This is a genomic window from Streptomyces sp. VTCC 41912, from assembly GCF_045799175.1.
Classification (GTDB): Bacteria; Actinomycetota; Actinomycetes; order Streptomycetales; family Streptomycetaceae; genus Streptomyces; species Streptomyces albulus_C.
In genome coordinates, this window is the sequence record NZ_JBJMAB010000029.1 from 1 (window position 1) to 55,815 (window position 55,815).

The following is a 55,815-nucleotide window of genomic DNA, read 5'->3' on the forward strand; positions in this document are numbered from 1 at the left end:
GCGGGAGTTCATCGCCTTCTGGCTCCGCGAGGGACGCGTCCTCGCCGGCATGAACGTCAACGTCTGGGACGTCGCCGAGCAGATCCAACAGCTCATCCGCTCCGGCACTCCGTTGGGCCCCGAGAAGCTGGCCGATTCGCAGGTACCGCTGGAATCGTTGGCGTGAGGCGAGCCGAGGGGCTCGGGCGGCGGTGAGGGCGGCCCGGCGCCCGGATCGGGCGAAGCCGGTCGCGGTCGCCGACCCGGCCCGCCTCGCCCGTCACCGCCGTCCGCCGAACTCCCAGTCATGCACCTCGATGTCGGCGTACCGGTCGGGTGACAGCACGGCGCGGGCCGAGAGCGGGTCCGGTGCCCGGAGCAACGCCGCCGTGCCCAGCCAGGTGGAGCCGTCGTCGGAAAGCAGCGGCCCGTAGGCGATCAGCTCGTCCCGGTCGGACGGCGGCGCGAGGTCGGCGGCGTCGCCGGTGCCCAGGCCGAGCACCAGATAGCGGTTGCCGCCGAGCCGGCCGCCGGGGAAGTCCCACATGGTGCGCCCCAACGTGTTGCGCCATCGCCGCAGCAGCACGTCCCGGTAGACGCCGGCCTGATAGTTCGGCTCGTCGAAGGCGAACGCACGGGCGGCGGCGGGATCGGGCAGGTCGAGGACGTGCAGGCTGCCGGAGGGGGTGTCACCGTCGGCGGTGAACGTCGGGCCCCGGGCGATCATCTCCTCCGCGTACCGGTCCATGTACGCCCAATGCTCCGTCAGAAGCTCTTCGCGCAGGGGCAAGGAGCCGATGCGATCGCGGTGGTAGCAGAGGAATTCCATGCCCCATGGTCCCCCACGGGGCCGTGCCGTCCTCTTGAGGGGGCGGGCTGCCGCATCCCCACACCGGGCCGTGCGCCCCGCGCCGGTGCCTACGGGCCGTCACCGTGTTTCCCCAGGGGTACCCTTCGTCCCCGTTTGGTGCTGCAATGCAAGGAACGGGACGACTACGTACGGGGGTTGCACGGTGCGGTATGTGCGCGATCTGGTACGGGACGCGGTGGCGGAGCACGCGGCCCACGAGTTGCCGTTCGTCGACAGCCTGCGGACGTTGGACGACGACCGGGTCGTGCGCACCCTCGCGCGGCGCGGGCCCAGGAGGGAGCCGCTCGGCTTCGGCTACGCCGAAGTGTCCGCGGTGGTGGCCCCGGTGGTCTGGCTCGTCCTCGATCAGGCGGCCCGCCGCACGGTCGACCGCGCCACGGAGGGACTGTTGGCCCGCGGCCAGGCCGGCGTGCGCAGGCTCCTGCGCCGCTCCCCTGCCACGGCGAACCGCACCCTGACCGTACTGGACCCCGGCGAGTTGGCGCTGGTCAGAGCGCACATCGTGGAACGGGCCACCGAGCGGGGCCTCGACCGTCCGGACGCCGAGGCGCTGGCCGACGGCGTGGTGGCGCGGATCGCGACGGCGGCCGCGCTCGACGAGGGGCACCCCGAAACCCCCGGCACCCCGTCGTGAAGGCCGCCACGTCGTGAAGGGCAGGGTGCCGTGAAGGCGTTCGCCGGGCTCCGGAGCGCGACCGGGACGGGCCCCCGCTTCGCGCTGCTGATGGTCCTCGTCGTGGTGTCGAGCATCCCCACGCTCGACGAGCTGCTCCAGAGCGTCCCGGCGCTCCTCGGCCTGCGCGACGGCCGGGAGGCCCTGCACGGCCCGTCGGGTTGCCTGTACGCCGCCGGATTCGACCCCGGCAGCAGCGATCCGCAGAACCTCCTGACGGCCCTGACCCGGCCGGGCACCCTGTACCAGTGCATCGGCGACCACACGCTCGTCCCGTACCGGGGCGCCCTCGCCACGGTGGTGCTGCTCGCCCTCGCGGCCGGCCTGTACTGGTGGCTGCCGGCGGCCCGCGAGCGGTGGCGCCGGATGCTGCCGCTCGAAGCCGTCGACCTCGACGGCACGCTGCGGGCCGAGCTCGCCGCACTGTGCGCCCGCACCGGGATCCGCGCACGGCTGCGCTTCCGCGTCGACCCCGCGCGGACGACCTCCGGTGCCAGCGTCCACGGCCGCTCCGGCAACTACACCGTCTGCCTGCACTCCGGCCTGCTGCCCCGACTCCGCACCGACCCGGCGGGCTTCCGCGCCGTCGTCCTGCACGAACTCGCCCACGTGCACCACCGCGACGTGGACTACGCCTACGCCAGCACCGCCCTGTGGCGGGCCTACGTGCTGCTCGCCCTGATCCCGACCTTCGCGGAGACCGGCTGGGTCCTCGCCCTGGGACTGTCCGGAGTCAAGTCCCCCTGGTGGCCCGGCGGCGCAGCCATGCTGTTGGCCCCCGCGCTGGTCGGACTGGTGCTGGCCGCGCTGGTGCACCTGGCGCGGGCCGACCTGCTGCGGCGGCGCGAACTGTTCGCCGACCGCCGGGCGGTCGCCTGGGGCGCGGACGCCGCCAGCTGGCAGCGCCCCGATCCCACCGGGCCGGTGGCACCGTGGCTGCGCCGGCTGACCGCCCTGCTGGGGACCCATCCGCAGTGGGCGGAACGCCGACGCGCGCTCGTCGACGCCGGTCGCCTCGACCGCGTCAGTGCCCTGGCGATGTTCCTCACCGGCGTCTCGGCGGCGCTGCTGTACCAGTCCCTGATGACGCTTCCGGTCCTGTCCGAGGGCCCGGGCTCGATCTGGATCACGGTCGGCGCCGTGACACCGGTGCTCTGCCTCGCCCTCGGCCTCCCGCTCCTGCGCGGCTCACGCACGGCCGACGGGCCCGGGCCGTCCGCCACGGTGGCTGGACTCTGGCTCGGCCTCGGCCTGCTGCTGGGCCAGTTCGTCGCCAGTACCCAGTACCGGCTCGACTGGATGCTGCCGCAGCCCCAGTACCTGCTCGCGTTCCTGCTCATCGCGGCGGTGCCCGCGGTGTGGTGGTCCCAGTCCCTGCGCCTGGCACTCGCCCTGCCCGGGCGGGGACACCGCTGGGCGGCCGCGGCCTGCTGCGCGGCGGTGACCGCGGCGGTGCTGTGGGCCGGGCTGGGGTGGTGGCGGGTGGCGGGCGACAGCCTCTCCCTGGGCATCGGCGACCAGGGTGCGGAACTGGCCGCGTACTACGCCCGGACGGTCCCGGGCGACTGGCACGGCTACGGTCCGGACCTCTCGGCGTTCTCCACCGGCCTCATGGTCCTCACCCCGCTGGGCGGTGACCTCCTCGCCGGGGTCGCCACGCTGTCACTGTGGCTGTTACCGCTGGCGCTGGTCCTGCTCCCGGGTGTGCGGCGCACGGTCGGGGGTCCGGCGGGCACGTCCCTGCGGCTGCGGCGGACGCTCGGTGCCGGTCTCGCCGGGGCCCTGGTGTGCGGGATGGGCCTGGTCCTGGCCCAGGTCGCGATGAACCAGTCGCGGCCGGCGACGCCGCAGGAGCCGGCCGGCCCCTTCGTCCTCGTCCACATGTGGTGGGTGACCGTGACGGTCCTGGCGGCCTGTCTGCTGACGGCCGCGGTGGTGGCCGCCGGCGCACGTCGGCACTGGCTGCTGCGGGCGCTGATCGCCGCGCAGGTCGTCCAACTGCTCGCCTACGCCGAGGTGTTCGTCCTCTTCTCCGTCGACGGCTGCCTGGGGCCGTTGAACACCGCCTTCGACGTGTGCCGGTGGCGCCCCCGCAACGGCCTGATCATCGACGGCACCGTCACCTCCTTGACGCTCGTCAACGCCGTCCTCGGCTCGGCCTGCGCGGCGTTGGTGGGGGCGGGACTGGCGTGGGCGGTGCGCCGGTTGCGCGGCCGCCCCCCGGCGCACGAGGCCGCCGTGCCGGTGCCGAGTCCGGCGGACCGCCCGCCCGCGACGCTCCTGAAAGCGGGAACGCTCCTCGCGCTCGGCCTGCCGGCGGTGGTGCTGGCCGCCGTGACCTTCACCCAGGCGGCCGCCTCCGACGACTCCCGCCAGTGGCAGGAGGCGGCCGACGCGGTCCGCAAACAACGCGGGCCCGCCCCGCCGGCGCGGACCCCGCAGACCCGCGCCTGGCAGGCGGCGTCCTGGTTGAACGCCGGCGGCACCCTTCGTGCCCAGCGGATCAACGCCGCCTCGATCGCCCTGGACTCCGAACTCCTCAAGGCCGCCGCCGGCAAGCGCAACGCCGACGGGACGGTCGCGCTGGACGAGCCGGCGTTCCACCGCCGCTGCGGCACCCTCGGCCAGCGCGTCGAGGAGGCGCGCGCCTACTTCCCCGTTCCGGACCGGGACCTGCAGAGGAACTGGTCCGCCGCACTGGACCAACTCCACCGAGGGGTGACGGACTGTCAGGACGCGACCGTCCCGCCCAAGGGCGCACCGCACCGGACCGATGCGGAACGCGAGCACCTCTTCACCACGTCCCTCAACGAGATCGTCAACGCGATGCGCACCTTCGGCACCGCGGTCCTCGACATCAAGCAGGCCGCCACCTCGCCGCCCAAGTAGCGCCCGGGGACGCGTCGCCGGACATGGGCGTCCGCTTGGCCCGTCAGGCGCCGTCCGGCGCCGGCGCCGGTCCCGACTCCGGCGCGGCGTGGGGCGGTGCGGCACGGCGGGGGAGCAGGAGCGGGGTCGCCAGCAGGAGCACGCCGGCCAGGCCGATGGCGGTGCGCGGGCCGAGGAGGCCGGCCAGTGCGCCCCATACGGCCGTCAGGAGCGCGGTCGCGGCCTTGGTCGTCACCGACCAGGCGGACAGCGTGCGGGCGATCCGGTCGTTCGCGGTGCGTTCCAGGCGGTAGGTGGCGTAGACGGGGCCGAAGACCCCGCAGCAGAAGATGAGCCCGAGTTCGACGCCCATGACCAGGAATAGGCCCCCGGTGCCGGGTCCGATGAAGGCCAGCCCGACGGGCCAGAGCGCCCGCAGCGTCCCGACCGCGACCAGTACCTGGTGCTGGCCGAAGCGAGCGGCGAGCGGCCGGGCCAGCCGTGACCCGAGCAGCCCGCCGAGGGAGGGCACGGCGAAGGCGAGCCCGTACTGCCACGGCGAGAACCCGAGCGGCCCGAGCATCAGCACGGCGAGCAGCGGATCCGCGGCCATCAGCAGGCCGTTGAACAGCGCGGTGTTGAAGAACAGCGGGCGCAACGTCCGGTCGGCGAGGATGTACCGCCAGCCGTCGAGCAGGTCACCGGCCCGCAGCCGCGCGGCCGGCCGACGCTCGGGCCGCGGCTCGTCACCGCCCGTCGCGCGGATGCCCAGGGCCGAGAGCAGGTAGCTGACCGCGTCGGCGACCACCGTCGCCACGGGACCGAGGAGCCCGATCGCCGCGCCGCCCAGCGGCGGTCCGACGACCGTGGTCGTCCACGTCGTGGACTCGAACCGGGCGTTGGCGACGAGCAGGTCCTCGGCCGGCACCAGCGTCTTCAGGTACGCGCCGGAGGCGGCGCGGAAGGTGATGTCGGCCGCCGAGACGACGACCGCGACCAGCAGGAGCTGGACGAAGGAGAGCACGCCGCACGCGAAGGCGACGGGGATCGTCAGCAGCGCGGCGAACCGTACGAGGTCCGTGCCGATGAGCACCGGCCGCTTGCGCCGGAACTCCACCCACGGGCCGAGCGGCACCGCCACGGCCGCGCCCACCGCGGCCCCCACGGCGGACAACGCCGCGACCTGCGCCGGCCCGGCGTGCAGCACGTGGATGGCGATCAGCGGGAACGCGCCGAAGGCGAGCCAGGTGCCGAGCGCGCTGGCCCCGTACGCCCCCCACAGCCACCCGAACCGACGGCCCAGCCGATGCCCGTTCCCCATGTTCGACGCCCTCACCACTCACCCGTACAACCGATCCGCGATCGGAGGTATCAAAGCGAGCGTCATAGCCCGACGACAAACAACCCTGGGGCCACCTTGCTACAACCAGCGGTTGTTCCAGTAGGCTGGGGACCGTGGATCTCGAAGCAGTCCGGACCTTCGTCGCCGTCGCTGACGCCGGGCAATTCCAGGAGGCCGCCGTCGAGCTGGCCGTCACCCAGCAGGCCGTCTCCAAACGCATCGCCGCGCTGGAGCGCAACCTCGAAGTGCGACTGTTCACCCGCACCCCGCGCGGGGCGCAGCTCACCATCGACGGGCAGGCGTTCCTGCCCCACGCGCGGGAGCTGCTGCGCGTCGCCGACCGGGCCGTCGCCTCCGTGCGCGCCGGACGCCGTCCCCTGCGCGTCGACGTGATCAACTCGCGCGGTGCGGCCTCGGGCCTGATGCGCGACTTCCACCGCGCCCATCCCGAGATCGACCTCGACGTGATGTTGCTGTTCGAGATCGACACGGCCGTCGCCGCTCTTCGGTCCGGCGCGATCGACGCGTCGTTCCGCGCCGTCGGCGTGCCCGGTCGCCCCCTTCCCCCGGACATCGAGTCCGTCCGGGTGGTCGACGAGCCGCTCCAACTCCTCACCGGTCCCGCCCACGCGCTGGCGGGCGCCCGTTCGGTGACCATGGCGCAGCTCGTCGGGCACCGGATCTGGATGCCCGGCATCGTCCCCGGGACGGAGTGGGCCGCCTACTACGACGACCTCGTCGCCGAGTTCGGCCTCACCATCGAGGCGACCGGCCCCAACTTCGGTTCGGACGCGCTCCTCGACACCGTCGCCGACACCCCGGCCCTGGCCACCTTCATGGGCGCGCACACCCGCCTGGTCTGGCCCGCCGACCACGGCCTGCGCCGCATCCCGGTGACCGACCCGACCCCGGTCTACCCGCATGCGCTGTTGTGGCACCGAGACAACCCGCACCCCGCGCTGGCCGCGCTCCGCGCCCACCTCGCCGGCACGGCGGCCGACCACGACGCGACCGGCACCTGGACACCGGACTGGACACCGGACTGGACGACCGCGACCGCACGCTGAACGCCGCTGCGGGGAAGGGCGACGACCGCGAACCGGTGGGTCGGCGGTCCACCGCCCGCCCGCCGCGTCACCCGAGGCCGGTCGCCCACGCCGTCAGCGTCTCGAAGTCGTCGACGGTGAGTCCGTGCCGCGGGTCGACCCGGTGCAGGAGGGCGGGGCCGTCGTGGTGCTCCGCCACCCAGGCACGATCCGCCCGTGTGATGTCGTCGTCCACCCAGGCGAACGCCCGGCCCCTCGCCCACGCCACGATCGCGGGCGTCTTCCAGAACACCCCGCCCTCGGGCTCGGGCCGCGGCGAGGGCCAGGCGATGAACGGCAGTTCCGGCAACCCCAGGACGGGCGCGACGTAGGCGTTGGCCTCGTCCTCCCACGTCGTCGCCCAGACCAGGTCGAAGGGGAGCGAGCGCAACGCCGGGCCGTGCTCCGGGTTGAGCCACACCCGCAGCGGTTTCACGCGCGCGTCCGGCGTGCCCCACTCCGCCAGCCGACGCCGCTGGGCGGCCTCCCAGCGCGGCGTCAGCAGACGGTGCGTCCGATAGCCCGCGGGCCGCCGCTGCGGTTTCGCGGCATACGGATTCAACGGTCCGTCCACGTCCACCAACAGCAGCGGGCGCACCAACTCACTCCCCCTTCGGGTCTGTTCCACGGCGGAAGCATGCCTCCTGTCCTCCCCGTGACGCGTCCGAATTCCGGCGGCGGCACCGGCAAGGACGGGGAGGCGAGGGGCGTGAGGTGTCCGGCTGGGGAATGCCTGGCTAGGCCGCGTCGGCCAGTTCCTGCGGCCTGACGACGACGTACGCCTGACCCTGAGCCGCCTGGAAACCGGTCTCGCGATGGGCCAGGAACGTCGATACCGGGGTGGGGATGTGGTAGCAGAGCACCGACGAGGGGACGGAGAACACTCCGGGCGAGTCCGCGAAGAGCGGGGCCTCGGCGAGCACGTAGTTCAGACCGGCCCGCAGGTGTTCCTCCGAGATGCCGACGCCGTCACCGGGCCGGTTCATCACCACGGCGCGCACCATCTCCTCGCAGACGGTGGCGAACTCGCCGTCCTCGCGAAAGGCCCGGTCGGTGGACTCGCGTGCGGCCCGGTACTCAGGGGTCTCCTGGAGCTCGGACAGGGACCGGACACGGAACCGCTCGCTGTGGTCGCCCACGCTTTCCAACGAGCGCCGCAGCCTGCGCCGCAGATCCTTGAGCGTGCGTTTGACCGACCTCTCGGCTTCCTGCGCGCTGCGGCCGTCCGCCATCAGCATGTCGTCGATGTGCGTGTCCACGTAGACGACATCCGTGCGCTCGAAATGCTGCCCGGCCCATTGCAGCAGCATGGTGAGGTTCTTCTGGCTGAAATAACTGTTGCCCGCACTGATTCCAATGAGAGCGTGCTCACCGCGTTGCCGGATCTTTCGGCCGCGATCGCCAAGTATTTCTTCCCGCATGCTGTGGTCCAGCGCGGGAACTAAGCCTGATAGCATGCTATGAAATCCTTTTGGGGTTGCCCCGGATAAATGTCAGGGTGTTTCGATTTCCGGTAAGGCGCCTGCCATTTGGCGACACAGATCGTCCAGAATCTCGCCCATGTCCCGGTCCTCGCCCATCGGCGCGAACATGACCTCGTCGAGGCGTTCGCGCACGGCGGTCAGTCGCGCCGTGCTGCCCCCGTGTTCGTCCAGGAGTTGCAGCACCCGGCGGGCCCCGTCGGTGCAGCGGTAGATTCCGTAGTCGGCCGGCTCGTCCAGGAGTCCGCGACCGCTGCTGAGCAGAAACGCGGCGAGGAGTGCGATGTCCTCACGCAGTTGGGGCGGCAGCACGGTTTCCCCAGGATTCATAGTTGACGACCTCATTCTTGGCGCGGCGGGGGGACGAGACGAGTGCCGTCGCGGGACGGCCGATCGGGACCACGAGCATGGGCTCGATGTGTTCCGGGATGCCGAGCATGCTCTTGACGATCTCGGACCGGAAGCTGCCCACCGGGCATCCGCCCAGGCCGAACGCGTGCGCCGCGAGCAGGAGGTTCTCCACCGCCATGGCGACGCAGAGCTTGCTGGTGTCGTAGATCGTCCGGGAGAGCTTCGGCGAAAGGTTGTCGGTGAGGCTGCGGTCGACGCAGGCCACGACGAAGAAGGCGGGCGTTCCCAGCACCCCGGGCGAGAACGCGCGCAGTTGGCGGACCCCGGCGGGCCTGCGCACCACCACGAAGGACCACGCCTGTCGATTGGAGGCGGTCGGAGCGGCGAGCATGGCCTCCAGCAGCCGCTCGATCAGCGCGTCGTCGACCGGCTCCTTCGAATAATTGCGGACCGCGGTACGGGTCTTGAGGACCGTCAACGCGTCCGCCAAGGATTCGGGCGGCGATTCAGATGAACTTTGAGTTAACATCAATCCCCTTCTTTTTGGGCGCACTTGTCACCGGCCGCTGTGCGGCAATTCTGGTGGCTGGCGTCTCGCCGGTGCTCGCTCATCCGGCCGGTTCCAGGGCGCGGTCGCCAGCAGCAGGAATGGAACGTCGATTGACCTGCGGCTGGATTCACGACCGGTCCACTCGACGGGCCGGTGGCCGGGTTCGATTCAGTTCGGCGAAACAATTTTCGGATCAGGTGTACCAGCTCAAGATCCGGCCAGACAAGGGGGATCGGGAGAAGCTTCGTCACATTGACGCGGATTTAAGCGTTCCGCAGTATCGAATTCCGCCACCGGTGGAACTGAACCGGAAACCTTCCCGCCGGTTTTCGAGGCGGCGAGAAACCAGGCCGTGCCTGCTTCGGAAGGGACGGGCCCGGTGCGGGCGGACCCTCGCGGCGCGACTCCATGCGTGCGGTTTCAGACAGTCGCAAACGCCACAGAAACCTCAGACGCCTCAGATGTGTCAGTTATCTCAGCCGCGTTCGGCGTGTCGCGGGCGGCTCCGGCGGGTCCGGCGGCTCCGTTGGCCGGGCCGACGCGGCACGGAGCGGGCGAGCGGCCGAGCCGCACGCGGGCGAGCGGCGGCGTCCCCGCCCGCCCGCGCTCCGCGTCAGGGCGTTTCGGCGACGCCGCGAGGCGCCGTGCCGGGCGCCGGGCCCCGGCCATGACGCATCGGACGTGCCTAGTGCTGGATGACCGAGCGGATCCAGGCACGTTGTTGGGAGACCTCGCCGGCCTCGGCGATCTCCTCCCGGTCGGAGCCGTCGAAGACGCCGAGGAGGGTCTCGGTGCCGCGCGGACCGATGCTCATGATCGGACCTCCGGAGTCGCCACCGGCGGGAATCCCGGCCACCTTCTCCATGCAGAAGTCCGAACCGCCCGGCGCGGTGTGGCCCTCGCAACGAGGGTCGTCGGCCCGTACGACCCGAAGGTCCGCTTGCTTGAGCACCGGGGACTGGCAGGTGTTCTCGTCCCCGGTGCAGGTGGCGCCCCACCCGTACTGGCGCACGACGTGACCCTGGTGGACCCCGGCCGTGGCCAACGGGGCCGTGCGGACCTTCATCGGCGGGACCTTGATGAGCATCATGTCGGCGTCCGCGCTCCCCACGCGTCGACCGGGCACCGGGCGGACGGTGACGCCCTTCCGCATGTCGAGGTTGCCGACCCGGAACGAGATCCGCTTGTCGGCGACCGGCTGGGCCTGCTCGAAGAAGCAGTGCGAAGCGCTGATGATCCACTGGGGTGCGACGGCCGTCCCGGTGCACGTCGGTTTCCCGTCGACGAGCATCCGCACCGCCCACGGCCCGTAGGTGCTCTTCGACCCGCCGATCACGGCGGAGGCCGGCGCCGACGACGTCACCGCCCCCGCCGCCAGCACCAAGGTGCTCACCAGCAGCACACGAACTCGACGCATCATCCGGAACAGCTCCTCGCTTGTGGGGGCACGCACTGGAGGAGATGCCCCACTGGGCGGAATAGTTCCGCATGATCTCCGTGAAGCGCCTCTGCGGCGCCGCAACGACCGCGCCACTCGACAACACGACCCACCCCGCCAGTGACCTCGACGATTCCGGGACGTGCCGAGAATCCACCGATGGGCCGTACCCGGCACGGGACTTGGACCGGGACTTGGGACGGGACTCGGACCGGGACCCGACCTGTGGAAACGGAGCTCCAGGACTACCCCGCCGGCCCGGCGAGCGCAGCGGCAGCCCTCAGGGCCCGTTGACCTGCGCATCGCCTAAGGCCCTTACGGCTGGGGCAAGTTCACGATGCCACCCCATCGACAGGAGATTGGTCCATGACTTTCGCTTCAGGTCGAGGCAGAGCGCGCACGGCTGCGTTCGCGCTTCTGCTCATAGCAGCACTCTCGGCCGGTGCCAAGGCGGCCGCCAGCCCTGCGGCTGCGGCACCGGTCAAGAAGGGTCCCACCTCGGTCGCCTATGTCGAGGTGAACAACAACAGCATGCTCAACGTCGGCAAGTACACGCTGGCCAAGGGCGGCGCCAACGTGTTCGACGTCGCGGTCATCTTCGCCGCCAACATCAACTACGACACCACCAAGAAGTCGGCCTACCTGTACTTCAACGAGAACGTGCAGCGCGTCCTCGACGATGCGGCCCACCAGATCCGACCGCTACAGGCCAAGGGCATCAAGGTCATGCTGTCGGTGCTCGGCAACCACGAAGGGGCCGGCTTCGCCAACTTCCCGTCCAAGGAAGCAGCCTCGGCGTTCGCCAAGCAGCTGTCCGACGCCGTCGGCAAGTACGGCCTGGACGGCATCGACTTCGACGACGAGTACGCCGAGTACGGGAAGAACGGCACCGGGCAACCCAACGACAGCTCCTTCGTCCACCTGGTCTCCGCGCTGCGCGACTACATGCCCAACAAGCTCATCTCCCTGTACAGCATCGGCCCGTCGGCGGAGAAGCTGTCCTACGGCGGCGTGGACATCACCTCGAAGTTCAACTACGCCTGGAATCCCTGGTACGGGCAGTGGCAGGTGCCGGGCATCGCGCTGCCCAAGTCGAGCCTGTCCCCGGCAGCCGTCCAGATCGGCGCCACGCCCGCGGGCACCGCGGCCGACTTCGCCCGGCGCACCGTGGGCGAAGGCTACGGCGTGTACCTGACGTACGACCTGGACGGTTCCGACCGGCACGACTACCTCTCCAGCTTCACGAAGGAGCTGTACGGCAGCGACGCCGTCTACACCCCTTGACGACATCCAGGCGGGCGCCGCCGACTCATGCGCCCCGTCCGCCAGTCCGCAGGTCGACGAAGACGCTCCGCCCCACTCCGAGCCCGGGGCGGGGTGTCTTCGTTGCGCCAGTCGCGCTGACCTGCCGGCCGATGGTCGACGCACCGAGCGCGCATGCCGTCACCGTGCTTTCCCGGCGGGCGTGGACGCAGGCGGGCGACACTTGCCAGGACGACGATTCCCCGTAGGTCGGCAAACACCAGGGGGACCGCCGGAGCCGCCGCAGAAGGCCATGGGATATGGCTATTACCTGACTAGGTGCCTGAGGGGGAGGGGCGCCCCTTCGGAGTGCGAGGGCGTCTGCCGGCCCGGGCGGGCGGACGCAGCCGGCGGAAACGGGTACGACCCCGGCGCGAACTCCTGAACTCGTACACGCCTGAACTCCCGAACTCCGCACGGTTGTCAGGGAGTTGTCCGGTGCCCTGGCCCGAGCGCGTCGCGGCCTTCGGGGCGACGCCGAGGGGGCGCGGGTCCGGCCCGCCGCTTGCCGGCGTCCACGGGGTCTCGTGCGGGGCTGCCGGATTTGGGTGGGGCCAAGCGCCGCAAGCCGCGTCCGCACACCGCGCGCCTCGCCCTTCCCGTCGAGGGAACCTTGTCTAATATCCCGAGCTGTCCAAATTGATCCGTAATGGGTCAGTTTGTATAGGTTTGGTGAACCGCTTCACGCGCTTTGCACCTCGAGAAGGGTTACGAGCTCCATGAAGACCTCCCGCATCTTCCCCGCCTCGCACGCCTCCCTGCGTGCCGTCTGCACCGCCGCTGTGCTCGCCGGGGCGATGGCCGTACCGACCACCGCGTTCGCGGTGGGCACCCCGGAGCAGCAGGACCGGCCCGCGTCCGCCGGCGCCGCGCGCACCGCACCCCATGCGACGGCCAAGGACAGGGTCCGGGCCGTCGGCCTCGGCGGCGGCATGGAGGCCGTGATCCACAACGGGGTCTGCGACCTCCAGGCGATCGGCAGCGGCAAGCCGTTCGCGACCCTGAGGAAGGGCCAGAGCTACAACAAGGGCATCTACGTCTACTTCGACGGCACGCACGTCCACTCCAGGGCGCAGGGCGTGAACAACCACGACAAGAACAAGCCGGGCCCGGCCCGTACGGTCACGCTGACCAACGGCGCGCGCGCCACCGTGCAGAAGGTCAACGGCAGTTACACGGCGAAGATCCAGCTCAAGAACAAGCAGATCGCCACCCTCAGCTCGACCCACCGGTCCGTCACGCACGAGGGCGTGCGCTACACGGTGAACCCGGCGAACGGGGCGGTGGCGATCCAGAGCCTGAAGAAGCGTCAGGGCGTGCACCCCGCGAAGCACCGGGTGATCCACGCGAGGACGCAGATGCGCCGCGTCCCGCAGCGCCGATTCCAGGCGCCGGTGGCGCCCCAGGCGCAGCCCATCGTGACGGAGCAGGCACAGCCCCCCGTCACGGAGCAGGCGCAGCCCCCCGTGACGGGCCAGGTCCAGGCACCGGCCTACGGCGACTGGGCGGCGCACCACTCGTACCGTCCGACGGGCCGGGCGGGCGCGGTGGCGATGTCGTTCGCGGCCGCGGGTTCCGGCGGGGGCCGCTGAGGTCGCAGGAGGCCGCTCGGGACGAGGCCGGCGCGCGCGTGCCGTGAGCCGCGTGCTCACGGTCTCCGGCCCCGTCACCTCCGCCCGGGCCTGCACGCGGGACCGCGCGACCGTCGGCCCGAACCGTCACGGCGGCTTCGGTGCGGAGTCCGCCCGTGCGTCCTGACCGGCGGCTGCTTCTCGGAGCAGCCGCCGCTCGCGGCTCCTGGCGCTTCCCTCAGGGAAGTTGACGGCCCCTCTTCCCTGACGCGCCACGACGACCTCGTACGTCAACGTCGCGCTGTGAGCGACATGGTGACGGTCCGACAGATGGGAGACGGCGAATCCGATCCGTCCGTCACCCGTGGTGTACGAGCGGGCAAGGGCCCGCTCCGCGGCCGCCCGCTCCGCCATGTGCATCGCCCTCCTTCCACCAGCTTCCGTGTGGGACGGCGTTGCTCCGCACTCGCGCCCGAGGCCGTGCGGTGCGGTGCGGTGCGTGCCGGCGTGCATCGGTGCGCGCGACCCTCACAAGTACCGGGTCAGGAACTGGACGGCCAAGCTGGTGACGGACACCACCAGCCACAGGCAGCCGCCGAGCAGCAGGGGGGCGGCACCAGCGCGGCGCAGTTTGGCGGGTTCGGTGGACAGGCCGATGGACGAGAGGGCGACGGTGATGAGGAAGACCGCGAGCGCGCTGAGCGGGCCGTGCGCGGCCTGCGGGACGAGTCCGGCGGTGTTCGCGGCCGCGAGGAGGAGGAAGCCGCCGAGGAACCACGGCACCAGTCGGCCGACGCGGACCCGGCCGGGGAGCCCTTCACCCGAACCTGCTGCGCCGGCGTCAGCCGTCCGCGCGCGGCGCCGGGCGAGGGCGGCGAGGCCCAGGCAGATCGGGATGATCAGCAGCGTGCGCGCGAGTTTGACCACCACCGCGTAGTCGGCCGCCGGGCCGCCGTAGGTGGTGGCGGCGGCGACCACCGACGACATGTCGTTGACCGCAGTACCGGCGAACAGGCCGAAGGCGTGCTGCCCCATTCCCAGTAGGTGCCCGAGGACGGGGAAGGTCAGCACCGCGGCGATGTTGAAGACGAAGATCGTGGAGACGGCGTAGGCCACCTCTGCCTCGGCCGCTCCGATGATCGGGGTGACCGCGGCGATCGCGGAGGCGCCGCAGATGCCGGTGCCCACCCCGATCAGGGTGCGCAGGTCGCGCACGACGCCCAGGCGGCGTCCGATGCCGTACGCCGCGGCCAGGCAGACCGCGAGGGTCACGAGCATCACCGGCAGCGAGCCGACACCGACCCGCAGCACCTGCCCCAGGGACAGTTGCGCGCCCAGTACCACCACCGCGGCCTGGAGCACGCCGCGTCCGGCGAAGGTGATGCCGGGCCGCATCCGGGCGCCGGGCCGCGCCACGACCGCCACCAGCACCCCGAGCACGATGCCGCTCACCGGCCCGCCGACGACGGGGACCAACCGGCCCAGTGAGGTCGCGACGAGGGCGATCGCGACGGCGAGCGCGAGCCCGGGCAGCCGGTCGACGAGGGCCGCGCCGGGCTTTCGGGCGGGGGCGAGGTCGGGTGGGCGGGTTGGCCGGGAGAGGCTGGCGTCCTTCATGATCACCACTCTGGGTGGCCGCGTGCTCGCCCTGTAGCCCCTGATCGTGCAGGAGGTCATAGCGTGCACGCATGACCCACTCATACGCTGGGGCTGTGACAGATCCCTCCGCGTCCGACCGCCACTCCGCTCACCTCCCCCTGCGCACGCCCGACCTGGAGTCGCTGCGGCTCCTCGTCCTCGTGGCCGATCTCGGGAGTCTCGGCCGTGCGGCGGAACGGCTGCGGATCTCCCAACCGTCCGCCAGCCGCCGGCTGTCGACGTTGGAACGGGGGCTGGGACTGGTGCTGCTCGACCGGACCCGACGCGGCTCCCGGCTGACGCTGGCCGGGCAGGTCGTCACGGGACACGCCCGGTCCGTCCTGGCCGAACTGGACGATCTGCTCACCGGGGCCGGCAAGCTGCGCGATCGGCGGGAGGCCGAACTCCGCGTCGCCGCGAGCCTCACCATCGCCGAGTACCTGCTGCCGACCTGGATCAGCGAACTGCGGAGCCGTCGACCGGAGCTGTACATCGGGCTGCAGGTGACCAACAGCGAGCACGTGCCCGAACTGGTCGAAGCGGGCGAGGCCGACATCGGGTTCATCGAGGGACCGCGGCTGTCCCGCGTGATGTCCACGCGGCAGGTGGCCGAGGACCGGCTCGTCGTCGTGGTCGACCCCGGTCACCCGTGGGCGCGTCGCCGCGAGCCGCTGTCGGCACGGGAACTGTCCCGCACGCCGCTGGTGCTGCGGGAGAGCGGTTCCGGCACACGGCAGACCCTGGACCGCGCCCTGCACCTGGCCGGCTGCGACCGTGCGCGGCCCTTGGTCGAGCTCGGCTCGACGGCCGCCGTGCGCGGCGCCGTGATCGCCGGCACCGGGCCGTCCGTCCTGAGCGAGCTGGCCGTCCGCGGGGACATCGTCGAGGGTCGGCTGACCGGCGTCGAAGTGGCGGGCGTCGACCTCACCCGCGACCTGCGCGCGGTCTGGCCGACCGGACGGCGCCTGGTGGGGCCGGCGGCGGAACTGGTCGCGGTGGCCCGGCGGGAGGTCACCGTCTAGCCGCCTGCCCATGCGGTGCCCGACGGACCGCGGCGCCCGTCGCGGTGAAAATCGGCGTCAGTGGAGGCAGAGGCAGAACGGATGGCCCGCCGGGTCCGCGTAGACCCTCCAGTTGGCCTCCGGACGGATCTGGTCCGTGCGCTCCAAGACGGTCGCGCCGAGGGCGAGCACCCGCTTCTCCTCCCCGTCGAGGTCGTCCACGTCGAAGTCCAAGTGGAGCTGTTGCGGGCGCTGTTGACCGGGCCAATCGGGTGGTCGGTAGCCGTCCACCCGTTGGCAGGCCAGCGGCGTCCCCTCGAACCCCTGCACCTCGACCCATCCGGGATCCTCCGGGTCCGCGACCACCCGGCCGCCGAGCAGTTCCGCGTAGAACTCCGCGAGCCGTACCGGATCGGCACAGTCCAGCGCGACCGCTTGCAGCTTCCGCATCACTTCCGACAGCCCTCGCTCTCCGGTCACTTCCACCACATCCCGTGCGACAGGGGCGTACCCGCCGCAGCGGCGGACATGCGCGACCCGAACCCCGATCGAACGGACCACGGTGCGTGACGAGGGCGTGCCGATCAAGCAGGATCGGGCGGGCGCGCCGATTCCGCCCCACGCGATGGGGAAAACGGCGCGCCGGCCTTCAACGAGCGGCGCCGGCCTCCCCGTCGGGGCCGCTGACCGGGAGCGCGGCTCCAGTACGGAAGTCGGTGGCAACGATGTCCGAGCAGCCCACCGTCCGCAGCGTCACCTACGACCTCCTGCGGACCCTGAACCTCACCACGGTCTTCGGCAATCCGGGCTCCACCGAACAGCCCTTCCTCCAGTACTTCCCCGCGGACTTCACCTACGTCCTGGCGCTGGAGGAGGCGTCCGTCATCGCGATGGCCGATACGTTCGCCCAGGTCACCCGCCGTCCCGCACTGGTCAACGTGCACTCCTCGGCCGGACTGGGAAACGCGGTGGGCAACCTGGTCGCGGCCTACCACGGCAACACGCCACTGATCGTCACGTCCGGGCAGCAGCACCGGGAGCTGGTGATCGGGGAGCCCTACCTCGGCAACCGCGAGGCCACCACGCTGCCGAAGCCGTGGGTGAAGTGGTCCTACGAACCGGCCCGTGCCGAAGACGTCCCGGACGCCTTCATGCGGGCCTATGCGCAGGCGCTGCAGCCACCGGCGGGACCGGTCTACCTGTCGATTCCCATGGACGACTGGAAGCGGCCCTCGTCGGGCTTCGACCGGGTGCGGACGGTGAGCCACCGCGTCGCACCCGACACCGAGCGCCTGCGCGGATTCGCCGAGCGCCTCTCCGCGAGCAACCGTCCGGCGTTGGTCTTCGGCCCGGAGGTCGACCGCAGCGGCGGCTGGGACGCGGCCGTGAACCTGGCGGAGAAGCTGAGGGCCGCCGTCTACGGTGCGCCGCTGCTGGACCGCGCCTCCTTCCCGGAGGACCACCCCCTCTTCGGCGGCCCGCTCGGCATGTCCGTGAAGGCCGTCAGCGACAGGCTGACGGGGCACGATCTGGTGGTCGTCATCGGTGCCGAGGTGTTCCGGTACTACCCCTACGTTCCCGGCGACTTCCTCCCCGCCGGCACACAACTCCTCCAGATCACCGGCGATCCGGAGGTCGCCGCCGCGGCGCGGGTCGGCGACAGCCTCCTGGGCGATCCCGCGACGGCGCTCGAACTGCTCCAGGACATGGTCGCGGACGGCTCCGCGCGCCCCGCCCCGCAGCCGATGGCGCGGCCCCACGCTCTCCCGCAGACGCCGAGCACCCCGCTCACCCCGCCGGAGGTCTATGCCGCCCTGAGCCGCGTGCGGCCGCCCGACGCGGTCCTCGTTGACGAATCGACGTCCACCATGGCGCAGCACGTCGAGTGGCTTCCCGCCGTCAGGACCGGGTCGTTCTTCGCGACGGCCAGCGGCGGCATCGGCTGGGGCACTCCGGCGGCGGTCGGGGTCGCGCTCGGCGACCGGGACCGCGGCGTCGAACGACCGGTGGTCGGCCTGATCGGCGACGGCTCCTTCCAGTACTCCGTGCAGGCCATCTGGACGGCGGCCCAGCATGACCTGCCGATCGTCTACGTCGTCATGCGCAACCACGAGTACGCCATCTTGAAGTCGTTCGCGGAGTTGGAGGAGACCCCGGGCGTGCCGGGGCTCGACCTGCCCGGGATCGACATCGCCTCCGTGGCCCGTGGCTTCGGGTGCCGCGCGGCCGACGTGGAGACCGCCGAGGACCTGGAGCGGGAGTTCACGACGGCGCTGAGCGCCGGCACCACCACGGTCATCGTGGTGCCCACGCGCCCCCAGAAGGCGCTGCTGTAGGCCGGGTGACCTGCATCGGAGGGCACCCGGCGCTCGACTCCGAACCGTCAGGTCAGCTCGGCGGTGATCCGCCAGAACGGCAGGAGGACCCTGTCGTTCTGGTCCAGGGTCACCAGGCCCTGGCCTTCCGGGGCGTCCGTGACGGCCGGCGACAAGCCGCGCCACTGCTGTAGGGACAAACTCGTGGTGTAGTGGCAGGGCTCCATGCGCCGGATCGTCCAGTCGTGGTCGAAGTCGGCGCGCAGGCTGTCCTCGTCCATGGCGGCCGGCATCTGGAGGAAGGCCGCCAACTCGCCGCTGAAACAGAGGGCGTGGAGCTTGGCACCAGGTGCGCACACCCGACGGAGACCCCTCAGGTACGCCCGCCGCTGATCGGCGGTGAGGCAGTGCAGCATGGCGCTGTCGACGACCGTGCGGAAGCCGCCGGGGACGCCGATGCCGTTCAGTTCCGTCGCGTCGGCGACCGTGAAGGTCACCGGGGCGGCGGCGGTGACCTTGGACCGGGCCTTCTCGATCGCGGCCGGCGCGGCGTCGAACGCGGTCACCTCGTGGCCGCGGCTCGCCAGGAACACGGCGTTGTCCCCGAGCCCGCAGCCGCACTCCAGGACCGGGCCGGTGATTTCGCCCGCCGCCTCCAGCTCGACGAGCAACGGCTGGGGACCGTCCAGCCGCCACGGGATGAGGTCCGTCTGGGAGTCGGCTCCGTAGGAGAGCCCGCGCCCTTGGTACACCGCCTCGAAGTCCAACGCCGGCTCTCCGCCGCCCTGCTGGTCACGCACCGCATGCTGATTGGCCACAACTCTCACCCCTAGTAGTAGACGAGGCTGTTCACTAAAACAAGTGTAGGCAGGAAGGAACGTCACCGTCTACTGTCGGATGCATGGCAGAGAGTGCGAACCCCGGCCGCCGCCGTGGCGCGGAGCTGGAACACGCGATCTACGTCGCGACGCTCGACGAGCTGGCCGCGAACGGATACGGCCGGCTCTCCATGGACGGCATCGCCGCCCGAGCCGGCACGGGCAAGGCCGCGCTCTACCGCCGCTGGCCCGGCAAGCAGCCCCTGGTCCTGGACGCCCTGCGCTACGCCCTGCCCCCGCTGCCCGAGCCGAACCCGGAGCGCTCGACCCGCGAGAACCTCGCCGGCGTCCTCACCGCCTTCAACGACGTGCTGGCGGGCCGAACCCTGATACCGGGCATCGGATTCATCGTCGACATGCTGCACGAGCCGGAGCTCCGAGCCCTGTTCGCGCAACAGATCATCGCGCCACGCCTGGAAAGCATCGACGCCCTCCTCCACGAGGGCGTCCACCGCGGCGAGTTCGACTCCGAGGCCGTGCAGCCCCTGGCCGCCCGCACCGGACCCGCTCTCATACTGCAGAGCTTCCTCCTCACCGGCGAACCGCCCGGCCCGCAGGAGATCGACCTCATCATCGACACCGTCCTCCATCGACCGGCACCGCCCGGGCGGTAGGGGCGCGACGAAGGCGGGGGACTGGCGCGCCCGGTTCCGACCGGATACTGACGGGCCAGTGCACCGTCCGCGACGCCGTCAGGTGGCCGGCTTCCTTCCAGCGGGATGTGCGCAGGTCAGCGCGTTGGCCTAGAGTGAAACCGGGGGTGACCCCATTTGGTGGGTGGCAAGTGAGGGCGCCCCAGCAGGCAAGGGGAGCGCGCGAGAGGGGACGACGATCGCTGATGGCTGACGCAGGAGCACCGCGACCGTTGCGGGCCGACGCACGGCGCAACCGGGAGAAGATCCTCACCGCCGCCGTGCGCGCGTTCGCGACGGAGGGGCTGGACGCGCACCTGGAACGCATCGCCAAGGAGGCGGGCGTCGGCAGCGCGACGCTGTACCGCAACTTCCCCACCCGCGAGGCACTGATCGAGGCGGTCTACCGCAACGAGGTGGCCCAACTGTGCGACGCAGCCCCCACCCTGCTCGCAACGAAACCGCCCCACGAAGCCCTGCGCGCCTGGACACTGCTCTTCCTGGACTACGTCACCGCCAAGTACGGCATGATCGACGCCCTGCGCGCTCTCGCCGCGACGGGCAGCAACCCCTACGGCCACAGCCGGGAAATGATCCAGGCGGCCCTCACCGCACTCATGGACGCATGCGCGGCCGCCGGGACGATCCGCACCGACATCAGCCCCACCGACCTCGGCGCCGCCCTCGAAGGCATCGCCCTCACCTCTGCGCGCCCCGACCAACGCCCGCAAGCGGAACGCCTGCTCGCCCTCACCCTGGACGGCCTCACGACCCGCCCGTGAAGACCCTCGCGACTGCCGTCGTACCGCGGCGCCGCGACCGGTGACGTGCGCGCCCGCGTTCCGTCGACGCCCCCAGCTGGTAGACCCGCCCCGCCCCGCTCCGCGAGAGCGCCGAAGCCAAGCCCCGGTCTCGACCATCGAGGAGTCGCCGACGCATGCCCAGACCCGCGGCATGCCGGGCGGCTGGTGCTGTGACCGGGATGGTTCACCGTGATCGGATGACGGCTCGCGGGAAGCGGCTGGTATTACTGGAGCATGCAGGAAGAGATTGCACGCTCCGCGATCGACACGTTCATCTCCGCGTTCAACACCTCGGACGACAACCATGTGACTGCCCTCCTCTCCCAGGCCCTGACCTCAGACGTGGTCTTCTGGGGGCCGTTGGGGCGCAGCGAAGGAATCGTGGCGGTCGAGCGGTTCGTGCTGGACATCCGGCGCCACCCGGCGGGGACCGGCACGATGGTGCGCTGTTCGGCGGTGGACATGCCTGACGAGTGGGCCCGATACCAGTGGGTCTTCACCACGCCGGACGGAGGTCCCCGCCTGGCGGGAACGGATGTCGTCCATCTGCGGCGGAGCCTGATCGACCAGGTCATCGTCTTTGCGGGGGAGATCGAACCGTCCGCCTCCTGAGTCATCCTTTCATGCGGTCACAGCCCTAGCCACGTACGGAACCGTCGCCACGAGCCTGTCCCTGCTGAGCGATCGGCGGCTCGGCGAGATCGTGTCCGCCGCCGACCCGCTGGGGGCCGGCGTCGGCGGCAGGCACGCGGAGCTGGACGTCGGCCGGCGCAGTGGAGCACCCGGTCGAAGGGGCCCCCGCGCCCTGCGCCACCGCGACCGCCGCCCGGCGGAGCCCCTGACGCTCAGCGGCGTCGCGGGCGGCGTGCGCGCGGCACGGTCACGCCACCAGGCGCAGCCAGGCCGCCGCGAGTGCGGCATGACCGGCCGGCGTCGGGTGCACGCCGTCCGCGGACCAGTGCTCGGGGTCGCTGGCCGCGGCGAGTTCGGCGAACAGGCCGTCCGCGGCGAGCAGATGCGCGCCGTACCTGCGGGCGAGTTCGCGCACGACCTGGATCTTCGGGTCCAGGTCGGCCCGCCACTCCTCGCGCACCGCGTCGTCGATCTGCGCGCCGGGGCCGGCCATGACGGTGCCGCGGACCGGCAGCAGGAACGGCTCGACGAGGATCAGCTCCGTGCCCGCCTCGGCCAGCGGGGCGAGCAGCCGGTCGTAACCCGCCGCGAACTCCTCCGCGGGGATCACGCGGCCGTCCGGGGCGAGCGTGTGCCAGCCCATGTCGTTGACCACGCCCTCGTCGTCCTGTGCGACGCCGGACACCGTGACGCCGCGCTTGATCTCCACGCCGAGCTTGGAGGCGCGCTCGGACAGCACCGTCTCGACCGCGGCGAGGCTGGTCATCGTGAAGTCCGGTGCCAGGCTGGGCAGTCGGAACGGCAGTGCGGCGAGGTCCACCTTGGTCGGGTCGAGCACGATGCCGGCGAAGTGGCCCACGCCGCCGCGGATCGGCGGCGGCCCGTCCACGTCGAGGTCCGGACCGGGTGCGTCATGGACGCCCGACGCGGCCAGCAGCGGGGGCAGCAACCCGCGGCGGTGGAACGCCTGGAGCGACGCGGCGAACAACCCCCGGACCCCGAGCGGCTCCGCCCGCCACGGGGACCCGGGCTCCGCCTCCCGCTCCAGCACCACGACGGAGCAGCCGGCGAGCCCCAACTCGCAGGCGAGGAACAGACCGACCGGGCCGGCGCCCACGATCACCACGTCGTGGACGCGCTGCGGTTCGAGCAGCTCGCCGGGGACGGCCGGCACCATCTGTGGGCCGGCGCACCCCGTTCCGCGGCGACCGCGCTCGGGGAGGCCGTGGCGCTGTGGGGCGACCGTCTCGGCGTCGAGCCCGCGCTCGTCGCCGACTTGGCGCCCGCCGTCGCGACCCGGCTGGCCCACGCCTCGATCGAGGCCGTCGTCGACCTCGCCGACGCCGAACTGGCGCTGGGGCACGCTGACGCGGCCACCGTCCGCCTCACCGCCCTCCTCACCGAGCACCCCGTCCACGAACGCGCCGCCGCGCTGCTCATGGACGCGCTCGCCGCCCAGGGCCGCCAGGCCGAGGCCCTCGCCCGGTACGAGCAGTTCCGCGCAACCCTGGCCGACGACCTCGGCACCGACCTGGGCACCGCCCTGCGCGAACGCCACCTGCGCCTGCTGCGCACCGACCGGCCCGCCCCCGACACCGCGCCGGCCAGACGGAGCAACCTGCCCGCGCCGCTGACCAGCTTCGTCGGCCGCGACGACGACCTGGCCCGGATCGGCACGCTGCTCACGGCCGGACGCCTGGTCACCGTGGTCGGTCCCGGCGGCGCGGGCAAGACGCGGCTCGCCGTCGAGGCCGCCCGCCACCATCGGACCGAGTACCGCGACGGCGCCTGGATGATCGACCTCGCCTCGGTCACCGAGCCCACCAAGGTCGGCGCGGCGCTGCTGGCCGCGATCGGGCTGCGCGGCTCGGCGCTCTTCGAAGCCTCGGCCAAGCTGCGCGGTGATGCCAGGGGCGAACTGGACTTACTGGCCGACCAGTTGGGCGGCCGGGAGTGCCTGCTCGTGGTGGACAACTGCGAGCACCTCATCGACGCCGTGGCGCACCTGGTCTCGGCGCTGCTGGCCCGCTGCGCCGGGCTGCGGGTATTGGCCACCAGCCGCGAGCCGTTGGCGATCGACGGCGAGAGCCTCGTCCTGCTCGGCCCGCTCGCCCTCCCCGCGCCGCACACGGACGTCGCACGGGCCTGCCGGTCGCCGTCGGTGCTGCTGTTCAGCGAGCGGGCGGCGGCCGTGCGGCCGGGGTTCGACGTCGACGAGCGCAACCTCGGCGACGTGCTGCGCGTCGTGCGCAGCCTGGACGGGCTGCCGCTCGCACTTGAGCTGGCCGCGGCCCGCCTGCGGACCCTCTCGCTGCCCGACCTGGCCGCCGGGCTGTCCGACCGGTTCCGCCTGCTGACCACCGGCAGCCGGACCGCCGCACCGCGGCACCGCACGCTGCGCGCGGTCATCGCCTGGAGCTGGGACCTGCTGGGCGCCGATGCACGGACGGTCGCGGAGCGGATCGCGGTGCTGCCCGGTGGCGTCACGCCGGCGTCGGCCACCGCGGTCTGTGCCGGCACCGCGGTGCCCGCCGCCGACGTCCGGGACCTGCTCGCGGACCTGGTCGACCGGTCGTTGCTGCACCTCGCGCCGGACACCGGCCGGTACCGGATGCTGGAGACGATCCGCGAGTACGGCCTGGAGCGCCTGGCCGAAGAGGACACTCCGACCGACGTACGGGACCTGGCCGCCCGGCACTTCGCCGAACTCGTCGCCCGCCAGGACCCGTTGCTGCGGGGCCCCGAACAGCTCGACGCGCTCCACGCGCTGCACGCCGAGTACGACAACGTGCTCGCCGCGCTCCGCCACCTCCACGACACCGGCGATGCCGACCGCGCGACCGGGCTCGCGGTGAACCTCATCTGGTGCTGGCGCATGCTCGGCCGGCATGCCGACGCCGCCTACTGGCTCGGCGCGGCGGTCGCGTTGCCGGTGGAGCAGCCGAGTGCCGAGCGCGACATCGCCGAGGGGATGCTGCTGCTCAACTTCCTCGCCACCCCGAGCACGCTCGTCGTCGACGTGTCCGAGGAACGGGGCGAGGAACTGCGTGCGCTCGTCGGCCGCCTGCGCAACCACCCGGAGCTGCCGGGCGTCGGCGGCGCCCTGCTCGCGACCCGGCCGGCCGCCCTGGACGCCGACGACGCACCGTCGACGTTCCTCCAGTGACTGGTCGACGGGCCGGACCCGTGGCTGGCCGGGCTGGCCCGCATGTTCCGGGCCCACTTCGCCGAGAACGAGGCCCACCTCGATCAGGTACGCAGCGACGTGCCCGCCGCCCTGGAATGCTTCGACCGGGCGGGCGACCGCTGGGCCCTGGCCAAGGCACTGCCGCTGCGCGCGCTGCTGCGGCAGTACGACGGGGACCTCGACGGCGCGCTGGCCGACCTCGACGAAGCCAAACGCCTGGCCCGCACGTTCGGGTCGCTCAGCCTCGACGACGAGGTCTTCATCGACCTGCGCCGCGTCGACGTGCACGAGCGGCTCGACGACGACGCGCGAGCGGGGAGGCTGGTCGCCGCGGCCCGCGAACGCGCGTGGCGCTCGGCCTCGCCCGAGCTGGCGATCGTGCTCGACGCCCGGGAGGCCGGTCTGTGCGTGCGCACCGGCGACCTGGAACGGGCCCGCGAGCTGGTCGAGTCGGCCGAGGCCGGGTTGTCCGAGCAGCTCCCGGTCGTCGGCCTCCACGGGCGCGCCCTCGTCGCCACGGCACGGGCCGCACTCTGCCTCGCACTCGGCGACGGGCCGGGCGCCGAGGAGGCACTGGACCGGGCGTACGCGGCTGCGGTCGACAGCAGGGACATGCCGTTCGCCGCGACGGTGGTGGTGACCGTGGCCGGCCTCGCCGCGCTCCACGGGCGGCACCGGGACGCGGCCGGCCTGCTCGGCGCGGCGGCCCGTCTGCGGGGCGCCCACGACCGCACCGACCCGCAGGTCCGCGCGCTGAGCAGCCGCAGCCGGCACGCGCTCGGCGACGACCGCTTCGCCGAGGCGTACGGGGCCGGCTGGAACCAGGACCCGGCGGCGGCCCTGGCCCACACCGATCCGGCGCGCCTGCGCTGCGTGCCGCCACCGTCCGCGGCACGTTCCGAACTGGGCGCCGCCGTGCAGCGGTGATCCTGAGCGGCCGTCAGACCGGCTGCCGGGGATGTTAGCGGGGTGTTAGTGACGTGGCAGGCGGGTGGGGGAGTGTGGGTGTCGTACGGCCGCCCACCGCGCCAGACTCCGTAGGTCGACATCCGTCCGGATGCGAGCCCGATGCCCAGCAGTTGCGCCACGGTAAGGAAGTGTCGCTGATGTCTCGTCAGTCGAAGATCGCCCTGTTCGCATCGTCGCTCACCTTGATCATCGGTCTGGTCTGCGCCGCACAGGACCAGGTGGTGGGCAGACCGCAGGCGCAGCCGGAAGCGGAAGTGGGGACCAGGGCGGGGCACGGGTCGGTGCCGGCGGTCCGGGCCGCGGGGACGTTCCGGAACCCGCTGAACACGGGTGCCGACCCGTTCCTCACCTACGCGAACGGGGCCTACCACCTCACCACCACCCAGAACGACAGCATCAAGATGTGGAGTTCGCCCTCGCTCGGCACACTGCTCGACGCGGACCCGGTCACCGTGTGGCGGGACACCGATCCCGCACGCGACCAGCACATATGGGCGGCCGAGTTCTACCGTTTCGGAAACCGCTGGTACATGTACTACACGGCCGACGACGGCGTGGACGAACACCACCGGCTGTACGTCCTGGAGTCGGACGCCGATGACCCGGCCGGGCCCTACCACTTCAAGGCGAAGCTGACCCCGCCCAACCACGCGAACGACTTCGCCATCGACCCGAGCGTCTTCCAGCACAACGGCAAGCTCTACCTCGCCTATTCGGGACTCAACCCCTACCAGCACAACGGCCTGAACATCGCCCCGATGTCCAACCCGTACACCGTCTCCGGGGACGCGGTGGCCCTCAAGGCCGACGGGGGCTGCCCGGAAGTCCGAGAGGCCCCCGAACTCCTCAACCGCAACGGCCGTACCTGGCTGACGTACTCGACCTGCGACACCGGCAAGCCCGACTACCAGCTGTGGATGCTGTCCCTGCCGGACGACGCCGACCCCTTGAAGCCCGCCGACTGGCAGCAGCACCCCGGACCGGTCTTCGGCCGCAACGACGCCAAGGGGGTGTACGGCCCCGGCCACCACGCCTTCTTCCGGTCACCCGACGGCACCCAGGACTGGATCGCCTACCACGCCAAGTCGACCTCGGCGTACACCTACGGCAACCGCACGACCCGGGCCCAGCCGATCGGCTGGCATGCGGACGGCAGCCCGGACCTCGGCCGGCCGCTCGCCGCGGGCGCCTCGCAGGCCCTGCCTGCCGGCGACCCGGCCAACGGCAACTACTGGATCAACGACGACGGCCGTTCGAGCGGGCCGGGCCAGGTCTCCTACCAGGGTGCCTGGAACTCGGGCAAGGGCTGCGCGGCCCAGTGCTTCTGGGGCGACGACCACTGGAGCGACCGGACGGGCAACACCGCGACCTTCACCTTCACCGGCACCCGCATCGCGCTGCTGTCCGTACAGGACACCGGCAACGGCATCGCCGCCCTCAGCGTCGACGGCGGCCCCGAAAAGCGCGTCGACTTCTACGCCTCGCCCCGGACGGGCGAGACGCTCCAGTACCTCAGCCCGCGGCTGCCCTCCGGCAAGCACACCCTGCGCGTCCGGGTCACCGGGGAACACGGCGCACCGTCCACCGGATCCTTCGTGAGCGTGGACCGGGCCGAGGTCTACACCAACTGAGACCGTCCGACGGCCCGACCGTCCGCGGCGGGTCCGGTGACCGGGCGCCGGGTGCCGCCGCGGACCCGCGCCGAGGCGTCGAGAGCTCCGAACCGCAGGCTCACCCGGACTCGCCGTGCCGCAGCACCCGGTCTGTGCCGCAGCACCCGCTTGGTGCGGCCCGTTCGTGCTGTTCGCGCGCCCCGACCGGTGATTTCCCGTCGCTGCCCGGGGTCGGCGGCGAGGCGCGGAAGGTGCGCCGGTACGTCGACGGGGCGACGCCCGCCTCCGCCGTCAGGTGGCGCCGCAGCGAGGTGGCGGTGGCGAAGCCGACCTCGTGGGCGACCCGTTCCACGGACAGGTCGCTGGACTCCAGCAGGTGCCGCGCCCGCCGCAACCGCTGCTGGGTCAACCAGCGGCCGGGGCTCAACCCCGTCTCCTCCCGGAAGCGCCGGGCGAAGGTTCGGGTGCTCATCGCAGCCTGTGCGGCCAACTCGTCCAGCGTGAGGGGCAGTTCCAGTCGTTGCAGCGCCCAGTCGCGGGTCGGCCCGGTGCCGGTGCCGCTCGCCGGCGGCAGCGGCCGCTCGATGTACTGGGCCTGACCGCCGTCCCGGTACGGGGGCACGACGCAGCACCGGGCGACGTGGTTGGCCACCTCGCTGCCGTGGTCCTTGCGGACCAGGTGCAGGCAGACGTCGACGCCGCTCGCGGCCCCCGCCGAGGTCAGCACGTCACCGTGGTCGACGAAGAGCACACCGGCATCGAGCTCGACCCGGGGGAACAACTCCTGGAAGTGGTCGGCGAGCGCCCAGTGGGTGGTGGCCCGCCGCCCGTCCAGGAGGCCGGCGGCGGCCAGCAGGAAGGCACCGGTGCAGATGGACACCAGCCGGGTGCCGGGGCGGACGAGGGACAGCGCCGCGAGCGCCCGCGGGTCCGGGGCGAGGACCGAGTCCCGGGAGACCGCGTACGGAGGGATGACCACCGTGTCCGCCTCGGCCAGGACTTCGGGACCGTGCCCGGGGGTGACGGTCAGGTCCGCGTCGGTGCGCACGGCCCGTCCGTCCGCGCTCGCGGACAGCACCTCGTAGCGGCCGCCAGCGGACCCCAGGACCCGGTGCGGAATGCCGAGTTCGAAGGGGTAGACGCCGTCGAGGGCCAGGACGACGACCTTGTGCGCGCCGGGCCGCGGGACCAGGTGCGTCCGACGGTCCGGTTCCGCCGCGCGGTCGGCGAGGTCACCGGCCCGGGAGGGCACGGCGGGCGCGGGGCGGGCGGTGGCAGTGCCACGGGCACCGGGGACGCGGTGGGCGGCAGGCTCGATGGGCATGGCAAGAATGTATCGAAGGCTGACCTTCTGGCCATCGCTCCGGGGCGGACCGTACGGCCAAGATCGAGGCATGACTTCGACGCACACCCCCGACGACCTCAACGCGCCCGATGCGACGGCCATGACGAACCCCCCTCACTCCGCGGAATCTCCGGGCCGCGCCGCCCCGAACGGCGTCCCCCTGATGCACGCCCTGCACCAGACGACCCTCGGCGGCCCCGAAGTCCTCCGACTGACCGAGCTTCCCCGGCCCGCGCCCGGCCCCGGCCAGATCCTCGTCGCCGTGCACGCCGCCGGCCTCAACCCCACGGACTTCAAGCACCGAGCCCTGCGCGTCTTCCTGCCGTCCCCGCCGCTGACCCTCGGCTGGGACGTCTCCGGCACCGTGGTGGAGACCGGCTACGGGGTCACCCTCTTCCGGCCCGGTGACGAGGTGTTCGGCATGCTGCCCTACCCGCACGGGGCCGGTTCCCACGCCGAGTACGTGACCGGGCCCGCCCGCGCCTTCGCCGCCAAGCCGGCCGGGATCGACCACGTCCAGGCGGCCGCTCTGCCGCTCGCCGCGCTCACCGCCTGGCAGGCCCTCGTCGACACCGCGGGACTCCGGGCCGGTCAGCGCGTGCTGATCCACGCCGCGGCCGGCGGCGTCGGCCATCTCGCCGTCCAGATCGCCAAGGAGCGCGGCGCGCACGTCACCGGGACGGCGAGCGCCCCCAAACACGACTTCCTGCGGGAACTCGGCGCGGACGCCTGCATCGACCACCGCTCCGAGGACTTCACCGACACCGAGGAGCGCTACGACGTCGTCCTCGACGCCCTCGGCGGACAGACCGCCACCCGCTCCGTGCAGGTGATCGGCCCCGGCGGTGTCCTCGTCTCCCTCCTACCGGGCGCCGAGGACACCCTGGCCACTGCGGAGAAGGCACAGGTCCGCGCCGTCACCCTGCTCGTCGAGCACGACCAGGCCGGAATGCGCGCCATCGCCGAACTCGTCGACCGGGGCAGGCTCCGCGCCCACGTCTCCGACACCTTCCCGCTCGCCGAAGGCGCCCGGGCCCACGTGTTGGGGCAGACCGGCCGGACCACGGGCAAGCTGGTCCTCACCGTGCGCTGAACGCGGGACCTCCCCTGCGAGGAGGCTTGTTCACTGGCCGACGGTCGCCGTGAGGCGTCGCAGTGCGGCGTGGGCGGGCGGGCCCCAACTGGGCTTGCCTCCCGGCCGGCCGCGTACGCCGGCGTCCGCGATGTGGATGCCGGCGAGGGCGCGCAGCACCGCCCAGCCGCGGGCGCGACGCAGGGTCGCCGCGTCCGGGCTCGGCCGGTAGGTCTCGTGGAAGCGGTCGACGGCACCGTCCGGGAGCAGGATCCAGGCGGCGGCGAGGTCGCAGGCCGGGTCGCCGGCGAAGAGGTCGCCGAAGTCGATCACACCGGAGAACGTGCCGTTCTCGGTCAGGACGTTGGCCGGGTGCAGGTCGCCGTGGAGCCAGAGGCGCGGGCCTGCCCACTCCGGCGCCGCGGCGGCGTCCGCCCAGACCGCGCGGACCGCCTCCGGGTCACGAATCAAGCCCAGCTCGGTGGCCGCGGCGAGCCCGTGGGCGAAGCGTTCGGCCTGGCCGGTCAACGGTCCCCCGCGGTCTCGGCCTGCCGGCGCCCCGTCGGGGGCGGGCCGGTGAAGAGCGGTCAGGAAGGCGGCCAGGCTGACCGCCGCCTCCGCGGAACGCGTCGCGGGAGCGCGGTCGGCAGGCTCGCCCGGCACCCACGTGGTGACGAGCCAGGGCCGCGGAAACCGTGCGGAGGGCTCACCGAGGCGCTGCGGGACGGGGATCGGCAACGGAAGGTGCGGGGCGAGGGCGGGCAGCCAGACGTGCTCCTTGCGCAGCAGCGCGTCCGCGGACTGCGTCGCCCAGGGCAACCGCACCGCGAGGTCGTCGCCGAGCCGCCACATCTGGTTGTCCCAGCCGAGCGCCCCGAGCTTCAGCGGACGGTCCGCCAGATCGGGGTGCTGCTCGCGCAACAGGTCACGGACCACGTCCGCTGTGATGTCCCTCGTGGAGTCGGTGGCTGTCATGCGGAGCAACGGTAGTAGGGGAGCGGCAGGGCGGGGCACCGACCTGCTCGACGGTTCCTGGGGTACCCCGTTCGTCGAGGACCGTGGAGCTGGCGCCGAGGCCCTCGGAGGCGCGGCCACGGCGGTGTCAACCGATCGGTTGACACCGGTGTCAACCGATCCGCGCGTCGCGGTGAGCCGGTCCGACGACGTCACGCAGCCGGCCGCGGCCCAGGATGGATACGCATACGCATACGCATACGAGTAGGGCTAGGGATACCGAGACGGATAGGGCCGGACGTCCCAACGCATGTGACAGGCATCGGAGTTGATGGGAGGTGAGCCCCGTGAAGGACGGCGAACGGGCCGCCAAGCGTGTCCGGGCCGTCATCGGAGTTTCCGCTTCCGGCCTCGTCAGCTCTCCGACTCCGACGGCGCACGGAACCCCACGTGCCGTGCGCCGTCGGCCCCGCCTGTCCGCAGCCCGCATCCGCGCCGGGCTGCGGGCGGGCATCGGGATCGCGGTCCGCACGAAGGCGGCGACGACGCTGTCCGTGTTGCGCACCCGTACCCGCACCCCCTGGAGTTCAAGGAGCACCACGATGACTGACCTCGACCGTGCCTTGAGTGCGGCCGCCAGGCACGGCGACGCCGATGCCGTGCGCGCCGCCCTCGACGGAGGTGCCGCGGTGGACACCCGTGACGCACACCGCCGCACGCCCCTGCTGCTGGCCGCGCTCGGCGACCACGTGCCGGCGGCCGAGGTGCTGGTGGCCGCCGGCGCCGACCCGAACGCCCAGGACGACCGGGACGACAGTGCGTGGCTGGTCACCGGCGTCACCGGCAGCGTCGCCATGATGCGTGCCCTGCTCCCGGCCGGGCCCGACCTGACGGTGACCAACCGCTTCGGCGGCACGTCCCTCATCCCGGCTGCCGAGCGCGGTCACGTCGCCTACGTGCGTGCCGTGCTCCGCGAGACCGACATCGACGTCGACCACGTGAACCGGCTCGGCTGGACCGCGCTGTTGGAGGCCGTGATCCTCGGCGACGGCGGCAGCGCCCACCAGGAGATCGTCGAGCTGCTGATCACCGCCGGCGCGACCCTGAACCTGCCCGACAAAGACGGCGTCACCGCCCTCAGGCATGCCGTGCGTCACGGGTACACCGAGATCGCCGACCTGCTCAAGGCCATCCGGTGACGCGGGCCGCGCCCCGGCAGCGGGCCCTGTCGGCCGGCCGCGCCCAGGCCGTCATCGCCTCCCTCGCGCTCGTCGTCACGGGGTGCACCGCCGGTGGGGCGGACGGCGCGGCGGCACCGCACGACGGTACGCCGTCCGCCGTCGCGAAGAGGGTCCCCGCGCCCGCCGGCCGGACGCCCGACGGCACCGTGCTCGTCGCCGACTTCGGCGCCGACACCGTGACGTTCGTCGATCCCGCCCGCGGCGCCTTCGACTCCGTACGCGTCGGCACCGCCCCGTACGGGCTGGCCGTCGGCGACGACGGCCGTGCCTGGGTCGCCACCGCCGAGGGCGTCGCCGTCGTCGACACCACCGAACGCCGGCGGATCACCCGCATCCCGTATGAGACGACGGGCATCGGCGAGCCGACGCACGGCGAATACCGCGGCGGCGGCATGGGCATCGCGCTCGCCCCTGACGGGCGTCATGCGTACGTCGGCGTCAACCGGCCCGGCGGCAACGGCACCGTCGAGGCGATCGACACCCGCAGCCTGAAGGTCACCGGGGTCGCCGAGGTGGGCCGCCGTCCGTTCGACGTGGACGTCGCACGCGACGGGCACGAGGTGTACACCACGGATCACGACTCCTTCGACGTCACCGTGGTGACCCCGGGCTCCCTCCGCACCCGGCGCATCGAGGTCGCCCCCTACGGCACCGAAGGCGGCCTGGGATCCTGGCTCAAGCCGCACTACACCGCCGTACGCCCGTCGGACGGCAGGTTGCTGCTGCCGTTCGAAGGGGAGCGGCTGGCCGTGGTCGACCCGGAGACGGGCCGCACGCGCATCGAGCGGATGACCGCCGACACCCACCAGCACGGCGTCACGATCACCGCCGACGGTACGCTGTTCGCCGTCGGCACCGGCCCCATCGACCCCTCCCGGGACAAGGGCCCGTCGCTGACCGTGCGCACCCCGCAGGGCCAGGAGAAGGTGATCCCGCTGGACGGTCCCCACGAGGACGTCGCGGTCTCGCCCGACGGCCGCACCGCCTACGTCACGGGCGGCTTCACCCGCGACGGCTACTGGAACGGCATCTCCGTCGTCGACGTGGACTCCGGCACCGTCCGGCGCCTCGCCGCGGGCGACCGCCCCTTGGGCATCGCGATCCTCTGACCGGCGGGTCGCGGAGAACCCGGCACACGGCTGGCGACGGCTGCGCTGGGCGGAGCTCGCACGTCGCACCGGCGACCCGATCGTCCGCGAGGGGCACTGGCCTTCGTTACGCAGCGACCCTGACGGCCGTACAGGGAACGGGAGTTGGGCGTCGAACGCCGTCGCTCGCCTCGCGGCGGCGGCCGTTGCGGGGGAGGACCGGCGCGGCTTCGGCCGAGGCCGCGCCTCGGACGTCGTCAGCGGCGGGTGACCGCGTTGGCGGAGAGCCCGCGGTCAGTGAGCTGTTGGGCGTAGAGACTGGTGGGGAGGGTGTGGTGGCCGGGTGACTGGACCTGTCCGTCGCTTCCGCCCTGGAGGGCTCCGGTGCAGCCGATGGCCCAGTTGTGGGCGGTCGGGGGTTCCTGGACCATGTAGCTCTGGGTGGTGCAGTTGTAGGCGGTGCTGTTGGCGTCGGACCAGCCGTGACCGCCACCGCGGGTGCCGTTGTTGACCAACAGCAGCGAGCCGTCGAGCGTGACGTTGTCGTACAGGGTGCCGCTGCCCCAGCGCTGGTGGCCGCCGGCGTCGTAGGTGTCCTTGACCAGGGTGGCCTTGCAGTCGACGAAGGCATTCGGGCCGGCCTGGCGGCCGTAGGTGGTGAAGGCGTGGACCTTGGTGGCGGTCACCGCGCAGTCCTGGACGAGGTTCTGTTGGCCTTGGAGCAGGTACGCCTCGGAGCGGGCGGAGCTGTCGGTGGTCAGCGTGTCCAGGGCCTGGGTGCGCAGGACGGAGATGCGACGGGACTGGGGACCGAGCGCGGTCTGACCGCTGCCGCCGAAGTGCCGCCAGGTGACGCCGGCGATCCAGGAGTCCTGGACGGCGTTGAACTCCCAGGGCGCGGCGTTGTAGAAGGTCTTGGCGTAGTCCGGGGCGGCGGCCATGGCCCGGCCGTCGAGGGCGAGGTCCTCGATGCCGACGTGGTCGATGCGCGGGAAGGCGTAGCGGTAGACGGTGGCGCGGGTGTACTGCTTCTCCAAGGCGTTGGTGAGCGGAACGTCGAGGGTGATCCGCCGCCCCTTGATCGCGGTGATCTTCCGCTCGAAGCGCAGGCTCCAGTTGGGGGTGAAGATGCCGTGCATGCCGATCGCGTCGATCCACGCCTGGGTGGTGGGCCGCTCCACCACCACCTCGTCGCCGACCTTGAGCCCCGCGGTGCCGGCGAGGGTGAGGCCGGTCGCCCCGACGGGCACGTAGCCGTCGGTGACTGGCTCCGCGTCACCGACCCGGGTGTACGAGGACTTCCTGCCGATCGTGATCAGCGTCCGAGCGGTAGCGGTGTCCGCGACCAGCGTGGTGCCCGAGGCCCCGCTGCCGGCCCCGCGCAGGGCGACTCCGCCGGCGTCGAGGTGGAGTTGGCCGGCGATGTGGTAGCTGCCCGGCGCTAGTTGGACCGCGCCGCGCACACCGTCCTTGCCCACGGGCAGGGCGGACGCCTTGTCGAGTGCGGCCTGGATCGCGGCGGTCGCATCGCCGGGGCCGGGGGCAGGCACGGTCACCCGAGTCGCGACCTTCGGCAGCGGGACGCCCCCGCCCTCGTAGCCGGCGTAGGAATAGTCCGGTACGCGGTTGCCCTGTGCGTCCCGCCCGTAGACCAGCCGTCCGCCCTTCGTGCTGATCCACGTACCACCGACGGGGGAAGCGGACGCCGCCGAACGCTTCCCGGCCCCGGTACCTGTGTCAGGGCTGCCCTGGGCCGCCACCTGGGTGACCACGACAGCTGCGACCCCGGCGACCACGGCCCCCGCCGACGCCCACGCGTACCGGCGACTGCGCGTCCGGTTCCTGACCTGATCCACTGGGGGCTCCCGTTGCGGTGTGGGGATGATCTGTACTGGTCAAGAGGGCGAGCCGGGGTGGGAAGTTCGGGCATCGACAGATGCTTGGGACGCCCTTGGCGATTTCGAGGCGAAACGATGGCCAAGCGCTGCTCCGGACACGAGGGCGCGCCAGGAATGGGGGTGAGGGGACAGGAGTTGGCCGTTGCCCACCTGCCCCACCTGCCCGCTGCCCCGCTCCTGGCTCGTCGCCCGACACGCCGCCGGTGTGCGACTGTCCTCCGTGGGCGTCTCGGCCGTGCCCACTGGTGCCCGCGACGCGCGACGGAAGGCGCACCATCCCCGCTGCGACCAGCGGGGCCCGTCCCACGCGTTCGCCCCGAACAGGCCCCGGCCGCTGAAGGTGTCGCTGCCCAGGGCGATGCGCACGCCTGGATCGGCGACCTCCTTGACGTTGTCTCGACAATCCGGATGGATGGCCGACGACCACAGCCCGGCCGCCCGCTGGCCGTGACCCGGGCCGGGCCTACTCCGAGGGGTCGCGCAGACGCACGGCGAGGGCGGCGATGTCGTCGTCGAGGCGTCCCTTGCTGTAACGGAGGAGGTCGCGGTGAAGGGCCGTGAGCAGCTCGTGGGGCGGCCTCGGCAGCTGTCGGCGCATCCAGGCGGCCAGCGGGAAGAACTCGCCGTCGCGGGCGCGGGCCTCGGTGACCCCGTCGGTGTAGAGGAGCAGCAGGTCGCCGGGGGAGAAGTCGAAGGCGTCGATGGTGTAGTGATCGCCGATCAGCTCCGCGAGGTTGAGCAGCGGCGAGGGGGCGGTGGGTTCGAGGGCGCGGAGTTCACCGTGGTTCAGGAGCAGCGGCGGCGGGTGTCCGCAGTTGAGGATCTCGATGCGCCCGCCCCTGTGCGGCATCTCGGCGAGCAGGGCGGTGGCGAAGCGCTCCACCGGCCCCTCGGCGGGAAAGGCGGCGTTGTAGCGGGCGCAGCTGGCGTCCAGGCGGCGCGCCACGCTGACCATGTCGGCCTCGCCGTACGCCGCCTCCCGGAAGGAGTTGACGATCGCCGCGGCCGCCCCCACGGCCGGCAGCCCCTTGCCCCGCACGTCGCCGATGAGCATCCTGACCCCGTATCGCGTGTCGACCACCTCGAAGAAGTCCCCACCGATACGGGCCTCCGCCGCGGCCGCGAGGTACAGCGACTCGATCTCGATGTTCCCGAAGCGGCGCGGCATCGGGCTCAGCACCACCTGCTGCGCCGCATCGGCGACGAGCCGCACCTGAAAGAGGGTCCGCTCCCGCTGGAGCCGGACGTGGCTTCCGTACGCCGCCGCCACGGTGACCGCGATGATCCCCCCGGCCGTCCACCACGTCCCCAGACCGGGGAACACGATGCTGAGGCCGATCATCAGGAAGAGGCAGACCGTCCCCAGCAGGACGGTGGGCAGCACCGGCCACATGGCGGCGGCGAGGGCCGGTGCCGCGGGCAGGAGACGGCTGAAGGCCATCTCCGGGGGAGTGGTGTAGGCCAGGCTGGCGATGACGACGGTGAGGACGACCGGCGAGAGCCGCACGAGCCTCCACCGGCCGTATCGAAGGAGCCGCTGCCGCCCAGACCCAGTCACGCTCCACAGAATATCTATACAAAGCAGACAAAGCGCTCTGATGGGCCGGATTCGGGCCGCTTGTCGCCGGCCGGTCGTGGCGTGCCGCCACGGTTTCGGCGCTCGCCCTCCCGGGCCGCGCCGGTGTCGCCCGGCCCCGCGGTCCTCTGCCGCGCGCGCCGCGGCCCCGCACCGCAGCCCGTCGCGCGCGGCCGTTCACCTCGGTGGCGGACGCCGAGGCCGGCGCGGTCGTGAAGCTGCTGTGTTGCGGCTCGGCGGCCCCGGCCCGCGTGAATCGGCTTCCGTGTCCGTTGTCCCTCGCGGCTATTCCTCGCGGCCTGATCGACGGGCCAGGGCCTGGCCCGCGCCCTGGTTGGCGACGAGGGCGCGCAGGAAGCCCCGGACGGCGTCGAGGTCGTGGCCGGCGGCGGCCTTGGCGATCCGTGCGTTCAGCTCCGCCTCGGCCTCGGCGACGCCGCGGGCCGCGCGATGGCCGGCCGGGGTGAGCGTGAGCTGTACGTGCCGCCGGTCCTCGGCGCCCTCCTCGCGGCGGACCAGGCCGGCGGCAACCAGGCGGTCGACCAGCCGACTGGGGTTGCCGCCGCTCTCGCAGACCAGTAGCGCACCGAGCCCGGACAGGGTGAGCGGCTGACGCTCCGCCAGGAGTCGCAGCACCTCGCCTTGGGCGGGCGTCACGCCCAGTGGTCGCAGGGCCGCCGCCAGCGTCCGGTTGCCCTCGCGCTGGGCGGCGAGCACCAGATAACGCACCTCTTCCACCGCGTCCATCGCATCCATATCCAAAAGATTACACGGCATTGATTGATACGGCATCGAGCCACCGGGTCCGGTATTGAGGGCCTCACCTTCCCAATAGATGTCGTGTAACTCGATGATGCGACACGGGAAGTGGTGGGGAGTCATGAACGAGATCGCCTTCCGGAAGATCCTCGTCGAGCGCTTCGGCGGACCCGACGTGTTGCGCACCGTTCGGGCGACGCTGCCCGCACCCGCACCCGCACCCGCACCCGCACCCGCACCCGCGCCCGCGCCCGGCTACGCCCGGGTCGGCACGGCCTCCGCGCCGGGCGCCCGGCAGGCGCTGGCCCGAAACGGCGTGGAGTTCATCGACCACCGGCACGAGGACTCCGAGGCCGTCCTCAACGACCGCGAACCGGGCGGCGTCCAGGCCGTCTTCGACCACGTCGGCGGCCCGGCCCTGCGCAAGGGGTACCGGGTACTGGCCCCCGGCGGGGTGCTGGTGAGCTACGCGGCCAGCGGCCAGCGGCCTCGCAACCCGCATGATGCACGCACGGGGAGGCGTACCGGCGGTTGGGAAAGGTGACTGGCCCCGGTCAGGTGGTCGTGGTCAGTGGCGCATGGGAGCTGGCTTCCCAGACGAAGTCGTCCAGGTCTCGGCAGGGACTGGCGGCGCCGGAGAGCACGAGGCGGTGGGACCCGGTGCCCTCGGCGGAGACGCCCACGTCCTTGGCGAGACCGCGGCGCTTGTACAGCGCGAGCTTGACGTGACCGGGGGCGCTGGCGAACTCGACGTACTTGCCGCCGAAGCTCTTGCCCACGCTCAGGCCCCGGTCCGCGTAGAACTGCTTGGCGGCCTTCACGTCGTCGACGCCCAACAGGAGCACGAACTCGTCGACGTCCCGGGTGACCGGGCCGGTGTCCTTCTTCGCCGCCGTCGCGATCTTCAGGATCGTGCCGTCCGGTGCCTGGACAACGCCGCCGTAGCCCCACAGTGACTTCGAGGGGCCCTTGAGCGCGGTGGCCCCGGCGGCGAGCGCCTCGTCGACGAGGGCGTCGACGTTGCCCGGCTGGGACACCACCAGCGACAGTGCGAATCCGCGGAAGCCGGTCGTAGGGTCCCCGGCTGCCCGTAGGCGCAGGTGCGGCGAGTCGGGCCCGAGGACGGTGGAGTAGAAGCGGGTGGCGGCCGGGAGGTCGGCCACCTCCAAGGTGACGGTGTCGATGGAGTTCATGCCGTCGACGTTAGGGCCGGCCGGGTGACCGGCGCTTCTTGAAAACTGACCGCTTCCGGATGCCGCACGGATGCCGCCTGGGAACGGAGCCGGCACGCCCGGCAGTCGTCCGGCGCGGCAGCCGTCCGGCGCGGCAGATCGGACGACGGCGCCGCGGCCCGTCCGACGCGGGGCGGGACTGCGGAGCTACTTGGTTTCGACGTGTCCTACTGCGTCGGGGCCGCTCGTCAGTTCCTCGCAAGTGGTCTGCCAGGTAAGGGAATTGGGGTGGAGTTGGGAATGGAGGTAGGCCGCGGTGAGCTGGGCGAGGGCGGCGACGCGCGCCGGGTTCTCGTCGGTGGTCTCGGCGGCGTCGTATCCGGCGATCCCGCCGAGACCGTGTTCCGCGTCGAAGAGGGTGAGCAGGGTTTTGGGGCCGGGAGCGAGGGTGTAGGGGTCGCAGTGCCAGGCCGGCCCCATGTCCGTGAAGTGCCGGGAGTCGTCCTTGTCGCCGGCGACGACCAGCGCGGGTGCGGTCATGGTGGAGAAGTCGACGGCCCCGACGATCGGCCACTGCGCGGCCATGGGCCCGTTGAAGACGTCGCCGCCTCTGCCGGGCGCGGCGAGCAGCACGCCCGCCTTGATCCGTGGCTCGACGAGGTGCACCACGTTGCCGGTGTCGGGGTCGGTGAGCCCGGCACCGAGCAGGAGGGCGGCGGTGAAGCCACCGAGCGAGTGTCCGGCGAGGGCGATCTTGGCGTGGTCGATCCGCCCGGCGAGCTGCGGCACGGCGTTCTCGATCACGTCGAGCCGGTCGAGGACGTGGGTCATGTCCTCGGCGCGGGAGCGCCAGAAGTCGGGCGCGCCGGGGGCGTCGGCGACCAGGTGGGTCAGGGTGCTGGAGGTGAGGTGGGTGGGTTGGACGACGACGAATCCGCGTGCCGCCCAGAAGGTGGCGAGCGGCGCGTAGCCGTTGAGCGAGGAGAGGTTGTTCGAGGGGCCGTGGCCGTGGGAGAGGAGGATGACGGGGAGGTCGGTTCCGGTCGCGGGTGCGGAGACGCGTACTTGCAGATCGACGGGGCGTCCGGGCACGGGCAGGACCAGGGGGCTGAAGGACAGGACCGGCGCGGGCGCGCCGAAGGCGTCGGCGGTAGTGGGTGCGCTCATGGTGTGGGTTCCCTTTCGGTGGCGCCGGCCGCCCGGCGGTCTCCTGCGGCCGGCCGGCGGGCGGGCAAGGCGGGGTCAGGGGCGTCCCGCTTCGACTAAGCTGAAACGGAACGCTGCTCCATTTAGTATCCGGAGCGCTGTTCCGCTTTGTCAATCGGTGTTGAAGGAGAACGCGATGGCCGCCGAGGGCCCTGCCGGGCAACCGCCGTCCCGAAGCAAGCGGGCCGACGCCCAGCGCAACCGGGAGACGGTGCTCACGGCCGCGGCCGCGGTCTTCGTCACCGCCGGCGTCGACGCACCGATCCGCCAGATCGCCGCCCGGGCAGGCGTCGGGATGGCCACGATCTACCGCCACTTCCCGACCAGGGCGGACCTCGTCACCGCCGTGTACCAGCATCAGATCGAGGCATGCGCCGAAGCCGGCCCGAACTTGCTCGCCGAAGCCGACACACCACTCGCCGCACTGCACCAATGGGTCGACCTCTTCGTCGACTTCCTCGTCACCAAGCACGGCCTCGCCGACGCCCTGCAGTCCGACAGCGACCGCTTCGCCGCACTGCACGCCTACTTCCTGGACCGCCTGCTGCCCGTGTGCGCCCAACTCCTCGACGCCGCGGTCGAGTCGGACGACATCAAGCCCGGCGTGCAGCCCTACGAGCTGATGCGCGGCATCGGCAACCTCTGCATCGGACGCGACAACGACCCCCGGTACGACCCCCGACGCCTGGTCGCCCTCCTCCTCCAGGGACTCCGACGACCGCAGACGTCCTGATGCCCCTGAATTGCCACCGCCCGACAACGAGGCAGCCGCCGGCCGGCAACGGCGCCCCTGAGCTGGCGCTGCCGCTTCCCATGAACGCCGACCACGCCATCACCAGGACAAGTAGGTTGGCGCGTAACGGCTTTGGCGACTGCGGGAGTTCGCTGTCCTGATCGGCTGCCTGGCGATGTGGGGTTGGGCCCTGTGAAGGTGGTGGGGGAGGAGGTACCTGGCCTGGTCGTCGGTCCATGGCGGTCCATGGCGGTCCACGTCGGCACGGGGCGGGGCCACGAAGCGGCCGCGCGCACCGCGTGCGGAACGCGGCCGAGGAGGGTTCCGCGACGCACCCTAATAGCGAGTGATCGCGGTGGGCCCGGAGGTGGTCCCGATCGCGATGTGCGGCCGCTGCCGGGGCTCGACCCAGGCCAGGATCCGGCGCACTGCGTCCGCGGGCGCGGAGACGCACCCAGCTGTGGCCGCACGCCCGTTGACGTGCAGAAAGATGCCCGCGCCCCGGCCGCGAACCGGCTTCTCGTAGTTGAAGCCGATGACGAGCGCGTGCGCGTACTGGGTGCCGTAGTCGGCGAGGTGCTCGGCCTCGGCGGCGCGACAGTCGGCGGGCAGCGGTTCGGCCCAGCGGTTGTAGGCGCGCGAGTGCTCGTCCTGGCACCACCAGGAGTTCCGGTTCACCCGGCGGTACGACACCGAGGTCCCGCTTGGCGCGGCCTTGATCCCGAAGGCGTAGGGAAGGTCGTACAGCCCGGTGGGGGTGGTGTCGGTGCCCTGAACGCGCTTGCTGCCCTCCACGAGACCCTTCGCCCCGAACCGGGCGGGCGCGCTGCCGGCCATGACCCACCTGCCGCCCCGCCGGTCCCACCAGGTCAGCGCCCCTGTCGTGGCATCGGTGCGGGGCGCGACGGCGATGATCAGCTGACTGCCCCCGCCGGTCTCGGCCAGCCGGTCCGGCAGCGGCGGACCGCTGCCGAGCGGGGGCAGGGCGAACAGGACGGCTGAGAGCGCGACAACGGCAGGGACGACGGCCACGGCAACCCCCTAAGGGAGAGGGACGGTTGCTCAGAAGTTACTGGGCAGCGACGAAAGAGGCAGCCCGGCAGGGCCGTCGCTGCGTCTCCGGCTTGCCCGCTGAGAGTACGAAGCCCGGCGGACGGTGGTTTCCGTCGGCGGTGAGATGGATCTTGAGTTCAGACGAGCACGGGCACGAGCACGGTCGCCCGGCGGACCGTTGCTTCCGGGCCTCCAACGCCGAGACGCCAACGAGAAGCAGGATCGCTGCTACCGCCAGAATGCGTGTGACACTCCAGGTCGCTCCCACCAGCGCCTCCTGGGCGTCCGCCTCTGCTGACAGCCGCATGGAAGTTTCCACGAGAGCCACCGCTGGAACCAGGATCCTGAAAGGCAGCCGGTAGTGGCCGGCCCGTGCGAAGTACCCGGCTATTCCGCAAAGAGATCCGAGGAGGAGAGCGGAGATCCGCATTGTGTGCTCAGGCGAGGGCTGGTGGGTTGGCTCCCTCCACCCGCCAGATTTCTGGTCTTCGCCCGTGGCCTGGGAGGTTCTTCTGGCGGAGATCCAGCAGTTCAACAGCTCCGTGCGCGAGGGAATCACCGCTTTGGGCGTCGACCCGGCCTTCATCCCGGGGGTCTGACGCATGTTCCGGCCCAGTCGGGCCGGGAATGCGGTGATCACGACGTGGCTGGAGTGACCACGGCATCGGAACCGTCCTGGATATCGCCGTTCACCGGGCTGAGTGCGCGCTGTTTCGGCAAGTTGGTGACCATGCTTCGGCGCGAAGGAGCGAACACAGTACGGCGGGGCCGACCATGGAGCCTGCCGCTGGAAGACCGACTCCCGCTGGTCGCCGCCTACTCGCGTACCAACCTGACGCTGCGCGAGCTCGCTCCGCACTTCGGCGTCTCGAAGTCCGCGGCCGACCGCATCGTCGATCACCTCGGACCTCTGCTCGCGCTCCGGCCCCGCAAGCGGTTCTGAAAGGGGTAACTCCCGCCCCATACGAGCCCAGGGAGGTCCAAGGAGGTGGCTCCCCGCCTCCTTGGCTCGGAGAATGTTCAGTCGATACAGAACTCGTTGCCCTCGATGTCCAGCATCGGGATGCACGACTCGTTTTCCTCATCGGCGTACAGCGTTTGCACGTGGGTCGCACCGAGCGCGACCAGTCGTGCGCACTCGGCTTCGAGCGTGGCGAGGCGCTCGTCCCCCACGAGCCCGGTGCCGACCCGGACGTCGAGATGCACCCGATTCTTGACGATCTTGCCTTCGGGGACACGTTGGAAGTACAGGCGCGGACCCACCCCTGAGGGATCACTGCAGGCGAACCATGATCCCTGCTTCTCGGGCGGCAGGGTGCGGTTGAAATCGTCCCAGGTGGTGAACCCCTCCGGTGGCGACGGTATGACGTACCCCAACACTTCACACCAGAAGCGCGCGAGGCGCTCAGGTTCTGCGCAGTCAAAAGTGACTTGGAACTTCTTGATCTCTGACATCGGCGCACCGTACCGCGTACCAGGGGCCCTGTCGCTCATTTCCTCAGGCGGACCCGCCAGCCACCCGTCGCATCGGGGGCACAACAGTCTTTTAAATACCGTGAGTTGATGAGCGCGGCGGCCTAGTCTGGGAGCCCGATTTCCGTGCGGAGGATTGCCACGATGGCTGACCGTTGTGCCCCGCCCGATCACCCCACCCAAGCAGAGCCGATGCCCCACGATCCGCAGACGGTTGCCCAGCTGCTTGCGGACCACTGGGCGCTTCACGCGGCTGAAGTCACCCTCCTCGAAGGCGGAATGAACTCCCTGACGTGGGAGGCCCGCTCAGGGGGCACGCGGTGGGTGGTGAAGGTGGTACCTCCGGAAGCCGAGGACGCGTTCGTGTTCGGACTTGGGCTGGCGAAGCGACTGGAGCGCGACGGAATACCTGCGGGGGCTCCCGTGGCGACGACCCGTGGTCGGTCGATCGTGCCGTTCGGCGGCCAGGTGATGGCGCTGCTGCGCTGGGTCGAAGGTCGCGGATTGACCGGCGAGTCACACACCGAACTGGGCGTGATGGGCTCCACGTTGGCCCGAGCCCATCACGCGCTCGGCACGCAGGACGGCAAGGGCACCGGCCCGACCCGCCTGTATCTCCCGTCGGAGCACCTGGATGTACGCCCCTGGCTCAGGCCCGTGATCACCAATGTCATGGCCCGGCTCGACCCGCTCGACCTGCGGTCGTTGACCTGGGGGCCGGTGCACGGCGACCCCGCTCCAGACGTCTTCCGCCTCGACCCGGTCAGTGGTGTCTGCGGAATGATCGACTGGAGCGGGGCCGGTGTGTTGCCGCGGGTGTACGACCTGGCGGCGCTCGTGATGTACCGCGGGCCGGATTCCATGCGGCCACTGATCGACGCCTATGTGGCGGGTGGTGCACTGACCCACGAAGAGGTCGAGCGAGCGCTCCACCCCCTGCTGGACTACCGCTGGGCCGGCCAAGCCGCTTACTTCGCCGGCCGGATCGCTCGCGGGGACCTCACGGGGATCGACGGCCCGCAGGTGAACGAGGCCGGGTTGGAAGCCGCACGTCAGTGGTTCGCCGCACGGGGCGATGACCACTCGGGACGATGACCACTCGGGGCGATGACCACTTGGGGTGATGACCAAGCGGGGTGAAGACCACTGCCTGTCGGCTTGCCGTCCGTAGCCGCCAACCAGGTCCATAGCCGCCAACCAGGTCCTTCTTCTACGGGAGCGCGCACCGCGCGTTCACCGGTCCGCGGCCGCGGCTCCGAGGACGGACTCCACGGCCTTCCCGGACAAGCCCAGCATGTGCAGCACCTCCGGGACGCGCGCTCCGACCGCGGCGGCGACCTCGGCGGCCTGCCGGTAGTGCTCGCGCGCTTCCGCGTGGTGGCTCCGGGCCGCGGCGACGCGGCCGAGGCCGATGAGCGTGCGCACCCGGGGCCCAAGACTCTTGATCCAGTGCGGATCGATCCGTTCCAGCGCCTCGCTGTAGAGCCGTTCCGCCTCTGCCAGGTCGCCCTCCTCCAGGGCGACGTCGCCCAGCCCGCGCAGCGCAGCCGCCAGGTAGGTGGAGCCGCCGGCGCGGCGGGCGAGCGCGGCAGCCTTCGCGTAGGCGGTACGGGCTCCGGCCGCGTCGTCGCGGGCGAGGTGGTCGCCCCGGTTGACCAGCAGGTCGGCACTGTCCTCCAGGGCGCCGAGCTGTTCGGTGAGCTCCAGGGCCTCGTCGGTCAGTGCGGCCTCCCGTGTCCGGTCGCCGCGCGCACCGGCGACGCCGGCCAGCGCGTCCAGGGCCAGCGCGATTCCCCAACGGTCCCCGAGCGAACGGAAACCCTCCAGGGCCTGTTCGAAGGCGTCCTCGGCCGTCGCGGCCTCCCGCTGGCCGAGGTGCCCGAACCCCGACACGTAGTGGGCGGCGGCCCGGGCCCACGGCTCGGGACAGTCGCGCTGGGACGACACGAGCGCGAACGCACCCCGCGGGTCCGGTCCGCCCGCGTTCCGCAGCATCCACAGCAGCAGGACGACCGGGTAGCGGCCCGGCCGGTCGCCGGGCCACGCGGCCGCCAGCGCCTCGCCGGCCGCCGCCCGGTGCCGCAGCCACACCTGCCTCCCGGCTTCGCCCGTCGCCGAAGCCGCGCCGGCGAGCAGCACGCACGTCGCGTACTCCTCGCCGAGCCCTTCGGGGGCCGTCTCGCCCACCGATGCGAGCAGTGCGATCGCCAGGGGAGCGACCGACGCGGACGCGCCCCGGACCCACAGGTAGGTGAACGCCGCGGCGAGCAGTTCGGAGGCCGTCTCCACTGCCGGCTCCTCAACTGCCCAGCGCAGCGCCGCCAGGAGGTCACCGTGCTCGGCGGCGACCACGGGCCGCCACTCCAACTGCTCGGCCCGCCGCAGATGCGGGTCCGCCGTCCGTACGAGATCCAGCAGGCGCTGGGCGTGGGCACGCCGCACGGCGGTGCCTTCGCCGGCCTCGTCGAGCCGTTCGGCACCGTAGGCGCGGATCGTCTCCAACATCCGGTAGCGGCCGCCCGCGACCTCCAGCAGCGACTTGTCGGCCAGCGCCTCCAGCGTCTCACCGTCGGTGCCGCACACCCGAAGCGCGGAGCGGGCCGTCGCGCCCCCGGCGAAGACCGTGAACCTGCGCGCGGCCCGCTGCTCGGGCTCGGAGAGCAGGTCCCAGCTCCAGGCGACCACCGAGCGCAGCGTGCGGTGCCGCGCGTCCGCCGTGCGGCTGCCGCGGGCGCCGACGGCTAGCAGGTCGTCCAGCCGGCCCGCCAGGTCGTCGATGTCCAGGGTGCGCGACCGCGCCGCCGCCAACTCGATGGCCAGCGGCAGGTCGTCGAGCGCCGCGCAGATCCGCCGCACGACCTCGGGGTCGGCGGTGAAGCCGCGCCGCACGGCACCGGCCCGCTCGGTGAACAGTTGTACGGCCGCGTCCCCGTCGAGCGGCCGCACGGGGTAGAGGTGCTCGCCGGTGATGCCGAGCGGCTCCCGGCTCGTCGCCAGCACGCGCAGCCGCGGGCAGGTCGTCAGCAGCCGTGCCGCCAGCCCGGCGACCTCGTCGACGAGGTGCTCGCAGTTGTCCAGGACGAGCAGCAGCGCTCGGTCGGACAGCGCCGCGACCAGACGATCGACCGGCGTCTTCGCGTCACCGCCCATCTGGAGCCCGTTGCCACGCAGGCCGAGCGCGCCCAGCACGGCGTGCGGCAGGCCGGCGCCGTCCCGCAGCGGGGCCAGCTCCACAAAGCACAGCTGGCCCTCGATGCCCCCGGCCCCCGCGACCTCGACCGACAGTCGGGTCTTGCCGACGCCGCCGGGCCCGAGGAGGGTGACCAGCCGGGCCGCCTTCAGCAGTTCGGCCACCTCGGTCACCTCGTTCGCGCGCCCCACGAAGCCCGTCAGCTGGGCGGGCGGAGCGGCGGGCGACGGCGTCGGATCGGTGCGCAGCAACTCCCCGTGCAGCGCCGTTAGTTGGGGCGAAGGATCGGCGCCCAGCTCGTCGGCCAGGCGTCGCCGGGTCTCCTCGAACACCACCAGCGCCTCGGCCTGCCCGCCCTCGGCGAACAGCGCCCGCATCAGCAGCCCCGCCAGTCGCTCCCGGAGTGGATGGCGGCCGACCAACTCGCGCAGCTCAGGCACGAGCGGCCGGTGCCCGTCGAGCCGCAGCCCCGCTTCGATGCGGTCTTCCAACGCCCCGAGCCGGCACTCTTCCCACCGCGCGGCGGCGGCCCGGGCCGTCTCGCTCTCGGGCAGGTCGGCCAGCGCCGGTCCACGCCACAACTCCAGCGCCTCGCCCAGCAGTACGAGCGCCCGTCCGGCGTCGCCGTCGGTCAGTGCCGCCCGTCCCGCTCCGGCCAGGCGCTCGAACCGGGAGGCGTCCACGTCGTCCGGATCGACCACGATCCGATACCCGGCGCCGGCCCGTTCGATCGCCGCCCTGGCGCCCAGCGCGGAACGGAGCCTGGACACCTGGGACTGCAGCGCATGCGCCGAGAGCGCCCCGGTGGGGTCCATCTCGTCAGCCAACCGATGCGTCGGGACGACCTCTCCGGGGCGCACCAGCAGCAGGGCCAGCAGCGCCCGCCGGGCCGGCCCACCCAACGGGACCTCGCCACCGTCGCCGTGCCGCACTCGGGTCTCGCCGAGGATTCCGAACTGCATGCGCGCGATTATTCATGCGCGCGCAGGCTCATGGGGCGAGGGGGCCCAGGAAGGTTCCGCCCGAGACGTCGACGGTCTGGCCGGTCACCCAGCGGCCCTGCGGGCCGGCCAGGAACGCGACGACGTCCGCGACGTCCTCGGGCTCGCCCAACCGCCCCAGCGCGGTGATCGACTCCAGCCCGGCCACCACCTCGGGGACGGAGGTGTAGCCGGCGATCATGTCGGTCCGCACGGCGCCCGGCGCGACCGTGTTCACCGTGATGCCGCGCCGGCCGAGCTCGTTGGCCAGCGACGGCGCCATCGACTCCAGTGCCGCCTTGCTGATCGTGTAGGCGATCTGGGTGGAGACCGCGAACCGGCTGGCCGTGGAGCCCATGTTGACGATGCGTCCGCCGTCGTTGAGCAGCGCCATCGCGCGTTGGATCACGAAGAACGGGGCGGCGACGTTGATCCCCATCAACCTGCCGAACTCCTCCTCGGTGACCCGCGAGATCGGGTTGCCCGAGCTGATGCCCGCATTGTTGACCAGGACGTCCAGCCCGGCTCCCGCCAGTCCCACGGTCAGCTCCTCGAACAGCCGGTCCACCGCGCCGTCCTCGCCGAACCGGGCCCGGATCGCGAACGCCCGGCCGCCCGCCTCCTCGATCCGCCCCACGACTTCCTCGGCCGCCCGGTCGTTGCCGCCGTAGTGGACGGCGACCAGCGCGCCCTCTGCCGCCAGCCGCAACGCGACCGCCCGGCCGATTCCCCGCGAGCCGCCGGTCACCAGCGCCGTCTTGCCAGTCAGAACGTTCATCGTCGCTCCCTGTTCGGTGGCCGGTCCGCGGTGGATCCGGCGATGCCCCCACAATCGCCGCCAGCCCTCACCGGAAGCTCACCGCCGGCTCACCGGGTTACGTCGACGCCAGTCGACCTGACGATCGCACCGAACGCCGCCGTGCACCTGGACGCCGTCCAACGGCGAGCAGGGGCGTGCGGCGGCGAGCGTGGGCAGGGGTGGTTGGACCTGCTCCCCGACGGCATCGAGACCGTCATCGGCACCGACAGCACCCTCGACGAGACGGTCGACCGCATCCTGCACGACACCGGCCTCGCCGGCCTTCACCCACGTGAGGAGGAGCGCCGGGAGCACCCACCCCGCCGCGCCGCACTCGTGCCGTCCAGATCGCCGCCGCCCCGCCGCCGCCCCGCCTCCGCTGCGACGACGCGTACGCGCCGGGACTGGACTCCAACGGGAGGTGGCGGCTGCCGGTCTGATCAGGCATCGGCGGCGCGCTTTGTCGTGGATTTGTAACGGGCGGGGGTGGGGCGCAACGAGCGAGGTGAACGGCCCGTCTGGATGATCAGCGAAGCGCACGAGGCGCTTTGACGAACGGATGGGTCTCGGGGAGATCCATGGGAGGGGAAGTCCATGACCAGGACGAAGAAGACCGGGATGAGGGCGCGCGGTGGCCGGGCGGCCATGGTCGGTGCACTGGGTCTGGCCGCGGTGACGCTGGCCGCCGGTCCGGCGTTCGCCAAGGGCAATGTGGACATCACGGCGCCGCACACGGCGAAGGTCGGCAAGACCATCACGGTCAGCGCGAACGGCGGCGACGACAGTGCCGGCTACCTGCATCAGCTGTGCCTGGAAGAGAACGGCTTCGGCGAGGGATGGCACCAGGAAAACTGCAGCGCCGCCGTCAAGGGCGACGCGAAGGTCACCGCACGTGGCACTGCCGCGCGCCGCGGCGACCTGCAATTCCGTGCCGTGCTGTACGGCCTGACCAGCACGCACGACCAGCACCCGGTGCGCCTGCACGCCTCTGAGGTGGTGACGGTGCAGGTCCGCTGAGCCAGTAGCGCGGCCGTGGGCGGGGCACGACCACCGTCCACGGCCGCGCGGTTCACCGCGGGTCCGTCGTATCGGCCACCGTGGCTCTGTCCGGGCCCTGTTCGGTCGGCTCGGGTTCGAAGTCCCTCTCATCTGCGCCTGGTTGACGGAATCCTCCGTCCCGCAAGAGGCGTTCGCTCCGAGCCGTCCAGGGGCCGTGGGGCGCGCAGGAGTGGCACCCGACTCGCTTCGGGCATGATCGAGGCATGGACACCTACCTTGAGACCGAGCGCCTGGCCCTGCGCCGCTTCACCGCCGATGACGCGGACCTGCTGATCGAGCTGGACAGCGACCCGGCGGTGATGCGCTACCTGACCGGCGGCCGTCCGACCGCGCCGGAGCTCGTCCGCGAGCGCCACCTGCCGAACATCCTCGCCGGCTACGAGAAGTGGGGCGGCGACCTCGGACTGTTCGCCGCGCACGAGAAGGACGGCGGCGCGTTCATCGGCTGGTTCATCCTGCGCCCCGAGTCGAACGGCCCGCTGGACGAGGTCGAACTCGGCTACCGGCTGAGGCAGGCGGCTTGGGGCAGGGGATACGCCACCGAGGGCTCGCGGGCCTTGCTGAGCAAGGCGTTCACGGAGCTCGGTGTGGGCATGGTTTGGGCCGAGACGATGACGGTGAACCACGGTTCGCGCAACATCATGGAGAAGCTCGACATGACGCTCGCGAATGCCATCCCCATTCCCTCCGGCATGGAGATGATCGAGGGCGCCGAGCACGGAGGCGTACGGTACGAGATCACCAAGGAGCAGTGGGAGCAGCAGTAGCCAGTGCGCGAACGCCGCGGTGGGCCGGCATGAGTCAGCCAACGACCCGGCCAGTGACTGTCACCGCATCAACGGTCATCAGGTCACCAGGTGACGCTGAATTCGCCTGCGAGGCCGACCGCCACCGCACTATGCCCGGCTGCGCGGCGGCATCCGCTGGGTGATCCGGTCGAACAAGTCCTTCAGCGGCTCGCTGACTTCCCGACCGAACCCGGACAGCCCGTAGGTGACCTGGGGCGGCGTCGTCGGCTCCACCTCCCGCCAGACCAGGCCGTCCTGGACCAGTGCGCGCAGGGTCTGCGCGAGCATCTTCTCGCTGACGCCCTGGATGCTGTCGCGCAGCTCGTAGAACCGAAGGTCGTTGCTCCGCAAGGAGATCAGCACCCAGATGCCCCACCTGCTGGTGACGTGGTCGACCATGTCGCGCGCGGGGCAGTCAGTGTGAAACACCTCATACCGCTTGCCTGCCTCAACCTGCTTTAGCTGCGCACCTTCCCTCATGTCTGGAGCTTACCTCTAGGTATGTTCTTACGAAAAGTAAGCCGGGCTCCTAGCGTCAATTCCCGCAGTGCACAACCAACTAGGAGCTGGACATGATCGTGGTGACCGGGGCTACCGGGAATGTGGGCCGACCCCTGACGCAGGCCCTGGCCGAGGCGGGGGAGCAGGTGACGGCGGTGTCGCGGCACGCGGTGGCGATGCCTGACGGAGTCCGACACGTGGCGGCCGACTTGGCCGAACCGACAAGCCTCGCCCCCGCGTTGGACGGGGCGAAGGCGCTGTTCCTCCTGCTGTCCGGCGACCTGCACGCCCCCGAAGCAAGGCCGACCGACATCATCGACCTGGCCGCGGCCAGTGGGGTCCGCCGGGTCGTCCTGCTGTCCTCGCAGGGCGTCGCGACCCGGCCGCTCGGCGCGTCGCGCGTCGCGATGCGCGCGGTGGAGGACGCGTTGCGCGGGTCCGGCCTGGACTGGGCCGTCGTACGACCGGGCGGCTTCGCATCCAACGCCTTCGCCTGGGCGGAGTCCGTCCGCACGCAAGCGACGGTCGCCGCACCCTTCGGCGACGTAGGGGTGCCGGTCATCGACCCGGCGGACATCGCCGAAGTCGCGGCGGCCTGCCTGCTGGACGACCGGCACACCGGCGGGGTGTACGAGCTGACCGGACCGGAGGTCATCACGCCGCGTCAGCAGGCCGAGGTGATCGCCGCCGTGCTCGGCTCGCCCGTGCGGTTCCACGAACTCACCCGCGACGAGGCCAAGGCCACGATGACCCAGTTCGTGCCGGCGGAACTCGCCGACGACACCCTGGACATCATCTCCGCCCCGAACCCGGCCGAACTCCGCATCAGCCCGGACGTGGAACGCGTCCTCGGCCGCGCCCCGCGCCCCTTCAACGACTGGGTCGCCCGCAACATCGCCGCTTTCCGCTGAGTCACAGCGCTCAACTGGAACGCCTGGGCAGCCTCGTGCGACCGCAATCGTACGAGGCTGCCCAGCTCCGTAGTGCCACAGCCATCGGCAGTGCCACAGCCATCGGCGGTACCGCCGTTGTCGGCGCGCCAGGCGACTGGGCCGCTCAGGGCCTCACACCAGGCCCTACAGAACAGACCACCGCAGGTCCAGCCCCCCCAGCTCAGCGCACCGTCGACCGCACCGAGCCTCGGGCCAGGAAGGATGTCTGGCGTTACCGCCGTGCCGGCGGGGGCTGGTCCGGCCAGGTGACTGCGTACGTCGGATCGGCCCCGCGCCAGACCCGCACACAGCGCAGCAGCTCGCGAACGATCCCGGCGTTGCCCGATGCCCAGCCGGCGCGGGGTTCGAGGGCGCTTGGTGTGGTTCGGTGCTCCACGTTGGACCATCGGGCCCCGTCCTGGTCGCGGGTCGCGCGGGCGAGGAGATCGGTGACGAGGAGCCGTGCGAAGCCGGGGCGGTCCTCCTGTTCGGCGATGCGGTCGCAGGCCAGCGCCAGCACGCCGGCCGTGCCGCAGCACCGTCCGTTGTTGTCCCAGAAGCCGGGCCGCAGCCGGCGCGGCAGTCCGGACCGGGTCACGGTGCGCCAGCAGTTGTCGACGTGGGTTTGCCACGTGGGTTCGTCGAGGACGGTGCGAAGCAGCCGGAACACGTGCGCGTCGCCGGTCGGGCCGTGGCACCAGCCGTAGCTGTAGCGCGCGGTGAGGTCCGGATGGTCTTGCGGGTCGGAGTGAGGCACGAGGAAGCCGGTCGGGCCGGCTTCGTTGCGTGCCACGACGTCCGCGGCCCCCGCCCGCGCCAGGTCGACCAGATCCGTCCGACCGGTGGCCCGCCCAACGCGCGCCAGTCCGGCGACGATGCCGAGCGTGCCGTGCGCGATGTGGTGCAGACGCGAGGTCCGGCCTCGTTCCGACTCCCAGCGAACGCCTGCCGGGGTCTGCTCGGCAGCGCGCAGGTAGGGCTCCATCGCGCGTATCGCCAGATCCGCATCACCCAATGACAGAGCACCCAGGGCTATCCCGGCGTTGCCGACCATCAGGTCGAACCAGTCGCCCCAGCGTGTGCCGTCGAAACGTGCGCGCACCTGGTCCAGGGCCCGACGCGCGGCGGCACCGGCCTGCGGAGCGCCAAGTTCGTCGTGGACCGCGCGGAGGACGAGCGCCATGCCGGTCCGGCCGAAGTACAGGGAGTTGTTGTCATGGCCGTCGACGCCGGCGGACACGCTGCGGGCGGCGCGCACGGCGGCATCGCCGTACCGGTCGTCGCCGAAGTGGCGCCAGGCTTCCAGGAGAGCGGCAATGACGCCTGCCGTGCCGCCGTAGAACGTCGGGGAGGTTTCCCGGTCGGACGGTGCGGCAGCCCAGGCCAGGCCGTCGGCTCCGCTCTCCCGCGCGTTTCGGAGGAGCCAGCGCAGCGCATCCGCCGCCAGTCCTTCCGCCTCGCCTGCCACTGAGATCGTCACATCCGCCGTCATGGGCGCTCACTGTGGCATGCCACTCCGATCTCGCCCAGACAGTTGTCAGCCGGCACGTGGTGGTGGTGATCCGAACAACGAGACTTCCACGCCTGGGCCGCCACGCCTAAGAAATAGTTGATATGCAACAATCTTTTTGAGGCCCTCCAGGGGCCTCCCGGCCACTGGAGGACGCCCTGACCCCCGACTCGCACGCGAACAGTGCCTCGTCCGCACAGGCATGGGCCGCCGTCCACGCGTTCATCACCGGCCAGGACCGACGCCGCGCGCTGCGCAGGGAGCTGGACCTCGGCCCGGGGCGCGCAGAGCAGTTGATCAACCTCATGCGAGCCCCGATGACGATGCGCGAGATCGCCCAAGCCGCCGCGGTAGACCCCTCCGCGGCCACCGTCGCGGTCGATCGGCTCGAGCGGCGGGGCCTGGTGCGCCGCGAGAGCCACCCCGACGACAAGCGCCGCAAAGTCGTCCACCTCACCGACCTCGGCCGGCAGACCGCCGCAGCCGCCGAGCGCCTCCTCACCGAGCCGCCCCGCGCCTTCACCGAGCTCGATGCCGACGACCTCGCCGCGCTCGCCCGCATCTTCACCACGCTGAACTCAGCAGCGGACTCCGCGCCGGCCGCCGAGCGACCCTGACCGGCCCCCACACCAAGGAAAGAGAAGGTCCCATGGCCGTACTCGGCACCCTCTTGCGCAACCGCCGCCCCGACGAACGCAACCACGCCTGGAACCAGGCCAACCTGTTCGGCCCGCAGTCCCTCACGATCACCAGCCGGGACTTCTCCGACGACGGCACCCTGCCCCTGAAGCACAGCGGCACCCGCGTCGGAGGCCAGAACATCTCCCCCCACCTGACCTGGAGCGCACCGCCCACCGAGACATCCGAGCTCCTGCTCGTGGTCGAGGACATCGACGTCCCCCTCGGGGCGAACCCCGCCGTTCACTGCCTCGCCCTCATCGACGAGACGCGGCTGCCGAGCCCACACGAACTGCCGCCAGGCGCCCTCGGCAAGAAGACCCCCGCGCCGGGCGTGACGCTCCTGCGCTCGTTCATCAGCCGCGGCTACTACGGACCCGAGCCGCTCAAGGGCCACGGACCCCACCGCTACGTCTTCGAGCTCTACGCGCTGGGCACCAGCCTGCTGGACCGCCCGGACCGCGACGCCCTCACCAAGACCCGCCCCCGCCGCCTCCTGGCTTCCCTCGACGCACCAGTCCTCGCCCGCGGCCGCATCACCGGAATCAGTCAACGCTGAACAGCGCCTGTGGCTCCGGCCGAACTGCGCGCGCGGCTACGCGCCGGCGCCCGCGCGGGGCGGCAGGGCCGACAGCCCGGTACACGAGCTTGGCAAGCGCTCGAAGCCCCGGCGGGAACGAACAGTTCTGGTGTCGGGCACCGCGGGCCCCCGCCGAAGTGGCAGGAGCCCGCGGTGGAGACAGAGCCGAGGAGGGCCGGAAGCCGCCCTCGACGAGCGGCATCCCGGCCGTCAGCACCTACCGTCTGCCGTCGGCCTGGCGGCCCGGTCCTACCTCAGGTGCCGGTCGTAGAACCGGCCCCCGTCCTCCAGCTCGAACCACGGGGTGCCGACGTGCCCGCCCATGTTGGCGTGCAGCGTCTTCTCCTTGGTGCCGAAGGCGTCGAACAGGTCCAGGGCCCGCTGCCGTGGGTTCCCTTCGTCGTCCCACTGCAGCAGGAACAGCAGCGGAACGGTGACCTGCCGGGCCTCCTCGCGCTGGGCGCGGGGCACGTAGCCGCCGGCGAAGAATCCGGCGGCCGCGATGCGCGGCTCGGTCACCGCCAGCCGGATGCCGAGTGCGGTCCACCCCGAGAACCCGACCGGGCCGTCGATCTCGGGCAGGGCAAGGAGGGCGTCCAGGGTGGTCCGCCATTCCGGGGCCGCCTTTTCGACCAGCGGGCCGATGAAGGACTCGAAGATCTCGTCGACCGGCTCGCCGGCCTGCATCGCCCGCCGGAGGTCGGCGCGAGCCTGCTGGTCGGCGGTGGAACGGGGCCGGTCACCGCACCCGGCGGCGTCGATGGTGGCCACCGCGTAGCCGTTCGCCGCGGTGTGCCTGGCCCGGGCCACCAGCCGGGGTTCCCCCTTGGACAGGCCGTTGTTGTGGGCCATCAGGATCAGCGGCACCGATGCGGCGGACTCAGGCGTCCACAGGGTGCCGGGGATCTCGCCGAGGGTGAATTCGCGCGCGACGACGCCGTCGTCGAGGCGTCGTTCGGAAGTGAAGTGCATGGTCGTGCCTTTCGGGAGGGCTCTTGAACGGCGCTCCCGGACGACCTACCGCCCGACCGTGACCCCGGAGGGGAGCACCCATGTCGATACTGCGTTCACGGGTACCACCTCCTTGTTCTCTCGCACGGCCTCCGGAAACGTAGCAGCGGTAGCCGTGCTCCGCCAAACGGTTTCGCGCGCGGGCTCCGTGGCCGGATGCGACGGAGTCGGAACACCACGCGGAGCACCTTTGGGCCTCGGCCCCCAGCAGCGCCCTCCAAGGGCTCCCGGCTCGGTGGTCACTCGGCTCGCCGGCGGGTCACCGATCACCTGAGTGCTCGGGCTCGACCGTTCGGAAGCGTTCCGCGACGACCAGAGTGTCGTCATCAATGACTGGGGTGTGTCCCAGGTACGCGCTCACGTCATCGCTCCGGAAGAACTCCTCGTGGGCCGCCCGCCACTGGGCTACGTCGGAGTAGCCGCGGCCCTCGGCCCGCGCGAAGTCGTCGTCGATCTCCTTCATGGGAACGACGCGCACGTCGACGAGCTCGATCGTGGCGGCCGCGAGGCCCTGGGAGTCAAGCACCGAAAATCGCTGACCGGGTGCCGGTACCGCCTCTCCGGCGTGCTCGTAGATTTCCAGAAGGCCCGTGAGCGCGGTCTTCTGACCGCTCACGATCGCCGCCACACCACGGTCACGTTCCGGACCCGGGAAGGCCAGTTCAAGGGTCGGAAGGTCGTCATTCCCCATCGAGCGAGGGTACGCAGCCAGTTGGCGTTGCTCAAGGGCCACCGCTCCACCGGCTGCGCGCCGACTGTGGGGGACCGGGCGTGACGAGGGTGTGTGCGGTTCGGTGGGGCTCGACTGTGCGCGCGGCACGAGCGCAGCGCCACCAGCCCTTGAGGTGGGGGAGGGGTGCGTGGTCAGCTCGCGGGGTGCTCTGTGGGGAAGTCGGCGTTGAGCGTCACCTCCCGCCCGTCGTCGAAGGCGGTTTTGAGGGAGTCGAGCTTGGCGGTGGCGATGTCGTACGCGGCTTTGCCCAGTAGCAGGCGTAGCGGGGGCTTTCGGCCGTGACGGCGTCGATGACGGCTTGGGC

General features: G+C 71.9%; 51 protein-coding genes and 1 pseudogene. 26 read left to right on the forward strand and 26 right to left on the reverse strand.

The window, feature by feature from the left end:
- On the forward strand, window positions 1-166 hold a 166-nt coding region (locus ACJ6WD_RS29980; protein ID WP_407616962.1), incomplete at its 5' end, for an oxidoreductase C-terminal domain-containing protein.
- A gap of 93 nt (window positions 167-259) precedes the next feature.
- Here the strand turns inward: ACJ6WD_RS29980 and ACJ6WD_RS29985 are convergent.
- The gene (locus ACJ6WD_RS29985; RefSeq protein ID WP_376443628.1) at window positions 260-808 is read right to left on the reverse strand and encodes a YciI family protein; all 549 of its coding nucleotides are present in this window, start codon (window positions 806-808) and stop codon (window positions 260-262) included.
- Between the two features lie 193 nt (window positions 809-1,001).
- Between ACJ6WD_RS29985 and ACJ6WD_RS29990 the strand changes: the two genes are divergently transcribed.
- Entirely contained in the window at window positions 1,002-1,484 is a 483-nt protein-coding gene (locus tag ACJ6WD_RS29990; RefSeq protein ID WP_376443625.1) for a hypothetical protein, read from the forward strand.
- A 30-nt stretch (window positions 1,485-1,514) separates the two neighbouring features.
- Window positions 1,515-4,412, forward strand: coding sequence for a M48 family metalloprotease (locus ACJ6WD_RS29995; protein WP_407616916.1), 2,898 nt, complete (start codon window positions 1,515-1,517; stop codon window positions 4,410-4,412).
- 43 nt (window positions 4,413-4,455) lie between these two features.
- On the opposite strand, the gene ACJ6WD_RS30000 is transcribed toward ACJ6WD_RS29995, so the two are convergent.
- Window positions 4,456-5,712, reverse strand: a complete 1,257-nt coding sequence (locus tag ACJ6WD_RS30000) for an MFS transporter (protein WP_233659141.1) — start codon at window positions 5,710-5,712, stop codon at window positions 4,456-4,458.
- Window positions 5,713-5,846: 134 nt separating this feature from the next.
- Here ACJ6WD_RS30000 and ACJ6WD_RS30005 point away from each other — a divergent pair, with 134 nt between their 5' ends.
- Window positions 5,847-6,800: a LysR family transcriptional regulator gene (locus ACJ6WD_RS30005; protein ID WP_233659142.1), complete on the forward strand. Its 954-nt coding sequence runs from the start codon at window positions 5,847-5,849 to the stop codon at window positions 6,798-6,800.
- A gap of 67 nt (window positions 6,801-6,867) precedes the next feature.
- On the opposite strand, the gene ACJ6WD_RS30010 is transcribed toward ACJ6WD_RS30005, so the two are convergent.
- The 5 genes from ACJ6WD_RS30010 to ACJ6WD_RS30030 all read right to left on the reverse strand — a co-directional run bounded on the left by ACJ6WD_RS30010 (window position 6,868) and on the right by ACJ6WD_RS30030 (window position 10,620).
- Window positions 6,868-7,419, reverse strand: a complete 552-nt coding sequence (locus tag ACJ6WD_RS30010) for a hypothetical protein (RefSeq protein ID WP_407616963.1) — start codon at window positions 7,417-7,419, stop codon at window positions 6,868-6,870.
- A gap of 136 nt (window positions 7,420-7,555) precedes the next feature.
- The gene (locus ACJ6WD_RS30015; RefSeq protein WP_407616917.1) at window positions 7,556-8,275 is read right to left on the reverse strand and encodes a tRNA-dependent cyclodipeptide synthase; all 720 of its coding nucleotides are present in this window, start codon (window positions 8,273-8,275) and stop codon (window positions 7,556-7,558) included.
- Between the two features lie 36 nt (window positions 8,276-8,311).
- The gene (locus ACJ6WD_RS30020) at window positions 8,312-8,629 is read right to left on the reverse strand and encodes a DUF6092 family protein (RefSeq protein WP_037634412.1); all 318 of its coding nucleotides are present in this window, start codon (window positions 8,627-8,629) and stop codon (window positions 8,312-8,314) included.
- Complete coding sequence (locus tag ACJ6WD_RS30025) at window positions 8,589-9,140, reverse strand: nitroreductase family protein (RefSeq protein WP_331248103.1); 552 nt, start codon at window positions 9,138-9,140, stop codon at window positions 8,589-8,591. Before ACJ6WD_RS30025 ends, ACJ6WD_RS30020 begins: the two co-directional genes overlap by 41 nt.
- Window positions 9,141-9,885: 745 nt before the next feature.
- A complete protein-coding gene (locus ACJ6WD_RS30030; protein ID WP_407616918.1) occupies window positions 9,886-10,620 on the reverse strand; it encodes a S1 family peptidase in 735 nt (244 codons plus the stop codon).
- 384 nt (window positions 10,621-11,004) lie between these two features.
- Here ACJ6WD_RS30030 and ACJ6WD_RS30035 point away from each other — a divergent pair, with 384 nt between their 5' ends.
- Window positions 11,005-11,922, forward strand: a complete 918-nt coding sequence (locus ACJ6WD_RS30035) for an endo-beta-N-acetylglucosaminidase H (RefSeq protein WP_376443609.1) — start codon at window positions 11,005-11,007, stop codon at window positions 11,920-11,922.
- Window positions 11,923-12,659: 737 nt separating this feature from the next.
- Window positions 12,660-13,532 carry a hypothetical protein gene (locus ACJ6WD_RS30040; RefSeq protein ID WP_407616919.1) on the forward strand — a complete coding sequence of 291 codons (873 nt, stop codon included), beginning with the start codon at window positions 12,660-12,662 and terminating at the stop codon, window positions 13,530-13,532.
- Between the two features lie 507 nt (window positions 13,533-14,039).
- Here ACJ6WD_RS30040 and ACJ6WD_RS30045 read toward each other — a convergent pair.
- Window positions 14,040-15,128: a YeiH family protein gene (locus ACJ6WD_RS30045; RefSeq protein ID WP_407616920.1), complete on the reverse strand. Its 1,089-nt coding sequence runs from the start codon at window positions 15,126-15,128 to the stop codon at window positions 14,040-14,042.
- Between the two features lie 95 nt (window positions 15,129-15,223).
- On the opposite strand from ACJ6WD_RS30045, the gene ACJ6WD_RS30050 reads away from it, so the two are divergent.
- Window positions 15,224-16,171 (forward strand): LysR substrate-binding domain-containing protein, encoded by a 948-nt coding sequence (locus tag ACJ6WD_RS30050; RefSeq protein ID WP_233659150.1) that lies wholly within the window; start codon window positions 15,224-15,226, stop codon window positions 16,169-16,171.
- 57 nt (window positions 16,172-16,228) lie between these two features.
- Here the strand turns inward: ACJ6WD_RS30050 and ACJ6WD_RS30055 are convergent, their stop codons facing one another.
- Complete coding sequence (locus ACJ6WD_RS30055) at window positions 16,229-16,603, reverse strand: VOC family protein (RefSeq protein ID WP_331248111.1); 375 nt, start codon at window positions 16,601-16,603, stop codon at window positions 16,229-16,231.
- Between the two features lie 272 nt (window positions 16,604-16,875).
- On the opposite strand from ACJ6WD_RS30055, the gene mdlC reads away from it, so the two are divergent.
- Window positions 16,876-18,486 (forward strand): benzoylformate decarboxylase, encoded by a 1,611-nt coding sequence (mdlC, locus tag ACJ6WD_RS30060; RefSeq protein ID WP_407616921.1) that lies wholly within the window; start codon window positions 16,876-16,878, stop codon window positions 18,484-18,486.
- A gap of 47 nt (window positions 18,487-18,533) precedes the next feature.
- Here mdlC and ACJ6WD_RS30065 read toward each other — a convergent pair whose 3' ends face one another.
- On the reverse strand, window positions 18,534-19,283 hold the full coding sequence (locus ACJ6WD_RS30065; RefSeq protein ID WP_407616922.1) for a class I SAM-dependent methyltransferase: 750 nt from the start codon (window positions 19,281-19,283) through the stop codon (window positions 18,534-18,536).
- An 83-nt stretch (window positions 19,284-19,366) separates the two neighbouring features.
- Here ACJ6WD_RS30065 and ACJ6WD_RS30070 point away from each other — a divergent pair, with 83 nt between their 5' ends.
- The 3 genes from ACJ6WD_RS30070 (at window position 19,367) to ACJ6WD_RS30080 (ending at window position 21,390) form a co-directional block, all read left to right on the forward strand.
- Complete coding sequence (locus ACJ6WD_RS30070; protein ID WP_016575766.1) at window positions 19,367-19,957, forward strand: TetR/AcrR family transcriptional regulator; 591 nt, start codon at window positions 19,367-19,369, stop codon at window positions 19,955-19,957.
- A gap of 224 nt (window positions 19,958-20,181) precedes the next feature.
- Entirely contained in the window at window positions 20,182-20,757 is a 576-nt protein-coding gene (locus ACJ6WD_RS30075) for a TetR/AcrR family transcriptional regulator (RefSeq protein WP_233659153.1), read from the forward strand.
- Window positions 20,758-21,012: 255 nt separating this feature from the next.
- A complete protein-coding gene (locus ACJ6WD_RS30080; protein WP_331248095.1) occupies window positions 21,013-21,390 on the forward strand; it encodes a nuclear transport factor 2 family protein in 378 nt (125 codons plus the stop codon).
- Between the two features lie 268 nt (window positions 21,391-21,658).
- On the opposite strand, the gene ACJ6WD_RS30085 is transcribed toward ACJ6WD_RS30080, so the two are convergent.
- Complete coding sequence (locus ACJ6WD_RS30085) at window positions 21,659-22,588, reverse strand: FAD-dependent oxidoreductase (protein ID WP_407616923.1); 930 nt, start codon at window positions 22,586-22,588, stop codon at window positions 21,659-21,661.
- Here ACJ6WD_RS30085 and ACJ6WD_RS30090 point away from each other — a divergent pair.
- From ACJ6WD_RS30090 to ACJ6WD_RS30100, 3 genes are all read left to right on the forward strand, one after another.
- Complete coding sequence (locus ACJ6WD_RS30090; RefSeq protein ID WP_407616924.1) at window positions 22,541-24,577, forward strand: ATP-binding protein; 2,037 nt, start codon at window positions 22,541-22,543, stop codon at window positions 24,575-24,577. The genes ACJ6WD_RS30085 and ACJ6WD_RS30090 overlap by 48 nt on opposite strands.
- Before the next feature lie 42 nt (window positions 24,578-24,619).
- Entirely contained in the window at window positions 24,620-25,525 is a 906-nt protein-coding gene (locus tag ACJ6WD_RS30095; RefSeq protein ID WP_407616925.1) for a hypothetical protein, read from the forward strand.
- 179 nt (window positions 25,526-25,704) lie between these two features.
- Window positions 25,705-27,198 (forward strand): family 43 glycosylhydrolase, encoded by a 1,494-nt coding sequence (locus tag ACJ6WD_RS30100; protein WP_407616926.1) that lies wholly within the window; start codon window positions 25,705-25,707, stop codon window positions 27,196-27,198.
- Window positions 27,199-27,298: 100 nt separating this feature from the next.
- On the opposite strand, the gene ACJ6WD_RS30105 is transcribed toward ACJ6WD_RS30100, so the two are convergent.
- Complete coding sequence (locus tag ACJ6WD_RS30105) at window positions 27,299-28,504, reverse strand: GlxA family transcriptional regulator (RefSeq protein ID WP_376554325.1); 1,206 nt, start codon at window positions 28,502-28,504, stop codon at window positions 27,299-27,301.
- A gap of 184 nt (window positions 28,505-28,688) precedes the next feature.
- Between ACJ6WD_RS30105 and ACJ6WD_RS30110 the strand changes: the two genes are divergently transcribed.
- Complete coding sequence (locus tag ACJ6WD_RS30110; RefSeq protein ID WP_407616964.1) at window positions 28,689-29,618, forward strand: NADP-dependent oxidoreductase; 930 nt, start codon at window positions 28,689-28,691, stop codon at window positions 29,616-29,618.
- Between the two features lie 30 nt (window positions 29,619-29,648).
- Here ACJ6WD_RS30110 and ACJ6WD_RS30115 read toward each other — a convergent pair whose 3' ends face one another.
- Window positions 29,649-30,572: an aminoglycoside phosphotransferase family protein gene (locus ACJ6WD_RS30115; RefSeq protein WP_407616927.1), complete on the reverse strand. Its 924-nt coding sequence runs from the start codon at window positions 30,570-30,572 to the stop codon at window positions 29,649-29,651.
- Between the two features lie 581 nt (window positions 30,573-31,153).
- Here ACJ6WD_RS30115 and ACJ6WD_RS30120 point away from each other — a divergent pair.
- Window positions 31,154-31,750, forward strand: coding sequence for an ankyrin repeat domain-containing protein (locus tag ACJ6WD_RS30120; RefSeq protein ID WP_331248089.1), 597 nt, complete (start codon window positions 31,154-31,156; stop codon window positions 31,748-31,750).
- Window positions 31,747-32,901, forward strand: coding sequence for a YncE family protein (locus tag ACJ6WD_RS30125; RefSeq protein WP_407616928.1), 1,155 nt, complete (start codon window positions 31,747-31,749; stop codon window positions 32,899-32,901). Before ACJ6WD_RS30120 ends, ACJ6WD_RS30125 begins: the two co-directional genes overlap by 4 nt.
- 236 nt (window positions 32,902-33,137) lie before the next feature.
- On the opposite strand, the gene ACJ6WD_RS30130 is transcribed toward ACJ6WD_RS30125, so the two are convergent.
- From ACJ6WD_RS30130 to ACJ6WD_RS30140, 3 genes are all read right to left on the reverse strand, one after another.
- On the reverse strand, window positions 33,138-34,736 hold the full coding sequence (locus ACJ6WD_RS30130; protein WP_407616929.1) for a peptidoglycan-binding protein: 1,599 nt from the start codon (window positions 34,734-34,736) through the stop codon (window positions 33,138-33,140).
- A gap of 505 nt (window positions 34,737-35,241) precedes the next feature.
- Entirely contained in the window at window positions 35,242-36,336 is a 1,095-nt protein-coding gene (locus tag ACJ6WD_RS30135) for a PP2C family protein-serine/threonine phosphatase (protein ID WP_376443568.1), read from the reverse strand.
- A gap of 303 nt (window positions 36,337-36,639) precedes the next feature.
- Window positions 36,640-37,110, reverse strand: coding sequence for a MarR family winged helix-turn-helix transcriptional regulator (locus tag ACJ6WD_RS30140; protein ID WP_233659163.1), 471 nt, complete (start codon window positions 37,108-37,110; stop codon window positions 36,640-36,642).
- Between the two features lie 124 nt (window positions 37,111-37,234).
- Between ACJ6WD_RS30140 and ACJ6WD_RS30145 the strand changes: the two genes are divergently transcribed.
- Window positions 37,235-37,657: a zinc-binding dehydrogenase gene (locus ACJ6WD_RS30145; RefSeq protein ID WP_407616930.1), complete on the forward strand. Its 423-nt coding sequence runs from the start codon at window positions 37,235-37,237 to the stop codon at window positions 37,655-37,657.
- 10 nt (window positions 37,658-37,667) lie between these two features.
- On the opposite strand, the gene ACJ6WD_RS30150 is transcribed toward ACJ6WD_RS30145, so the two are convergent.
- Window positions 37,668-38,306: a glyoxalase gene (locus ACJ6WD_RS30150; protein WP_407616931.1), complete on the reverse strand. Its 639-nt coding sequence runs from the start codon at window positions 38,304-38,306 to the stop codon at window positions 37,668-37,670.
- Window positions 38,307-38,492: 186 nt separating this feature from the next.
- Window positions 38,493-39,452: an alpha/beta hydrolase family protein gene (locus tag ACJ6WD_RS30155; protein ID WP_407616932.1), complete on the reverse strand. Its 960-nt coding sequence runs from the start codon at window positions 39,450-39,452 to the stop codon at window positions 38,493-38,495.
- A gap of 175 nt (window positions 39,453-39,627) precedes the next feature.
- Here ACJ6WD_RS30155 and ACJ6WD_RS30160 point away from each other — a divergent pair, with 175 nt between their 5' ends.
- Window positions 39,628-40,224 carry a TetR/AcrR family transcriptional regulator gene (locus ACJ6WD_RS30160; protein ID WP_233659167.1) on the forward strand — a complete coding sequence of 199 codons (597 nt, stop codon included), beginning with the start codon at window positions 39,628-39,630 and terminating at the stop codon, window positions 40,222-40,224.
- A gap of 336 nt (window positions 40,225-40,560) precedes the next feature.
- Here the strand turns inward: ACJ6WD_RS30160 and ACJ6WD_RS30165 are convergent, their stop codons facing one another.
- Window positions 40,561-41,217 (reverse strand): L,D-transpeptidase, encoded by a 657-nt coding sequence (locus tag ACJ6WD_RS30165; protein WP_233659252.1) that lies wholly within the window; start codon window positions 41,215-41,217, stop codon window positions 40,561-40,563.
- A 703-nt stretch (window positions 41,218-41,920) separates the two neighbouring features.
- Here ACJ6WD_RS30165 and ACJ6WD_RS30170 point away from each other — a divergent pair.
- A pseudogene (locus tag ACJ6WD_RS30170) lies at window positions 41,921-42,217 on the forward strand (transposase family protein); the annotation flags it as partial.
- Window positions 42,218-42,297: 80 nt separating this feature from the next.
- Here the strand turns inward: ACJ6WD_RS30170 and ACJ6WD_RS30175 are convergent.
- The gene (locus tag ACJ6WD_RS30175; protein ID WP_407616933.1) at window positions 42,298-42,732 is read right to left on the reverse strand and encodes a VOC family protein; all 435 of its coding nucleotides are present in this window, start codon (window positions 42,730-42,732) and stop codon (window positions 42,298-42,300) included.
- A 162-nt stretch (window positions 42,733-42,894) separates the two neighbouring features.
- On the opposite strand from ACJ6WD_RS30175, the gene ACJ6WD_RS30180 reads away from it, so the two are divergent.
- A complete protein-coding gene (locus tag ACJ6WD_RS30180; RefSeq protein WP_407616934.1) occupies window positions 42,895-43,845 on the forward strand; it encodes a phosphotransferase enzyme family protein in 951 nt (316 codons plus the stop codon).
- A gap of 138 nt (window positions 43,846-43,983) precedes the next feature.
- On the opposite strand, the gene ACJ6WD_RS30185 is transcribed toward ACJ6WD_RS30180, so the two are convergent.
- Window positions 43,984-46,902, reverse strand: a complete 2,919-nt coding sequence (locus ACJ6WD_RS30185; RefSeq protein ID WP_407616935.1) for a BTAD domain-containing putative transcriptional regulator — start codon at window positions 46,900-46,902, stop codon at window positions 43,984-43,986.
- Window positions 46,903-46,930: 28 nt separating this feature from the next.
- Window positions 46,931-47,698: an SDR family oxidoreductase gene (locus ACJ6WD_RS30190; protein WP_376440626.1), complete on the reverse strand. Its 768-nt coding sequence runs from the start codon at window positions 47,696-47,698 to the stop codon at window positions 46,931-46,933.
- A gap of 615 nt (window positions 47,699-48,313) precedes the next feature.
- Between ACJ6WD_RS30190 and ACJ6WD_RS30195 the strand changes: the two genes are divergently transcribed.
- Together ACJ6WD_RS30195 and ACJ6WD_RS30200 are read left to right on the forward strand one after the other, a co-directional pair.
- On the forward strand, window positions 48,314-48,736 hold the full coding sequence (locus tag ACJ6WD_RS30195; RefSeq protein WP_233659176.1) for a hypothetical protein: 423 nt from the start codon (window positions 48,314-48,316) through the stop codon (window positions 48,734-48,736).
- Window positions 48,737-48,981: 245 nt separating this feature from the next.
- The gene (locus tag ACJ6WD_RS30200) at window positions 48,982-49,545 is read left to right on the forward strand and encodes a GNAT family N-acetyltransferase (protein WP_407616936.1); all 564 of its coding nucleotides are present in this window, start codon (window positions 48,982-48,984) and stop codon (window positions 49,543-49,545) included.
- 129 nt (window positions 49,546-49,674) lie between these two features.
- Here the strand turns inward: ACJ6WD_RS30200 and ACJ6WD_RS30205 are convergent, their stop codons facing one another.
- On the reverse strand, window positions 49,675-50,046 hold the full coding sequence (locus ACJ6WD_RS30205; RefSeq protein WP_233659179.1) for a helix-turn-helix domain-containing protein: 372 nt from the start codon (window positions 50,044-50,046) through the stop codon (window positions 49,675-49,677).
- Window positions 50,047-50,138: 92 nt separating this feature from the next.
- On the opposite strand from ACJ6WD_RS30205, the gene ACJ6WD_RS30210 reads away from it, so the two are divergent.
- A complete protein-coding gene (locus ACJ6WD_RS30210; RefSeq protein ID WP_233659180.1) occupies window positions 50,139-50,978 on the forward strand; it encodes an SDR family oxidoreductase in 840 nt (279 codons plus the stop codon).
- 253 nt (window positions 50,979-51,231) lie between these two features.
- On the opposite strand, the gene ACJ6WD_RS30215 is transcribed toward ACJ6WD_RS30210, so the two are convergent.
- Entirely contained in the window at window positions 51,232-52,479 is a 1,248-nt protein-coding gene (locus ACJ6WD_RS30215; protein ID WP_407616937.1) for a lanthionine synthetase LanC family protein, read from the reverse strand.
- Between the two features lie 293 nt (window positions 52,480-52,772).
- Between ACJ6WD_RS30215 and ACJ6WD_RS30220 the strand changes: the two genes are divergently transcribed.
- Both ACJ6WD_RS30220 and ACJ6WD_RS30225 read left to right on the forward strand, forming a co-directional pair.
- Window positions 52,773-53,126 carry a MarR family transcriptional regulator gene (locus tag ACJ6WD_RS30220; RefSeq protein ID WP_374206830.1) on the forward strand — a complete coding sequence of 118 codons (354 nt, stop codon included), beginning with the start codon at window positions 52,773-52,775 and terminating at the stop codon, window positions 53,124-53,126.
- A 32-nt stretch (window positions 53,127-53,158) separates the two neighbouring features.
- Window positions 53,159-53,746 (forward strand): YbhB/YbcL family Raf kinase inhibitor-like protein, encoded by a 588-nt coding sequence (locus ACJ6WD_RS30225; RefSeq protein WP_407616938.1) that lies wholly within the window; start codon window positions 53,159-53,161, stop codon window positions 53,744-53,746.
- Window positions 53,747-54,016: 270 nt separating this feature from the next.
- Here the strand turns inward: ACJ6WD_RS30225 and ACJ6WD_RS30230 are convergent, their stop codons facing one another.
- Complete coding sequence (locus ACJ6WD_RS30230; protein WP_407616939.1) at window positions 54,017-54,739, reverse strand: dienelactone hydrolase family protein; 723 nt, start codon at window positions 54,737-54,739, stop codon at window positions 54,017-54,019.
- A 298-nt stretch (window positions 54,740-55,037) separates the two neighbouring features.
- Window positions 55,038-55,469, reverse strand: a complete 432-nt coding sequence (locus ACJ6WD_RS30235; protein WP_407616940.1) for an ASCH domain-containing protein — start codon at window positions 55,467-55,469, stop codon at window positions 55,038-55,040.
- Window positions 55,470-55,815 lie beyond the last annotated feature (346 nt).

Coding starts and splice junctions, on each gene's coding strand:
- ACJ6WD_RS30235 (WP_407616940.1), bottom strand. CDS start 55,469: ATGGGGAATGACGACCTTCCGACCCTTGAACTGGCCTTCCCGGGTCCG.
- ACJ6WD_RS30110 (WP_407616964.1), top strand. CDS start 28,689: ATGCACGCCCTGCACCAGACGACCCTCGGCGGCCCCGAAGTCCTCCGA.
- ACJ6WD_RS30015 (WP_407616917.1), bottom strand. CDS start 8,275: ATGCTATCAGGCTTAGTTCCCGCGCTGGACCACAGCATGCGGGAAGAA.
- ACJ6WD_RS30175 (WP_407616933.1), bottom strand. CDS start 42,732: ATGTCAGAGATCAAGAAGTTCCAAGTCACTTTTGACTGCGCAGAACCT.
- ACJ6WD_RS30120 (WP_331248089.1), top strand. CDS start 31,154: ATGACTGACCTCGACCGTGCCTTGAGTGCGGCCGCCAGGCACGGCGAC.
- ACJ6WD_RS29985 (WP_376443628.1), bottom strand. CDS start 808: ATGGAATTCCTCTGCTACCACCGCGATCGCATCGGCTCCTTGCCCCTG.
- ACJ6WD_RS30185 (WP_407616935.1), bottom strand. CDS start 46,902: ATGCAGTTCGGAATCCTCGGCGAGACCCGAGTGCGGCACGGCGACGGT.
- ACJ6WD_RS30000 (WP_233659141.1), bottom strand. CDS start 5,712: ATGGGGAACGGGCATCGGCTGGGCCGTCGGTTCGGGTGGCTGTGGGGG.
- mdlC (WP_407616921.1), top strand. CDS start 16,876: ATGTCCGAGCAGCCCACCGTCCGCAGCGTCACCTACGACCTCCTGCGG.
- ACJ6WD_RS30155 (WP_407616932.1), bottom strand. CDS start 39,452: ATGAGCGCACCCACTACCGCCGACGCCTTCGGCGCGCCCGCGCCGGTC.
- ACJ6WD_RS30195 (WP_233659176.1), top strand. CDS start 48,314: ATGACCAGGACGAAGAAGACCGGGATGAGGGCGCGCGGTGGCCGGGCG.
- ACJ6WD_RS30140 (WP_233659163.1), bottom strand. CDS start 37,110: ATGGATGCGATGGACGCGGTGGAAGAGGTGCGTTATCTGGTGCTCGCC.
- ACJ6WD_RS30070 (WP_016575766.1), top strand. CDS start 19,367: ATGGCAGAGAGTGCGAACCCCGGCCGCCGCCGTGGCGCGGAGCTGGAA.
- ACJ6WD_RS30200 (WP_407616936.1), top strand. CDS start 48,982: ATGGACACCTACCTTGAGACCGAGCGCCTGGCCCTGCGCCGCTTCACC.
- ACJ6WD_RS30230 (WP_407616939.1), bottom strand. CDS start 54,739: ATGCACTTCACTTCCGAACGACGCCTCGACGACGGCGTCGTCGCGCGC.
- ACJ6WD_RS30100 (WP_407616926.1), top strand. CDS start 25,705: ATGTCTCGTCAGTCGAAGATCGCCCTGTTCGCATCGTCGCTCACCTTG.
- ACJ6WD_RS30115 (WP_407616927.1), bottom strand. CDS start 30,572: ATGACAGCCACCGACTCCACGAGGGACATCACAGCGGACGTGGTCCGT.
- ACJ6WD_RS30205 (WP_233659179.1), bottom strand. CDS start 50,046: ATGAGGGAAGGTGCGCAGCTAAAGCAGGTTGAGGCAGGCAAGCGGTAT.
- ACJ6WD_RS30020 (WP_037634412.1), bottom strand. CDS start 8,629: ATGAATCCTGGGGAAACCGTGCTGCCGCCCCAACTGCGTGAGGACATC.
- ACJ6WD_RS30160 (WP_233659167.1), top strand. CDS start 39,628: ATGGCCGCCGAGGGCCCTGCCGGGCAACCGCCGTCCCGAAGCAAGCGG.
- ACJ6WD_RS30210 (WP_233659180.1), top strand. CDS start 50,139: ATGATCGTGGTGACCGGGGCTACCGGGAATGTGGGCCGACCCCTGACG.
- ACJ6WD_RS30040 (WP_407616919.1), top strand. CDS start 12,660: ATGAAGACCTCCCGCATCTTCCCCGCCTCGCACGCCTCCCTGCGTGCC.
- ACJ6WD_RS30030 (WP_407616918.1), bottom strand. CDS start 10,620: ATGATGCGTCGAGTTCGTGTGCTGCTGGTGAGCACCTTGGTGCTGGCG.
- ACJ6WD_RS30150 (WP_407616931.1), bottom strand. CDS start 38,306: ATGAACTCCATCGACACCGTCACCTTGGAGGTGGCCGACCTCCCGGCC.
- ACJ6WD_RS30190 (WP_376440626.1), bottom strand. CDS start 47,698: ATGAACGTTCTGACTGGCAAGACGGCGCTGGTGACCGGCGGCTCGCGG.
- ACJ6WD_RS30075 (WP_233659153.1), top strand. CDS start 20,182: ATGGCTGACGCAGGAGCACCGCGACCGTTGCGGGCCGACGCACGGCGC.
- ACJ6WD_RS30085 (WP_407616923.1), bottom strand. CDS start 22,588: ATGGTGCCGGCCGTCCCCGGCGAGCTGCTCGAACCGCAGCGCGTCCAC.
- ACJ6WD_RS30180 (WP_407616934.1), top strand. CDS start 42,895: ATGGCTGACCGTTGTGCCCCGCCCGATCACCCCACCCAAGCAGAGCCG.
- ACJ6WD_RS30225 (WP_407616938.1), top strand. CDS start 53,159: ATGGCCGTACTCGGCACCCTCTTGCGCAACCGCCGCCCCGACGAACGC.
- ACJ6WD_RS30080 (WP_331248095.1), top strand. CDS start 21,013: ATGCAGGAAGAGATTGCACGCTCCGCGATCGACACGTTCATCTCCGCG.
- ACJ6WD_RS30105 (WP_376554325.1), bottom strand. CDS start 28,504: ATGCCCATCGAGCCTGCCGCCCACCGCGTCCCCGGTGCCCGTGGCACT.
- ACJ6WD_RS30095 (WP_407616925.1), top strand. CDS start 24,620: ATGTTCCGGGCCCACTTCGCCGAGAACGAGGCCCACCTCGATCAGGTA.
- ACJ6WD_RS30145 (WP_407616930.1), top strand. CDS start 37,235: ATGAACGAGATCGCCTTCCGGAAGATCCTCGTCGAGCGCTTCGGCGGA.
- ACJ6WD_RS30035 (WP_376443609.1), top strand. CDS start 11,005: ATGACTTTCGCTTCAGGTCGAGGCAGAGCGCGCACGGCTGCGTTCGCG.
- ACJ6WD_RS30045 (WP_407616920.1), bottom strand. CDS start 15,128: ATGAAGGACGCCAGCCTCTCCCGGCCAACCCGCCCACCCGACCTCGCC.